Below are 56,812 nucleotides of genomic sequence, written 5' to 3' on the forward strand. Positions count from 1 at the left end.
GGTGCGGATGTGGTGAAGGTGGAGCGTCCCGGCTCCGGGGACGATACCCGCGGCTGGGGTCCGCCCTTCATTGAGGGTGCGGAAGGCGGCGACCTCTCGGCGGCCTACTTTCATTCCTGCAATCGCGGCAAACGCTCCATTGCGGCCGATTTCGAAACGCCGGAGGGGCAGGATCTCGTCCGGAACCTCGCGGCCCATGCGGACGTGGTCATCGAGAATTTCAAGGTCGGCGGCCTGAAGAAATACGGCCTCGACTATGAGAGCCTCAAACGGATCAATCCGCGTCTCGTCTATTGCTCGATCACGGGCTTCGGCCAGAACGGGCCCTATGCCTCCCGCGCCGGCTACGATTTCATGATCCAGGGGATGGGCGGCATCATGGACCTGACGGGCGATCCTGATGGAGAGCCTCAGAAGATCGGCGTCGCCTTCGCCGACATCTTCACCGGCGTCTATTCGGTGGTGGGCGTGCTCGCGGCCTTGCGTCGCCGCGACCAGACGGGGGAGGGGGCGCATCTCGATATGGCGCTCCTCGATGTCCAGACGAGCGTGCTGGCAAACCAGGCCATGAACTATCTGGCTTCGGGCAGGGCTCCCCGCCGCATGGGCAACGCCCATCCCAACATCGTGCCGTACCAGGTCTTCCCGGTGGCGGACGGCCACGTGATCGTGGCCGTGGGCAATGACGGGCAGTATGCCCGCTTCGTGACGGTGCTGGGCCGGCCTGAGCTGGCGCAGGACGAGCGCTTCAGGACGAATGCGGGCCGGGTCGGGCACCGGGCCGAACTCGTCGCCATGCTCACCGAGCTGACGCTCAGGACCTCCCGCGACGCCTTGCTGGCGGCTCTCGAAAAGCAGGGCGTTCCGGCGGGACCGATCAATTCCGTGGCCGATGTCTTCGCCGATCCCCAGGTGATCGCGCGGGGCCTGCGGATCGACCTGCCCTCGGACTATGCCAAGGGCGGGACCATTCCCTCCGTTCGCTCCCCCATCGTGCTGGACGGGGAGCACATGGCGGCGAACAGGCCTTCGCCCCGCCTCGGCGAGCACACGGACGAGGTGCTGAACGATCCGTCCTGGATCACCTAAGGGCGCTAGGCGCCCTCCCTATTCGGCGATGCCTTTCTTAAGCAGGCGCTCGATGGCCGCCATGATCCGGTTGCGGTCCTCTTCCGAGAACGGGCTGAGCTTGTGCATCTCGAGGCTGCTCAGGCCTTCGGTGGCGAGCCAGGCGACCAGGGCAGCGTCTACGTCGTCCGAGGTTGACTTGAGCTGCTTCAGCGTTTCCTTGATGACCTGACGGACCGGGTCGAGGAGACCTGGATTCTCAGCTGTGGCCGCCAGCATCCCGGTGGCCACATCCTGCATCTTGCCCCCGCAACAGATGTTGAGGAGGGTTTTGGTCACCACGCGGGCTTCCAGGTTGGGGCCCGGGCCGGCCTGCTCCCGCAAGACCTCCCGCTCGGCTGCGACCTGCTCGATCATGCGCTGGATCATGCCCTGCAGTAGTGCTTCCTTCGTGGGGAAATTGTAGAGCAGACCGCCTTTGCTGAGCCCGGCCCTCTCGGCAACGGCGTCCAGCGTCAGCCGTCCGGCGCCAATCTCACCGACAAGCTCTGCGGCCGCATCAAGAATTTTTTCTCGTGAACTCTTGCGGCCTCGGGTACAGGGGAACAGCATCGACCTCTCTTGCAACTAAACCGTCCAGACGGTATATAAATGCCTGCCACGGCATTGGCGTCAAGGGAAAGCCGCGCTAATGCCGCACCTCTCAATTCATATAGGGGCCCGAATCAAGGGCCGGAAATCTCGGAAAAAGCCTATGAAACGGCGCATCGTAGTCTCCCTCGTCTTCATTCTTGCCATCGGACTTTGCGCCGGGGTGGTCTGGTTCAACTTTTTCCGCGACGGCATGATCAAGCAGTTCTTCGCTAACATGCAGCCGCCGGCGCAGACTGTCTCGGCCGCAAAGGTGGAGGCCAATACCTGGACGCCGGCGATCAGCGCCATCGGCACGGCCAAGGCCGCGAACGGCGTTGAACTGGCCGTACAGGTCGGCGGTGTCGTAAAGGAAATCCGTTTCAAGCCGAACCAGCAGGTTCAGCAGGGCGATCTCCTCGTGCAGATCGACGATGCCGTCGACCGGGCGGATCTGGCGAATGCGCAGGCCCAGGTGAGGCTCGCCGAGAGCAACTTCGAGCGCTCCAAGGCGCTCGCTGCCCGCGGAATTGCGGCCGAAGCGACTTTCGAGCAGAACCAGGCCCAGCTCGCGACCGCCCGCGCCCAGGAAGCCCGTGTCAGGGCCGTCATCGAGCAGAAGGCGCTCGAGGCGCCGTTCTCCGGCGTCATCGGCATCCCGCGCATCGACGTGGGCCAGTACGTGCAGCCCGGCACCGCTGTAGCGAGCTTCCAGAACCTCCAATCGATGAAAGTGGACTTCACCGTGCCGGAGCAGATGGCGGAGCAGATCGGCCTCGGCCAGGAGGTCCGCATGGGCAACAGCGAGACGGACATGCCCTTCAAGGGGCGCGTCACGGGTAAGGACCCGCGCGTCGATCCGAAGACGCGTCTCGTCTCCGTCCAGGCCGTCGTCGACGAGAACAAGGACGGCGCGATCCTGCCGGGTCAGTTCCTGCATGTGGAAGTGATCCTGCCGGAGCAGCCCAACGTCATCACCGTGCCACAGACGGCGGTTATCTCCAGCCTCTACGGCGATTACGTCTATACGATCGAGCAGGAAGAGCGCGCTGGGCAGCCGGCCCAGGTGGTGAAGCAGGTTTTCGTGAAGACCGGCCGCCGTCGCGGAGGCTCTCTCGAGATCCTGTCGGGCATCACCCCCGGCCAGCAGGTCGTCGCCTCGGGGCAGAACAAGCTCCAGGCCGGCTCGACCGTCAAGATCGACAACTCCATTGATGTGACAAAGCTCGACGCGACGAAGCTCGCGAACGGCCGATAGGCAACAACGCCATGAGTTTCACGGAACTGTTCATCCGCCGCCCCGTCCTGTCGATGGTGGTGAGCCTCCTGATCCTGCTGCTCGGCACGCAGGGTCTGATGAACCTCCAGGTGCGCCAGTACCCGGAGGTCGAGGAGACCACGATCACCATCACGACCGCCTATACGGGCGCCAGCGCCGACCTGATGCAGGGCTTCATCAGCACGCCCATCGCCAAATCCGTGTCGAGCGCGGAAGGCGTCGATTACGTGACGACGCAAAGCCGTCAGGGGCTGAGCACGGTCTCCGTGCGCATGCGCCTGAACACGGACCCGAACGCCGCGCTCACCGAGGTGACGTCCAAGGTGCAGCAGGTGCGCGCTCAGCTTCCCTCGGAAGCCGAGGACCCGGTCATCATGAAGGGCACGGGCCAGACCTTCGCCCTCATGTACATCACCTTCGGCAGCACGGAGATGAATCCGGAGCAGGTCTCCGAATTCCTCACCCGCGTGGTGCAGCCGCGCTTCGCGACCCTCGAGGGCGTCGGCAATGCCGAGATCCTCGGCGGGCGCGACTTCTCCATGCGCGTCTGGATCGATCCCGTGCGCCTCGCAGCCCGCGGCGTGACCGCAGGCGACGTGGTGACGGCGATCCGCGCCAACAACTTCCTTGCGGCTCCCGGCAAGACGCAGAACGAGTACGTGGCCTACACGCTCGATATGCGGACCACGCTGCAGAGGCCTGAGACTTTCGGCACGCTGCCGATCCGCTCCAACGGCGATCAGGTCGTGCGTCTGCGCGACGTGGCCGACGTGGAGCTCGGCCCCAAGAGCACGGACGTGAAGGTCAGCTTCAACGGCAGCGAAGGCACCTTCATCGGCATCGTGCCCACGCCCTCCGCCAACCCGCTGACCGTGGCCGACGAGGTGACCAAGGCCATCGACGCGATCCGCCCGACCCTGCCGAAGGGCATGACGGTCGAGATCGTCTATGACGCCTCGAGCTTCATCTCGGCTTCGATCGAGGAGGTGTTTAAGACCATCGGCGAGGCGGCGCTCATCGTCGTGGTGGTGATCCTGCTGTTCCTGGGCTCGTTCCGCTCGGTGCTGATCCCCATCGTCACGATCCCGCTGTCGCTCATCGGCGTCTGCTTCTTCCTCTATGCCCTGGGCTATTCCATCAACCTGCTCACTCTGCTCGCCATGGTGCTCGCCATCGGCCTCGTGGTCGACGACGCCATCGTGGTGCTGGAGAACATCCACCGCCACATCGAGGAAGGGCTGAAGCCGGTCCAGGCCGCCATAGTCGGCATGAGGGAGATCTTCCTGCCGATCGTCTCCATGACGATCACGCTAGCGGCCGTCTATGCGCCCATCGGCTTCACGCAAGGGCTGACCGGATCGCTCTTCCGCGAGTTCGCCTTCACGCTCGCAGGCGCGGTGATCATCTCGGGCATCATCGCGGTCACCCTGTCGCCCATGATGTCGTCGAAGCTCCTGAAGTCGCATGGCGCGCAGGGCCGCTTCGCCGCCTTCGTGGACCGCAACTTCACGCGGCTGGAGAACTGGTATGCGCGGCGTCTGAAGGGCTCGCTGGATTATCGTGGCGTGACCCTCGTCATCGTCGCCACACTACTTTCCACCACGGCCTTCATGTTTATGAACACCTCCTCCGAACTTGCGCCGGAAGAGGATCAGGGCGCCTATCTCGGCCTCGTCAATGCGCCGAAATATGCGACCGCCGATTACACGCAGACCTTCTCGACCCAGTTCACCAATGCGGGCGAGAAGATCCCGGAGATCGACGCCTCGTTTCTGATCGTAGGCGTCGACGGCGGCGGCGGCGGCTTCGTCGGCTTCAAGCTGAAGGAGTGGAGCGAGCGTGAGAAGAAGGGACCCGTCACGAAGCAGGAGATCCAGAATCTCCTGGATCAGAATGCCGGCGTCCAGGCCTTCGTCTTCGCGCCTCCGTCCCTGCCGGGTGCGGGCGGCGGCCTGCCGATCCAGTACGTGCTTCGCACCATCGGCGATCCGGCTCAGGCCTACGAGGTCGCGGAGCAGGTCCGTCAGCGGGCGATGAAGTCCGGCAAATTCATCGTCGTCCAGAACTCGGTCTCCTACGAGACGCCGCGTGCGCGCATCACCGTCGACCGCGACCGTGCGGCGGCGCTCGGCGTGCCGGTCTCCGAGATCGGCAACACGCTCGGCGCCCTCGTCGGCGGAGCCCCGATCTCAAAGTTCGACCGGGACAGCCGGAGCTACGACGTGATCAGCCAGGTGCGCCAGATGGATCGCCTGAACCCCGAGCGCCTGGGCCAGTACTATGTCCGCGCGTCCGACGGGTCCATGGTGCCGCTCTCCGCCCTGGTGCGCATCGAGACAGATGCCGCGCCTGCCGCCATCGAGCAGTTCAATCAGCTCAATGCGGCGACGCTCTCGGCGCTGCCTCTGCCCGGTGTGACCACGTCGGAAGGCCTGGCGACCCTGCGTTCCATTGCGCAGGAGGTCATGCCGGAAGGCTTCTACGAGGACTTCGCCGGTCAGTCGCGCCTCGAGATCCAGGAGGGCAACTCCATCGCGCTCGCCTTCGGGCTCGCCATCATCGTGATCTATCTGGTGCTGGCGGCGCAGTTCGAGAGCTTCCGCGATCCGTTCATCATCATGATGTCGGTGCCGCTCTCGATCTTCGGCGCGATGATCTTCCTGAACCTCGGTCTGGCGACGCTCAACATCTACACGCAGGTGGGCCTGATCACCCTGGTGGGTCTGATCACGAAGCACGGCATCCTGATGGTGGAGTTCGCCAACGAGCTCAAGGAGAAGCACGGCATGAGAAGGCGCGAGGCGATTCAGGAAGCCGCCCGCGTGCGCCTGCGTCCGATTCTCATGACGACCGCCGCAATGGTGCTGGGCGTTGCGCCGCTCATCACGGCGAGCGGCGCAGGCGCTGCGGCCCGCTTCTCGATGGGCCTCGTGATCGCCTCGGGCATGTCCATCGGCACGGTCTTCACGCTCTTCGTGGTTCCGATGTTCTACACCCTCATCTCGCGTGAGACGAGGCCGCAGGAGCAAGCCCATATGGAGCCTGCTCCGCACCCGGCCCTCGCTGCGGAATAAAGAAAAGGCCGGGCATCGCCCGGCCTTTTGAGTAAGGTCTCGAAGAAGGCGGGAACGGTGCCGTTTCCGCCTTCATTACGTTCAACGCCTGATCGCCGCCGGCGGTTCCGCTTTATCTGCGGGACCGCCGAGGAATTTTCAGCGGCCGATCTCGCCCTCGACTTCCATGAAGGGGGAGACGGATTTGAAGCCGGCCTGCTCGGCGGCCTTGCGCACGGCTTCGGCTACTTCCTTCGAATGGATCTCGACAGTTTCGCCGGTCTTCGAATCGACGAACATCACCTTCATGGCGCTCACATCGGGCTGGCCATGGGAGACGACATAGGAGTTCTGCGTGGCGAGCCGGTGGACGAGGCCTGCATCGCGCAGGAAGTCGAGCGCACGGTAGATCGTCACCGGAGCCAGGCGCTTCTTGTCGCTGCTGAGGCGGTCGACAAGATCGTAGGCGCCCACAGGGCCGCCACTCTGCACAAGCTCGCGATAGACGCGCTCGCGGATCGGCGTCAGCCGGAGGTTGTTCTGGCGACACAGGTCGTCCGCACGGCGGAGGAGATTCTCCTCTTCTTCTTTTCTGGTGGCTCTGGTGCTCATGGGCCTGCTCCTGTTATTACGAAACCTACATATTCATATAGGCAAAGCTGCGCCCGAACAATGTGTTATCGTTGCAATATGTGCTTGCAAATGTGCATATTCCGCAAAGGAATTTGGCATTTCAACAGAGAATTGGGAGTCAGACTGACGTACCGTTCTAAAAAAAACAGCTAAATTTGCCTCAAGTTACAGATCGGCGTTTCACTTGGCGCAGGTTTCGCAGCGGCCTCTGATTTCGACCGTTACCTTCTTCGGGCAGAAGGCGTTGTCGTCACTCCACTGGGATAAGCTTCCGCTAAGCTGCGAATCAGTGAACTCCGTCACCAATCCGCATTCCTCGCAAATGGCGAAAGCAGCCATGTCGTGGTGATGCGGATGCTTGCAGGCGACATAGGCGTTCAGGCTCTCGAGTCGATGGGCGAGGCCTTTCTCGATCAGCTTGTCGAGAGACCTGTAGACGGTGGGCGGCGTCACGGCGCCCTTCGAGCGCATCTTGTCCAGCACCTCATAAGCCGAGAGCGGATTCTGCGCCGCCGCGAGGATTCGGTGAACCCGCCGCTGCGTCTCATTCAGCTCCTCGAGCGCATGATCATGGTGGTGGTGCGAGGCCATTCTGAAAGGTCAACTCCGACGATGCATCGTAAGGCATAGGTCATCATTGGAGAAGATATTTCAAGGCAGCCATGAGCGGGCGGACTCCATGACACGTCATGCATTGGTCAGAAGCTGCGAAATCTTCTGCCGGTCAGCCGACAGGAGAGAGAAATTTAGACGTCGACCCAGGCAGTCTTGCCCTCGGAAGAGCGAACTGCAGCTTCGATGAACCGAACGCCGCGCACACCCTGCTCGACGGTCGGAACCTGGAGCGAGAAGGAATCGGGCTCGCGGCCCTCGAGGCGCGCTGCGATCTGCTCCGCCACATCCGTGTAGAGCTGGGTGAAGCCTTCCAGGTAGCCTTCCGGGTGGCCGCCGGGAATGCGCGAGGCCGCGCGGGACACATCGTTCGCCCCATAGCCGTTACGGCGGATGATACGGGGCGGCTCGCCGAGAGGGGAGAAGAGCAGGGAGTTTGGATTCTCCTGGTCCCACTCCAGGCCGGCCTTCTCGCCATAGACGCGGATGCGAAGCCCGTTCTCGAGACCCGAGGCCACCTGGCTGCACCAGAGCATGCCCCGGGCGCCAGACGCAAACCGCAGCATCATATGCGCATTGTCGTCGAGCCTGCGGCCTTCCACGAATGTGTGCAGCTCCGCCGAGAGCGATGCGACTTCATCGGCCGCGATGAACTCGGCCAGGTTGAAGGCATGGGTGCCGATATCGCCCACGGCTCCTGCGGGACCCGAGCGCGCCGGATCGGTGCGCCATTCGGCCTGCTTGCTGCCGGTTTCCTCCACCCGGGTCGCCAGCCAGTCCTGGGCATATTCCACCTGCACGAGGCGGATGTGCCCGAGTTCGCCCGCCTGCACCATGGCGCGCGCCTGCCGTACCAGCGGGTAGCCGGTATAATTGTGCGTCACTGCGAAGACGAGGCCCGTCTCGCGCGCGAGCTTCGCCAGATCCTCGGCCTCCTGCCGGGTCGTGGTGAGGGGCTTGTCGCAGATCACGTGGATTCCGGCCTCGAGAAAGGCCCGAGCCGCCGGAGCATGGGCATGATTGGGCGTGACGATGGCCACCCCATCGATGCGATCCTCACGCTCCTTCTCCCGCCGGGCCATCTCCTCGAAACTGCCATAGATGCGGTCCGGATTCAGAAGAAGGTCCTCGCCGGAGAGCCGCGCCCGCTCCGGATCGGACGACAGGGCTCCGGCGACGAGCTCCCAGCGGTCGTCGAGCCGGGCCGCGATCCGGTGCACGGCGCCGATGAAGGCGCCCCGCCCGCCGCCGACCATGCCGAGGCGAAGGCGGCGGTTCAGTCTCTGATCCTGCGATGCCGTGATGGTCATGGTGCCTGCTCCACCCTTGCCTATCGTCCGATGCCCAGCATGCGCCGGTTGGCGGCCTCGTCCGTTCCGCCCGCGGCGAAATCGTCGAAAGCCTTCTCCGTGACGCGGATGATGTGAGCCTTGATGAATTCGGCGCCTTCGCGCGCGCCGTCCTCCGGGTGCTTGAGGGCGCATTCCCACTCCAGCACGGCCCAGGAGTCGTAATCGTACTGCGCGAGCTTGGAGAAGATGGCGCTGAAATCCACCTGCCCGTCGCCAAGCGAGCGGAAGCGGCCGGCGCGGTTGATCCAGCTCTCATATCCCCCATAGACACCGATGCGGCCCGTCGGGTTGAACTCCGCGTCCTTGGCGTGGAAAGCCTTGATGCGCTCGTGGTACAGGTCGATGAAGGCCACGTAGTCGAGCTGCTGCAGCAGGAAATGGCTCGGGTCGTAGTTGATGCAGGCGCGGGCATGCCCGCCGACCGCATCGACGAAGCGCTCGAAGGTTGCGCCATCGTGGATGTCCTCGCCCGGATGAATCTCGTAGCAGACGTCGCAGCCTGCATCCTCATAGGCGTCGAGGATCGGCCGCCAGCGGCGGCCGAGTTCCTCGAACGCCGTCTCGACGAGACCGGCCGGACGCTGAGGCCAGGGATACATGAAGGGCCAGGCGAGCGCACCCGAGAAGGTGACATGAGCCCCCAGACCGAGCCGCTTCGACGCTTTCGCGGCCATGATCACCTGATCGACGGCCCAGGCCTGCCGCGCCTTGGGGTTGCCTCGGACCTCGGGGGCGGCAAACCCGTCGAAGGCTTCGTCGAAGGCGGGATGAACCGCAACGAGCTGGCCCTGAAGATGGGTCGAAAGCTCGGTGATCTCGAGCCCATGGGAGCGGACGAGCCCTTGAATCTCGTCACAGTAAGTCTGCGACTCCGCCGCCTTCTTCAGATCGAAAAGACGGGCATCCCAGGTGGGGATCTGAACACCCTTGTAGCCGAGCGAGGTGGCCCATCGGCAGATGGAATCCAGTGAGTTGAACGGTGCTTCATCGCCTGCGAACTGCGCGAGGAAAAGGCCGGGGCCCTTCATGGTCTTCATGGGTGAACTCCCAAGGTGACGGGGTGGCGCGAGAGGAAACTGAACCGGGCAAAGGAAAGCCGCCGGGAAAAGGAGCGGCTTGCCTTTGCCTCGCCCCTTCCGGTTGGAAGGGGCGAGACGGCAGCCGCTTAGAACGGCGAGTTCGGGTAGTAGTGCTCCTCGGCGTTCTCCTTGGTGATCAGCTCTGCGTCGAGCACGTAGGTGCCGCGCATCGGGGCGTTCGAGTAGAACTGCGAGGCCGTCGTATTCATGGCGGTCGCGATCATGGCCGGGGGATAGGACACGTTGGCCGGGATCATCTTGTCGCCCTCCATGACGCGCTTGACCATCTCCTTCATGCCGGCGCCGCCGAGCACGAACTTGATGTCGTCGCGCTTGGCCTGGCGGATCGCTTCGAGCACGCCGAGCGCCATGTCGTCGTCCGAGGCCCAGACCGCATCGATCTTCGGGTGCTTGGCAAGGTAGTCCTGCATCACCCGAAAGGCGTCGTCGCGGTTCCAGTTGGCGTACTGCTTGTCGATCACCTTCACGCCCGAGCCTTCGAGGGCCTTCTCAAAGTTGGAGACGCGCTCCTCGTCGATGACGGTCGGGATGCCGCGGAGCACGACGACATTGCCCTCCTTCAGGTTGTCGACGAAGTACTTTCCGGCGACGCGGCCGAATTCAGGGTTGTTCCCGGCGACATAGATGTCCTGGATCGCGGGATCGGTCAGGCCACGATCCACGACGGTCACGAAGGTGCCGTTCCGCTTCACCTCGCGGACGGGGCCCGTCAGCTCATCCGAGTTGAAGGGCAGAACGACGAGGGCGTCGATGTTCTGCGCCGTCAGGTCCTCGAGGGCATTCGCCTGCGATGCACCGTCAGGCGAGGTCTTCACGACGACCTTGAGGCCCGGATAGGTCTGCTCCAGGCGCTTGGCCGCTTCCTGGGCATGATAGACGACGCCGCCGGTCCAGCCATGGGTCGCGGCCGGGATCGAGACGCCGATGGTCACGTTCTTCTTCTCCTGAGCGGAGACGCCCGTGGCGACACCTGCCAGAAGGCCTGCCGTGACTGCCAGCTTCAGTACCGTTCTTCTTCTCATCTTGTCCTCCCTTTGTGGGTTGGCTTGAGCCCTTCTCGACCGGTGGGCTCGCACCGGCTTCATCGCCCGCGCTGTAGTGAGCGCTGCACGAGCATGGCGATAATGATGATGGCACCCTGGACCGCGCCGACGAGGAACTCGGAGACGAAGTCCGACAGCACCATGATATTGGCGACGAGCTCCAGGATGATCGCGCCGACCACCGTGCCCCAGACGCGGCCGATGCCGCCCCTGAGCGCCGTGCCGCCGATCACGACGGCGGTGATCGCCTGCAATTCCCAGAGCAGACCCGTGGTCGGCGTGGCGGAGCCGAGGCGCGGCACGTAGACCAGGATGGCGATGCCGACGCAGATACCCTGGATGACATAGGTGAGCGTCCGCACCCGCCAGATCGGCACGCCCGAATAGCGCGCCACGTCCTCGTTGGAGCCGAGAGCCACCACATGGCGGCCGAACGACGTTTTGTAGAGGATCAGCGCACCGATGGCGGCGACTGTGAGAAAGACGATGATCGGAACCGGAATGCCGAAAATGCTGCCGAAATAGACCGGGCGATACAGCTCGCGCAGCTCCATGTTGCGCATGGAGATCGTGCCGCCCGCGGCCAGCCAGATCACGAGGGAGCGGAAGATGCCCATCGTCCCGAGCGTGACGATGAATGGCTCGATGCGACCGAATGTGACAATCACGCCGTTCGCCAGGCCGCAGGCTGCGCCGAGCCCGACCGCGACCAGCATGCCGAGCGCCAGGGAGCCTAGATCCGCGCTGCCGAGGGCATTCAGCGTTAGGATCATGACGCCTGCAGTCAGGGCCGCCATGGAGCCAACCGAGAGATCCAGCCCGCCGCCTGCAATGACGAAGGTTGCGCCGACGGCGATGATCGCGATGAACGCCGAGCGCGTGACCACATTGAGCAGGTTGGACGCGGTCAGGAAGTCGGGGTTGATGAGCGCGCCTGCGATCATCAGGACGATCAGGGCGATGAAGGGCGAGAGCGCCCGCATGTCGACGCTGAATCTGCGCTCCGGGGCGCTGCTGCGAAGCACGGTTTCAGTCATACGCGACTTGCGGCTCCCGCCGCCCTCCCTCATGAACGCCGGTGGCGAGATAGACGATGGCATCTTCCGACAGGTCGCTTTGAGCGACCTCGCCCGCAACGTGCCCGTTGCGCATCACGATGACCCGGTGGCAGAGCCCGATCAGCTCCTGCATCTCCGACGAGATGACGATGACGGAGCGACCCTCTTCGGCAAGGTCTGCTATGAAACGGTAGATCTGTTCCTTGGTGCCGATATCGACGCCACGGGTCGGCTCGTCGATGATGACGATGCGGGGCTCCACCAGCATCATCTTGGCGAGCAGGAGCTTCTGCTGGTTGCCGCCGGAAAGCTGCCCCGCCAGAAGATCGCGCCGCCGGGTGCGGATGTCGAAATCCTTGATCGCGCTGTCGAGCGCCCTGTCCTCGGCGCCCACGTCGATGAACGAGCCACGGCTGAATTTCTCGAGGGAGGCGAGGGAGAGATTGACCCGCAGGTTCTGCTGCAGGAGCAGGCCCTTTCCCTTCCGATCCTCCGAGAGATAGACGATCCCCGCCGCCATGGCTGTGCGCGCATCGCGGAAATTGACCGCCTTCCCATCGAGCATGATGGCGCCTTGGCTCGGGCGCAGGCCCACGATCCCTTCGAAAAGCTCCGTCCTGCCCGCGCCGATGAGGCCGCCGAATCCGAGGATCTCGCCGCGCTTCAGGGAGAAGGAAGCATCGGCCACATAGCCGGGCACGACCATGTCGCGCACGCTCATCACGACCTGATCGGAGGCGGTCGCCGGTTTTTCCGGATAGAGCTTGGACATGTCACGGCCCACCATGAGCCGCGCCATCTCGAGGGGCTCCAATCCTTGGGTGTCGCGGGTGGCAACGAGCTGCCCGTCGCGGAGCACCGTCACCCGGTCGGCCACGGCCTTCACCTCGTTGAGGCGGTGGGAGATGTAGAGCACCGCCACGCCCTGCGCTCGGAGCCTGCGGATGATCTCGAAAAGGCTCTCGGCCTCGATCGGGGTGAGCACGGCAGTCGGCTCGTCGAAGGCCACCACCTTGTGCGGCACGAGCAGTGCGCAGGCGATCTGGATGAGCTGGCGGTCGGCGATGGAGAGGAGACGCACCTCACGGTCGGGATCGATATCGACGCCGAGCTCTCCAAGAATGGCGCGCGTGCGCTCGCGCATGGCCCTGTCGTCCATGAGGCCGAACCGCCGGATCTCGCGCCCGAGAAAGAGGTTCTGCGCTACCGTCAGATCAGGGGCGAGCAGGATTTCCTGATGAACGAGGACGATGCCGTGATGCTCGGCATCCACCGGGCCGGCAAAAGTGATCGGCCGGCCGTCGAGATGGAGGCTGCCCTTGGTCGGGGACAGGTGGCCCGAAAGGATGCGCATCAGGGTGGACTTGCCCGCGCCGTTCTCGCCGATGACGGCGTGAGCCTCGCCGGGCTTCAGATCCAGCGTGATGCCGCTCAGAACCTCGATGGGTCCGAAGGATTTCGAGATGTTCTCTGCGCGAAGAACGGAGTCCATGACCTGTTCCGGATCGGGGTGAGCGACACAGTCCGCTCCCACGGCGTGGAAGCGGTCTTCCGGCGCAACGGCGCCTCAGGAAATCAGCTGGATGGAGCGCAAGCGGGCATCAGATTCCTCCGGTTATGGCAGGGTCCTCTGGCGGGACCTTCTCGGTGAACTAAGGGTGCCGACGGGTTTGACAACACCCCCATGTAAACGATTACATAAACTTTACCGCAATGGAGGCTTCTGTCAAACAGAACCCCGCTGGGGAAGGACAATGGACGAGGCAGGGCAAGCCGACAGGGCCGAGCAGGGCGATCGACCGCTGCGCGTGGCGAGGATCCAGGATGTCGCGAAGCTGGCCGAGGTGTCGACCGCGACCGTGAGCCGTGCGCTCGCCTCGCCGGAACGCGTTTCGCCCGAGGCGAGGGCGCGCGTGTTCGAGGCGATCGCCAAGACGGGCTATGTGCCCAACCCCGCCGCCCGGACCCTGCGCTCGCAGAAGACCTATATGGTGCTCGTGGTCCTGCCGGATCTGGCGAACACCTTCTTCTCGCGGATCCTGCGCGGGATCGAGGAGACCCTGTTCGAGGCCGGATACGGCATGATCATCGGTGATCTCGACGGTTCGCCCGAAAAGGAGGCGCATTTTTCCGCCTTCACCGGGGCCGGACGCGTGGACGGGGCCATCCTTCTCAACGGGCATCTCTTCGGGCAGAGGCGCGACGGCAGCGGGCAGGCGGCCCGGCTTAGCATTCCGCTCGTCGCCCTTTGCGAGGCGATTCCCGGGGCCGACATTCCGCAGATCGAGATCGACAACCGCGAGGCAGCCCGCCGGATGACGGAGCATCTCGCTTCCCTTGGCCATAGCCGCATCGCCTATCTGAGCGGTCCGCCTGAGAACGTATTGGAGCGCGAGCGCTTCAAAGGCTACCAGGACGGTCTTGAGGCGGCGGGGATCGCCTTTGATCCCTCTCTCGTCATCCCCGGCGACTTCACCATCGGCTCGGGAGTTACCGCTGGTCAGGACCTGGTGGCACGCGCTAAGCGGCCGACCGCCGTCTTCTGCACCAGCGACGAGATGGCCATCGGCCTCATGCGCACGCTGCTTTCAGCCGGGATCAGGGTGCCGGAGGACATGTCAGTGGCGGGCTTCGACGACATCGAGTTCGCCGCCGTGGCCGAGCCTGCCCTCACCACAATCCATCAGCCGAGGCGTGAATTGGGACAGGCGGCCGCGTCGGCTCTCATCGACCTGCTCCAGGGCCGCCCGTCACCCCGGAGCATCCGGCTCGACACCGAACTCGTCATCCGGGACAGCGTCGCGCCCCTGCGGTAAGGCCTCTCAAGCCGCAACCGGCGACAGCTCTTCCGCCGCAGGCTTCATCCGCCGCCGCTGCAGCCACCAGATCAGGCCGGCAATCGCAAGCGCCGGAATGTAGACCCACATGGTCGAGGGCCGTCCCGGAGCCGGAGCAATCACCCCCACGAGCTGAAAGCCCGGCTCGAGGCCCACGCGCTCGGCATAGGAGCCGAAGCTGACATTGCTGATGGTGAGGCGATCGCCGAGCGGGACCACGGTCAGGCCCGCAGCGCGCAGGCGTTCACGAGGGGCGGGATTCTGCTCGCCGAGATTGAGGCTCACGGTCTTGCGCACGTCCTCGCCCTCGATCGTCATGCCCTCGACCACGATGGCGAGCCGGTGATTCACGGGAGCCTCGGAGACCCGGTCCATCAGCTCGCTCGCGGGCAGCTCCACCGTCGGCGCATGGAACCGGTTGAGCCACCAGTCGGGCCGAAACAGCGCGAAGCACACGATGAGCAGGACGGCGGTCTCCCACAGGCGGCTGCGTGTGGCGAAGTAGTTCATCGTCGCGGCCGAGAAGAGCAGGATCGCCGCCATGTTGACGGCAATCACGATGGCGGCATCCACCCAGCTGTCCACGCCGATGAGCAGCATCGCCGGGTTGAAGATGAAGATGAACGGCAGCAGCGCGGTGCGCATGGCGTAGAACGCACCCTGGAAACCCGTCTTGATGGGGTCCTCGCGCGAAATCGCCGCCGCCGCGAAGGAGGCAAGCCCGACGGGCGGCGTGATGTCGGCCATGATGCCGAAATAGAACACGAAGAGGTGGACTGCGATGAGCGGGATCGCGAGGCCCGCCTGCGCGCCGAGTTCGACCACGACCGGGGCCATGAGGGTCGCGACGAGGATATAGTTCGCCGTGGTCGGAATGCCCATGCCGAGGACGAGGCTGATGAGGGCGATCAGGACCAGCATGATGATGACGTTGCCGCCGGAAAGGAATTCCACGAACTCCGTCATCATGAGGCCGAGGCCCGTCAACGTGACGGTGCCGACGATGATGCCGGCGGTCGCGGTGGCGATCGCAATGCCGATCATGTTGCGCGCGCCGAGCGCGAGGCCGTCCATGAGATCTACGTAAGCGGCGGCGGCAGCGCGGCCGACCGGTTGGCGGCGGAAGAGGGCAAGGAGCGGACGGCGCGTTGCGACGATGCCGATGACCGAGACCGTGGCCCAGAAGGCGGAGAGGCCCGGAGACATCTCTTCCACCATCAGGCACCAGAGCAGAACGACGAGCGGGATGATGAAGTCGAGCCCCGTGCGGGCTACGTCCCATGCGCGGGGAAGGGTCACGATGGGAGCATCCGGATCGTCAAGCTCGAGATCGGGATGGCGCGCCGCATAGGCGATGGTTGCGAGATAGACGACGAGGCCGGCAGCCGTCAGGATCCAGGCTGCGCTGTCGCCGAAAGCCGCCTGCGCACCGAGAACGCCGTAGTAGAGCAGGCCGAGCACCACGATGATGCCGCTGACTCCGAGGCCGGTGCGCAGAAGCCGCGTCTTCGCGGGCGTGGGTTCGCGCGCAATGGGTTGCGCCCCGATCTTCAGCGCCTCCAAATGGACGATGTAGAGGAGCGCCACATAGGATGCGACTGCCGGCAGGAAGGCGTGGGTGACAATCTGCGCATAGGGAATGCCGACATATTCCACCATCAGGAACGCGGCTGCGCCCATCACGGGCGGCATGATCTGTCCGTTGATCGAGGAGGCGGCCTCGATGGCGCCGGCCTTCACGCCGGAAAGGCCCGTGCGCTTCATGAGCGGGATCGTGAAGATGCCGCCCGAGACCACGTTAGAGACCGACGAGCCGGACACGACGCCGTTGAGGGCCGACGAGACCACGGCCACCTTGGCCGGACCGCCGCGCAGGTGACCGAGCAGGGCGATGGAGATCTGCATCATCCAGTTTCCGCCGCCGGCCTTCTCGAGCAGCGTGCCGAACAGCACGAAGAGGAAGACGAAGCTCGTCGACACGCCGAGCGCGATGCCGAACACGCCTTCCGTCGTCAACCACTGGTGCTGGAGGAACTTGGAGATGGACGCGCCCTTGTGCAGCAGCACGTCGGGCATGTAGGGGCCGCCGAAGGTGAAGGCGATGAAGGTGAGCGCGACGAAGACCATCGGCAGGCCGAGGGATCTGCGCGTGGCCTCCAGCAGGAGCACGATGCCCGCGCCCGCCGTCACGAGGTCGAACGTGATCGGCTGTCCCGGCCGCGTGGCGAGCTCGCGGTAGAACAGGAAGAGGTATGCGCCTGCGAAAGCGCCGGCTGCGGCCAGCACCCAGTCGATCACGGGCACGTAGGTGCGCGGCGAGGACTTGAAGGCGGGATAGGCTGCAAAGGCCAGGAAGAGCGCGAGACCGAGATGAATGGAGCGCGCCTCCGTATCGTTCAGGATTCCGAAACCGAACACGAAAGGCAGCGGAGAGGCGTACCAGATCTGGAACAGGGACCATGCGATGGCGACCGCGGTAATCAGCGTGGCGGCAAGCCCGACGGGCTTGCGGCCGCCCGTATCCGCCTCCGCGACGAGCCGCTCCAGCTCTTCGGAGGGGGCGAGGGGGGCTTTCTCGGTTGTCGACATGGTCTCGTTCCTAGGGTGTCAGACAAGGCAGGGGGGCGGCCTTCGCCGCCCCCCATTGTATTGGACTTGTGAGAGAGAGCCAGCTTACTTCAGCCAGCCCTTCTCCTTGTAGTACTTGGCAGCGCCCGAATGGAGCGGAGCCGACAGGCCGTTCTTGATCATGTCCTGCGGCTCGAGATTGGCGAAGGCAGGGTGCAGGGACTTGAACTCGTTGAAGTTCTCGAACACCGCCTTGGTGATCTGATAGACCGTCTCCTCAGGAACCTTGGCCGAGGTCACCACGGTCGCGAGAACGCCGTAGGTCTCCGTGTCCTGGGGGTTGTTGTTGTAGAGGCCGCCCTTGATCTTCGCCTTGGCGTAGTAGGGGTTCTCCGCCACGAGCTTGTCGACGGCCGGGCCCGTGATCGAGACGAGCTGCGCACCGCAGGTCGTGGTCGGGTCCTGGATGTTCGCGGACGGATGGCCGACGCCGTAGAAGAAGGCGTCGATCTTGTTGTCGCACAGCGCAGGGCCGTGTTCGTCGGCCTTCAGCTCGGAAGCGAGCGAGAAATCGGACAGTTTCCAGCCCTTGGCGGCCAGCAGCTGCTCCATGGAGGCGCGGGTGCCCGAGCCCGGGTTGCCGACGTTGACGCGCTTGCCCTTGAGATCGTCGAAGGTCTTGGCGTTCACTTCCTTGCGGGCCAGAACCGTGAAGGGCTCCGGGTGAACCGAGAAGACCGCGCGCAGGTCGCCGAAGGCGCCGCTGTCCTTGAACGTGCCTTCACCCTTCAGGGCGTTGTACTGCACGTCCGACTGGGCCAGGCCGAAATCGAGTTCACCGGCCTTGATCGCATTGGCGTTGTAGGCCGATCCGCCGGTCGATTCCACCGAGCAGCGCAGGCCGTGGTCCTTGCGGTCCTTGTTGACGAGGCGGCAAACGGCGCCGCCGACGGCATAGTACACGCCGGTCACGCCGCCGGTTCCGATGGTGACGAACTTCTGCTGCGCCTGGGCAGGCATGGCCGTCAGGGTCATTACGGCGGCGGCCGCACCGAGAAGCGAGTGTTTGAATGCGTTCATTGTTTCTCTTCCCTCGTGTTGATCCGGTGTTGCACCGGACATGAAGTTAGATCGGGAGGTGCCCCGGCTGCAACCGCGGCTCCAGGCAGGAGCCTTATGCGGCATTCGGACGAACGCCGGAGAGCGCCGCGTCCACGGCGTCGCCCAAGCGCTCGACGATGGTGTCGACGATGGCCTCGTCGACGATGAAGGGCGGGGCGAGCAGGACATGATCGCCCCGGGCCCCGTCGATGGTGCCCCCCATGGGATAGACCATGAGGCCGCGGGCCATCGCTTCGCGCTTGATGCGCGCATGAAGCTTCTCTTTAGGGTCGAAGGAGGCCTTGGTCGAGCGGTCCTCGACCAATTCTATGCTCATGAAGAGCCCGCGACCCCGGATATCCCCAACATGAGGGTGGTTTCCGAACCGGTCGCCGAGGCGCTGGCGCAGGCGCGCGCCCATGGCCTTCACATTGTCGAGGAGGTTGTCGCGCCGGATGACCTCCTGCACGGCGAGCGCTGTTGCGCAGGCGATGGGATGGCCGAGATAGGTGTGTCCGTGCTGGAAAAAGCCGGAGCCGTTGGCGAAGGCGTCATAGATGCGCCGGCTCAGGAGTACCGCGCCGATGGGCTGGTAGCCGCCGCCCAATCCCTTCGCGATGGTCATGATGTCCGGCGCAATCCCGTCCTGCTCGCAGGCATGGAGTGTGCCGGTGCGGCCCATGCCGCACATGACCTCGTCGAGGATGAGAAGCACGCCATAGCGGTCGCAGATCTCGCGCACCCGCTTGAAGTAGTCCGCCGCCGGCGGGACCGAGCCGAGGGTCGCGCCGACCACCGTTTCGGCGACGAAGGCCATCACGGTCTCGGAGCCGAGTTCGAGGATCCTGTCCTCGAGCGCTTGGGCGGCGCGGGCGGCGTAATCCGTCTCGCTCTCGCCGGGCTGCTGCCAGCGATAGGCGAAGCATGGGTCGATGTGGTGGGTCTCGATGAGAAGCGGCCGGAACTGCGCCCGACGCCACTCGTTCCCGCCGGTGGCGAGCGCCCCTAGCGTGTTGCCGTGATAGCTCTGGCGGCGGGCGATGACGTTTCGCCGCTCCGGCTGGCCGGTCTCGACGAAGTACTGGCGCGCCATCTTGAGCGCGGCCTCGACGGCCTCGGAGCCGCCCGAGACGAAATAGACGTGGGACAGGCCTTCCGGCGCATCCTCGATCAGCCGGTCGGCCAGCGCTTCCGCGGGCTCGGTGGTAAAGAAGCTCGTATGGGCATAGGCCAGCCTGTCGGCTTGGGCATGGATGGCGGCCGTGACATCCGGGTGACCGTGCCCGAGGCAGGACACCGCCGCACCGCCCGAGGCGTCGATATAGGCCTTTCCATCCTTGTCGAAGATCTCGACACCCGTGCCGCCGACGGCGACCGGCAGGGCGCCATGGATCTGGCGATGAAGAATGCGGCTCATGAAGTTCTCCTGCCGTCTTTCGGCGACCAGTGAATGTTGAAGGCGGTGAGCTGGTCCTCCGTGCGCCGGAGCGCGTTGAGCGATGCCTCTCCTCCGCGCCCGGCGACAAGGGCGGCGAGGATCTCTCCGACCATGAAGGCTGGCGTCATGCTGTGGAAGAAGGAGGGGCTGTCGGTAGAGACCAGAATGGCGGATTGGGCTGCCTGCGCGAGGGGCGATGCGGCGCTGTCGGTCACGGTCACGACCGGCACGTTTCGGGACTTGGCGTATTGCACCGCTTCGACCGTCGCCCGGGTATAGGGTGCGATGCTAACGGCGAAGAGCACATCGTGCGGCGTCGCGTTGCGGATGGGGTCCGTCCCGATCCCGGCAGCCGTGTCGAGAAGGACGGCTTTTCTGCCCAGGAGCGAGATCACATAGCTCATCTGCCAGGCTACAGGATGGGACGAGCGCAGTCCGAGGCAGTAGATCCGCTCGGCCGCATCGAGCAGCGCCGCGGCGCTCACCAAGCGCTCGAGCTGCGCGGGTTCTCCGAGGCGGCCGATCTGGGCCTGCAGGGTCGCAGCGATCTCCGCGGCCAGCGCCTGCTCGCCTCTGGCCTTCTGGGTCGCCACCTGGGCGCTCGCCTTTCCGAGAAAGCCGAGGCGGTTCTCCCGGATCGCCTGGGCATAGAGTTCGCGGATCGCATCATAGCCGTCGAAGCCGAGCCTCTGGGCCAGCCGGGTCATGGTCGCAGGCTGGACACCGGCCTGTCTCGCCTGGTCGCGCATGGAGAGAAGGGCGACGTCGCCCGGACGTTCGAGAATGAAGCGGGCCGCAGCCTGCAGCTGCGCCGGTAACCCGGCAAAGGTCTCGGCGATTTTGGCGGCCAGGGGCGCGGAATCCATGAGCGAACCATAGACTTGGCCGGAAGGCCGTGCAACAAGTGTTTTATCGAATAGAAATGGCGAAACGAGTGTATCGGAGGCGGGTATGAAGCCGGGTTCCTCTCAGGGTGAATTGTCGCCTGTCGCTGTTGCCGTAGCGCCAAATGGAGGGCATCGCACCAAGGCCGATCATCCGGCCGTTCCCCTGTCGCCCCAGGAGATCGGCCGCACAGCCGCCGAGTGCATGGAGGCGGGCGCCTGCATGATCCATGTCCATGTGCGCGACGGCGAACAGCGACATCTCCTCGATGCCGAGGCCTATCGCGAGGCTATTGCGGCGGTCCGGCGGAGTGTCGGCGAGAGGATGGTGATCCAGGTCACGAGCGAGGCGCTCGGCATCTACGCACCCGGAGAGCAGATGGCCGTGGTGCGCGAAGTCCGGCCCGAGGCCGTCTCGCTCGCCCTGCGGGAGTTGGCCCCAGACGAGGCATACGAGCCTGCCTTCGCGGAGTTCCTGTCGTGGCTCAGACGGGAGAGGATCGTGCCGCAGATTATCCTCTACACGCCGGAGGAGGCTGCGCGGCTGGACGGAATGCGCCGGCGTGGGCTGGTCCCCTTCGAGAGCATCCCCGTGCTCTACGTGCTTGGCCGCTACACGGTCGGGCAGACATCGCACCCCTCGGACCTGCTGCCCTTCGTCTCGTCCGACATGCCGCACTTCCACCACTGGATGACCTGCGCCTTCGGTCGTCACGAGACTGCATGCGTCACCGCCGCTGGCCTCCTCGGCGGGCATGTTCGCGTCGGCTTCGAGAACAATCTCACATTGCCGAATGGAACGACGGCGCGTTCGAATGCGGAGCTGGTCGGAAGGACGGCGCAAGCGCTCGGGGCTTGCGGCTGCGCGCTCGCCGGCGCCGACACCTTGCGCCGGCAATGGGCGGAGTGCCTTGGCTAGAGGTCGGGCAGGAAGGCGCGCTACACGGCCCAGAAGAAGACGACGAACAGGACGAGCAGCAGCGCGATAAAACCGATGAAGCTGTAGAGAGCGGTCTTCGAGTTCGACTGCCGGTGGGCGTAGCCCTCCCGGCTGTTGTCGGTCTGCCAGCGTGCGACACCCTCCTGGTGGCGTGCGGTCGCAACCTGCTCCGCGGTCGGCGGATGCCCTCCGGCCTCGTCGTCTGTCCCGAGAGGCGACAGGCCGGGATCGAAGACCTCGACCTTGTCGCCCGTTCGGCCGCTGTCGATATCGCCCTTGAGCTGCGCTGTCGTCGGACGCGCCGAGGAAGGCGGAGGATCCATCGGCTCGATTGTCCGCGTCCGGGGAATGTTCGTCTGGTCGGGCTTGTCTGCGTAATTGGTCATGGTCGTGTTTCCACCTCGAGGTTGGAAACCCTCACCGACGCGCCAGGTTCCTGGCTGCGCCTCCCACCTGACCCTCCGAGATGATGCGCGCGCCCCGCTGGAAGGTGAGATAGGCCCAGAGCCAGCGCAGGGTCACCAGAAGACGGTTCTGGAACCCGACCAGCAGATAGACATGGATGATCCCCCACAGCATCCAGGCGAGAAAGCCCTTCAGCTCGATGCTGTCGAACTCGATGACGGCCGAGTTGCGTCCGATCACGGCGAGATTGCCCCGGCTCCTGTACCGGAAGGGCGGCATGGGCTTGCCCTCGGCGATCCGTGCGAGCAGCGCCTTGCCGAGGTACCGTCCCTGCTGGTGCGCGACCTGCGCGAGGCCCGGGAGCGGCTTGTCCTTCTCGTCGCGGGCGAGTGCCGCGTCTCCAAGAACGAATACGTTCTTGAGACCGGGAACCGACAGGTCGGGCGCGACAGGCACCCGCCCGGCCTTGTCCGTCTCGACCTTGAGCCAGCGTCCGACGGGCGAGGCGGCCACACCGGCACCCCAGATGATGGTGGCCGCCGGGATGAGCCTGCCGCCGACCGTCACGCCGAGATGGGATATGTCCTCCACCGGCTCGCCGGCCTTCACGGTCACGCCCAGCTTTTGGAGCGCCCGCTCCGCATAGGCTGAAAGTTCCTTGGGGAAAGGGGAGAGGATTCTCGGTCCCGCCTCGAGAAGGAGGATGCGGGCCTTCGTCGGGTCGATGTTGCGGAAGTCCCGCGCGAGCGCGAGGCGCGCCAGCTCCGCCAGGGCGCCTGCCATTTCCACGCCCGTCGGGCCGCCCCCGATCACCGCCATCGTCATCAGCCTTTCGCGCTCCTGCGGGTCGTCCTCCATCTCCGCCTGCTCGAATGCCAGGAGCACCTGGGCGCGGATCCGGCGGGCATCCTCGAGCGTCTTCAGGCCCGGCGCGATCTCTTCCCATTCAGGGTGGCCGAAATAGCTGTGCGCGGCCCCTGTCGCGAGCACCAGGTAGTCAAAGGCGAGGGGTTTGCCATTGACCCGGACTTCCCGGCGATCCGTGTCGACATCCTCGACATGGCCCAGCAGAACGGTGATGTTCCGGTGCCGCCTCAGGATCTTCCGGATCGGTTCGGCGACTTCGCCGGGCGAGAGGGCCGCCGTGGCGACCTGATAGAGAAGCGGCTGGAAGAGGTGGTAATTCCTGCCATCCACCACCGTCACACGGACCGGCGCGCTCCCCAGTTCCTGCGCTGCCGCCAGCCCTCCAAAGCCTGCTCCGACGACAACCACATGGGGAACCGGCGTTTTCGCCTCTGCCGCGACCGGCTCTTTCCTGCCATCGGTCCGCGCGGCCGAGGAGACGGAGGTCAGGTCCTCGCCCATTGTCTTGGAAGCCGTCATGCGCCCCGTCCATATGATCAGCCCGTCGCCTGAGGTGCGTCCCTCGTGAGCGCGAGCGGGCTTGAAGCGGCCGAAACCGCCCTAGCTCTTTCGACAACAAGGCCTGAATCCGAAGGTTCCGCAGCGTTTCGGCAGGAACGGGCAAGAAAAAAGGCCGCCTTGTGGGCAGCCCGAAGTTTAGGGAGGAAACGCCCAAGAAGGGCTACAGCATGGCGACACCAATCGCCGTGTTGCACTGCAATAAGTAGTTCATGGCTGAACCCTCCGCAAGATCAAAAGGTCAGCATGGCTGCCCAATTTTTTATCTGCCGGAAAGTGTTGGAATTCAAAGGTATTATGGACATTCGCCAAACCGGCATGACCATAATGCAGGCACGAGGAGGGACTGATTGTGCCAAAGCTGACCTCGATTCTGGAGACGGCGCTCTACGCCGACGATCTGGCGCGGGCTAAAGCCTTCTATGAAACGGCCCTTGGCCTGCCGCTTCTGCGCTCTGATCACCGGATGTGCGCCTTCGATATCGGAGGGAAAAGCGTGCTCCTCCTTTTCCTGCGGGGGGCATCGAGCGAAACGATGGTGCTGCCGGGCGGGACGATCCCGCCCCATGACGGAAGCGGTCCCCTGCACATGGCATTCGCCATCGCGGCCGAGGAGCTCGAGCCCTGGGAAAAGTGGCTCGCGGAACAGGACATCCCGGTCGAGGGCCGCACTACGTGGTCGCGCGGCGGCACGAGCCTCTATTTCCGGGACCCGGACGGGCATCTCCTCGAACTGGCGACGCCCGGCCTCTGGGAGACCTACTGAGACTTCTCAGGTCACGACGCTCGGCTCGTCGCGTCCCGTGAATGCGGCAATCTCTGCGATGGCGTTTGCGGCATCGATGACGGGCGCGAGCACCTCGGCCACAGGGAGATCATGGCGCGTGGGGTCGGGCTCGAACCGCTCGAGATAGACCCGCAGCGTCGCGCCCGAAGTCCCGGTGCCCGAAAGGCGGAAGACGGCGCGGGCATCTTCCTTGAAGAGGATCCGGATGCCCTGCTTGGGCGTGACGGAATGATCGACTGGGTCCGTATAGGAGAAGTCGTCGCAGGCCTCGACCGTCAGAGCGCCGAAACGCTGGCCCGGAAGGGAGCCGAGCTTCGCACGCAGGCTGGCCATCAGGTTGTTGGCAGCCTCGGTCTCAAGTTCCTCGTAGTCGTGGCGGGTATAGAAATCGCGACCGAAACCGGCCCAGTGATCGCGCACGATCCGGTCGGCGGGCTTCTTGAGAACGGCCAGGATATTGAGCCACAGGAGTACGGCCCAGAGGCCGTCTTTCTCGCGGATGTGGTTGGAGCCGGTGCCCGCGCTCTCCTCGCCGCAGAGGGTGATGAGGCCCGCATCCAGAAGATTGGCGAAGAACTTCCAGCCGGTGGGTGTCTCGTAGGCCTTGATGCCGAGCTTCGCCGCCACCCGGTCGGCGGCGCGGCTCGTCGGCATCGAACGGGCGACGCCTGCCAAGCCTTCCGCATAGCCGGGCGCCAGATGCGCGTAGCTGGTGAGGATGGCGAGACTGTCGCTGGGCGTGACGAAGAGCCCGGGCGCCACGATCATGTTGCGGTCGCCGTCGCCGTCGGAGGCCGCGCCGAAGTCGGGCGCATCCGGGCCGTACATCAGCTCCATAAGGTCGTGGGCATGGACCGGGTTCGGGTCCGGATGATGTCCGCCGAAATCGGGCTTCGGCTCACCGTTTACGACGGTTCCGGCCGGCGCACCGAGACGGTCCTCCAGAATGGCCTTCGCATAGGGCCCCGTGATGGCGCTGAGGGCATCGAAGCGCATCCGGAAGCCCGACCGGAACAGGTCCGCGACCTTCTCGAAATCGATGAGCTTCTCCATCAGCTCGACATAATCGGCAACCGGGTCGATCACCTCGACGGTCATGTCGCCGATCCGGATCTCCCCGATGCGGTCGAGGTCGATATCCGGCGCGTCGTCGATCTTGTATTCCGTGATCGCGCTCGCGCGCTTGAAGACCGCTTCCGTGAAGGATTCGGGGGCAGGTCCTCCATGGGACATGTTGAACTTGATCCCGAAATCGCCCTCCGGTCCGCCAGGGTTGTGGCTTGCCGACAGAACGAGCCCGCCGATGGCCTTGTGCTTGCGGATGACGCAGGAGGCGGCAGGCGTCGACAGAAGTCCCCTTTGTCCGACGAGAACCCGGCCGAACCCGTTGGCGGCCGCCATCTTGAGGGCGGTCTGGACCACGGTCTCGTTGAAGAAGCGCCCATCCCCGCCAATCACCAGGGTCGCTCCTCGAGAGCCCTCCACCGTACCGAAAATCGACTGGATGAAGTTCTCCACGTAGTGAGGCTGCCGGAAAACGGGGACTTTCTTGCGCAGGCCCGAAGTGCCGGGGCGCTGGTCGGAGAAGGGAGTCGTCGGAACGCGTGTGATCGCCATTGCTGCCTGTCGCTTCCTTGAAATCGGTCCGCCCGGTCGTTCCCAGGGCGCCTGAGCCTTCGAACGGAATGCACCCATTCTAGGGTTGCGGAAGGCTGATGCCACTGGCCAGATGAAGATGGGATGAAGGACCCTCCGCCGGAGACATTGTCCACAGCAGGGAGTGCGCCTGGTCCTCTGACCCGATGGCAGGGAGCGGTGTAGAACGGAAAAGCGCTCTAGTCGCTCACGCCGGCTCGTCCCTCGATCGCCATGAGGGTGGCGGTGAGAAGGGCGACGAGCTTTTCCTGGCCATCCCGTTCCGCAAAGACCTCGGTCTGGGCCAGCGTGAGCGTTCGCCCGGCCTTCACGACCCTGCCCCTCGCCACGATGCGGTCTCCGAAAGCCGGCGCCACGAGGTTGATCTTGAACTCCGTCGTGAGCACCCCGGCGCCGGACGGCATCAGGCTCAGCGCCGCGTAGCCCGCGGCCGAATCCGCGATGCTGGCGACCGCCCCCGCATGGACGAAGCCGTGCTGCTGCGAAACGGCGGGCGAGGCGGGCAGGACGATCTCCACCGCGCCGGGCAACACGCGCGCAATGGATGCGCCGAGGGTGTCCATGAGACCCTGCTTGGCAAAACTCTCCCGCACGCGCGCCTCGAAATCCTGGTCTCCTCGTTCTCGAGTGCTCACGCGCAAGGCTCCCCAATGCCGGCGGCTCCGCCGCCTGAAACGGAACTGTTGTGTCCGGACGCACCTCACCATTGAAAAAGCCCGGCGACAAGGCCGGGCTTTTGGAGGGTTCGGGAAGGGAAGTGCTTCTCTCAGGCGTCCAGATGCCGGAGGGCGGCCTTGTTGCGAAGCATGATGGTGCGGCGGTAGGCGGGCAATTCGATCAGCCCTTGACGTTCCATCTGGGTCAGCGAGCGCGAGACCGTCTCGACGGTCAGCCCGAGGTGATCGGCGATGTCGGTGCGCGACATGGGCAGGTCCACGTGATCGTCCCCGGCGATGCGCTGCGCCATGTCGAGCAGGAAGGTGGCGATCTTCTCCATGGCGCTCTTGCGGCCGAGAAGGAGCATATGGTGCTGCGCCCGTTCGAGGGAGCGCATCATGGCGGCGACGATCTGGCGGGCGAAGGCGCCGTCGCTGGCGGCAAGTGTCTCCAGGCTGCAGCGGCGGTACATGACGACCGTCGCGGTGCCGAGGGCTTCGGCGGTAAAGCGGTGCTCCTCGCCGGATTCGATGCCGAAGATGTCGCCGGGCAGGTGGAAAGCATCGATCTGGCGGCGGCCGTCGGAGAGGAGCTTCGAGGTCCGGATGGCGCCGGACACGACCTTGTAGAAGTAAGCGGCGCGGTCGCCCTCGGCGAAAATCTGCTCGTCCTTTGTGAGAACCCGGGTCGTGCCCAGGACAGGGGCCCCGGTCGCGGTCCGGGCGGTGGGAATGCTGCGCAGGAGTGCGGCGTTCGGAGCATGGGAAAGGCCGGAGGTGGCGAGCACGGTCTGCATGGGAACCCCTGTCGTCTTGTCTGTCTGACGTGGTTAAGGGTTACTCCCGTGCCGAACGCTGAGAAATTCAGATCCTCTCCTAAGGGGTTTCCCCTAGGCAGGGGTGGCGGAGGTCATGAGCGCGCTGCGGATGCTGTCGACCAGCATGCCGTCCTCGAGCGGCTTCTCCAGCACCAGGCGGAAGCCGGAGCGGGCCGCGCGCTCCCGCAGGTCCTGCGTCGCCTTGGCCGTGATCAGGATTGCCGGAAGGTCCACGTGGCGCCTCCGCAGCCTGTCGATGAGCTCGACCCCATCCATGGCGGGCATGTAGTAATCGACCACGAGGCATCCGCTTATGGGCAGGTCGGCATCGGCGAGCAGTTCCGCCCCGCCTTCGTACAGGCGTACATTCAGTCCCTCGAGCTCGAGGGCGAATTTGAGGGAATTGCGGACCGCCGCGTCGTCATCGACGACGAGGACAGGTCCCGGGGTCGTGGGCATCGCAGCGTCCTGTGGGTCCCGCCTTCGGTTGAGAGTGGTTTACTCCATCGGCGGAAGCAGGGGCTTGATATGCCTCAAGTGGGTGGGATTTTTCGACTCCGGAAAACTCCGTAAGGCCGGATCAGCCGGTCGGCAGGGCTCCCACGACAAGCGCCATGCGAACGAGTTCTGACAGGCTGCCTGCCTGCATCTTGGTCATCACATTGGCCCGATAGATCTCCACCGTGCGCGGGCTGATGCCGAGATCGTAGGCGATCACCTTGTTGGCCTTGCCGGCCACGAGCCCGTCGAGAACCTGGCGCTCGCGCTCGGACAGTCCCTGGAGGCGGGCCTGAACCTCGCTCACCTGGGCGTCGCGCTGCGCATGGTGCTCCTGGAGCTTGAGGGCCGACCGGACGGCCGCCAGGAACAGGTCGTCGTCAAAGGGCTTCTCGATGAAGTCGACGGCCCCTTCCTTCATGGCCTCCACCGCCATGGGCACGTCGGCATGCCCCGTCATGACAATCACCGGCAGGGCGAAGCCGCGCTCCTTCAGGCGGCGCAGGAACTCGATGCCGTCAATGCCGGGCATGCGGACGTCGGTGACGATGCATCCGGTCGCTGCGTCCTTCACGGTCTCCAGGAAGGCCGAGGCGGATTCGTGCAGGCGCACGGGCAGGCCATCCGAGGCCAGCAGGAAGGAGAGCGACTGGCGCACGGCCAGATCGTCCACCACGTGCACGACCTGCTCATTCGGCATCTGTCAGTTCCTCATGATTGACGTTGCGGAGGGTGAACCGGAAGGTGGTCCCCCGGCCGGGTTCGGACTCGACCCAGATCTTGCCCCCATGCGACTCGACGATGGTGCGGCAGATCGAGAGGCCGACACCCATACCGTGCTTCTTGGTCGTCACAAAGGGCTGGAAGAGCTGGGCGGCGATCTCTGGGGCGATGCCGGTTCCGGTATCCTGTACGCTGATTTCGACCAGCCCGTCGTCCTGCGCCGCGTCCGTGCGGATGACGAGCTCGCGCCGCCCGGAATCCTGCATGGCCTCGATGGCGTTGCGGATGAGATTGAGCAGCACCTGCTGGATCTGGATGCGGTCGGCGAGCACAAGCTGGGCCTGGGGATCGAGGCGGAAGACGACGCGCACGCCCTTCTCCTTGGCGCCCACCAGGGCGAGCGCGCTCGCCTCCTCGATGAGCTTGGGCAGGCTCTCGATGTGCCGCTCGCTCTCGCCCCGCGCCACGAATTCCCTCAAGTGCCGGATCACCTGACCGGCCCGCAGGGCTTGGTCGGCGGCCTGGTTCACGGCCTCCCGCAGCATCGGCACCTGGTCACCCTCGATCCGCTCCAGGATGCGGCGGCAGCCTTTGAGATAGTTGGCGATGGCGGTGAGGGGCTGGTTGATCTCGTGCGCCAGGGTCGAGGCCATCTCGCCCAGGGCCGTGAAGCGCGACATGTGGACGAGCTCGGATTGCAGCTCCTGAAGCCGGGTCTCGGTCTGCTGACGCTCGGTCAGGTCGCGCACGAAGCCGGTGAAGTAACGCACGCCGCCGGAATGCATTTCGCCCACCGCCAGTTCCATCGGGAAGGTGGAGCCGTCCTTGCGCTGGCCCACGACGACGCGGCCGATGCCGATGATCCGGCGCTCGCCGGTGGCGAGATAGCGGTGCATGTAATGATCATGCTGGCTGCGATAGGGCTCCGGCATGAGGATGCTGACGTTCTTCCCAATGACGTCCTCGGATTCGTAGCCGAACTGCCGCACGGCGGTGGCGCTGAAGGACTGGATCCGCGCCTGCTCGTCGATGACGATCATGGCGTCGGGCACGGTCTCCAGGATCGAGCGCAGATGGGCCTCGCGCGCCTTCAGCGCATCCTCCGCCGCAACGCGCTCGGTGATGTCGCGGGTGACCTTGGCGAAGCCGCGGATCTCGCCGTTCCCGTCCCTCAGAAGCGTGAGGGAGACGTAGGCGATGAAGGTGGAGCCGTCCTTGCGGACGCGCACGGCCTCCTCTTCGAAACGGCCCGTCTCACGGGCGATGGCGGCTCCCGCGCGGGCTTTTCCGCCGCCACGGCCCCATGAGGCCCCATGAGGAAAGAAGACCGAGAAATGGCGGCCGAGGATCTCCTCCTCCCGCCAGCCCTTGATGCGCTCGGCCCCGGCATTCCAGCTCGTCACCTGCCCGTCCGGGTCGAGGACGATCAGCGCGATATCCGTGATGGCGTCGATGAGAAGCTCGGCACTGATACCCTGCGTCGCCGGATGCCCGGGGGCGTGGTCACATCGGTCAATCCAGTCTCCGCATCGCGTTCTCGGGCACCCTCTATACCTCCTTTAGCCCGAGGAGGCCACGCCTGCCGCGGCCCCGGCGGACGGATAGGGGCGGTTGCTTTTCGGAAACGAACTTGTGATACGTCCCAACGTAACACGATGGAGGGGCGCGATGGCCAGGGAACCTTACATGCTGGATCTTGACGATCAGGCCGGGCTTCAGGCAGATGATATCGCCTCGCCCGCGTCGGCGGCGCTGGCTCCCTGGGAGGGCACCGAGGAAGGCGATACCTACGAAGGCGCAGATGACGCCGACGACGTCCTCGACGGCAAGGGCGGGAACGACGATCTATCCGGCCGCGGCGGAAACGATCTCCTCTCCGGACGGGAGGGGGACGACACCCTTTATGGCGGCGATCACCTGGATACGCTCTCAGGCGGTGCCGGCGCCGACCTGCTCGATGGCGGCAACGGGTTCGACTTCGCTTCCTATGCCGCCGCTACGGGCGGCGTGACGGTCAGCCTCTTGAATCCCGCCCTGAACGGTGGGGAGGCCGTAGGGGACACCTATGATAGCATCCAGGGCATCATCGGCTCCACATTCAACGACGTGCTGGTCGGCAGTCATGATGTCAATCACCTCATAGGCGGAGGCGGACACGATACGCTCGACGGCCGCGCAGGCACTGACACTTTGGAAGAAGGCACCGGAAACGACGTCTATATCGATCCCCTGGAGGACACGATCATCGACATCTCCGGCATCGACACCGTGCGGAACGAGCCAAAGCTATGCTCTCGTCGGTCCTGTCGAAAACCTCTCCCCCTTGGATCCAAATGCGACGACCGCTTTGGTGCTCTCGCGCAACGCGCTGAACAACACCATTGTCGGCAACGAAGGGGCCAACAGTCTCGACGGCAAGGGCGGCTCTGATGTTCTCATCGGGGGCAGTGGCAACGACGTCTACTATGTCGACCACAAGAGCGACAAGATCCATGAAGTATTCAAGGGCGGCAACGATGCCATTATTGCCTCCTCCTACTGGGTGGCAAAGAGCGCCCATGTCGAGGTGCTGAAGTTCGCAGGCGGGGTCGGCAAGGCCTCCCATAGCCTCTATGGATCCAACTCGTCGAATGCAATGACCGGGACCGAAGGCGCCAATCTCATGAAGGGCTTCAACGGCAATGACCGGATTTGGGGCCAGTCCGGCAACGACGTGATCCGCGGCGGCGCCGGACTGGATCGCCTCTACGGCGACAAGGGTCGCGACGCCTTCGTGTTCGATACGAAGCTCTCCTCGGCGAAGTCGAACAAGAAGAAGAACTTCGATAAGATCTCGGATTTCAGCGCGAAGGACGATACGGTCTGGCTCGAGAACAAGTACTTCAAGAAACTCGGTAAGAAGGGCTCGGAGAAGAAGCCGGCCAAGCTGAACAAGAAGTTCTTCACCGTCGGCACGGAGGCCAAGGACAAGGACGATTACCTGATCTACAACAAGAAGACAGGTAAGCTGTACTACGATGCCGGTTCCGGCTCGAAGGATGCCATCGAGTTCGCGCAGCTGAAAAAGAACCAGAAGATGACCTATGAGGACTTCTACGTCATCTGATCTGGGTCACAGAACCTGACCAGCAGCCTGCGCGGACCTCCTGCGCAGGCTTTTTTGTAGTTGAGGTGCCGTGACCGTGTGTCTGCGAAGTGCGGCAAAGAGGAAGAATGGCCGACTGACGATCACCGCTTAAGGCTCCGTTTACCAAAGCCGTCCAAGCTCCCGGTTGTGCGGCTGGAGCCTTGCCATGGGCAGACTTGAATGCGGTGTTTCGTCGGGGTTGGAAACGGCCTTTCACTCCTCCACGATTGGTCGTGCTCAGCGTAAAGACGGTCATCGAGAGCGTCTCAATCGCCTCGCCAGGATCATCTGTCTCTGCACCATGGTTCTTGCGGGATTGAACATGACGGCCGTTGCAGAGCCGCTGTTGCCGCTCCCCGTCGCCGCCGAGGCGATTCCCTCCCAGGGGAGGGCCTTTCCGACCTCTGCCTGGATCAGGTTTTGCGAGGATCGTCCGGACGAGTGCGCCGTGGATCTTTTTCAGCAGGCCAGGATCAATCTCAGTCCGTCACAGTGGCGCGCCATAGTCGAGGTGAACCGGCGCGTGAATGCGATGATCCTGCCGGTGACGGACCAGGACCACTGGGGTGTCCTCGACCGCTGGGACTATCCCGATGACGGCATGGGTGATTGCGAGGACATTCAGCTTCTCAAGCGCAGGCTCCTGACCAAGGCGGGTCTGCCGCAGAGGGCTATGCGGATGGCCGTCGTACTTGACGAGAAGGGCGAAGGTCACGCCGTGCTGATGCTCCTGACCGATCGCGGCGATTTCATCCTCGACAACAAGAGGAACGAAGTCCTTCCCTGGCAGGAGACCGGTTACGTCTATCACAAGCGGGAAGGCACCAACAGCGCAGCCTGGGTGGCGCTCGGCGACATGATGGCGCCCATCGTCACTGCCAACAGATGATCCGGGTGCACTCCCTGCCATGATAATGCCTTAAGTTGCACTAGCCTGAACGCGTGCTTCGCAGCAGCAGGTTCAGATGCAGATTGTCACCCTTGCCGTCGACGATCGAGAGCTGGATACGATCCAGGCTGCCCTTCTTCTCCTGCAGGAACAGGCCAACGCGCTTCCCGAGGACATCGTCGACATAATGGGCGCTCACGGGCGCCCAATGACGGAGCATGAGGTTGAGCAACTCGGCAGACGCCTGAAGAGGCGGCGCGATCCATCCGGAGGCGAGATGGATCACAAGACCTCCCCCGCTGAGACGCATGTCGAGGCTGAGCGCCTGCCCAAACGTTTCTGTGCGGACCGTTGAGGCGCGGAAATCCTCCGGACAGTATGGTTCATCTCCCGTGAGAACAAAAGCTTGTCCGGAACGTTGGAGATGGATCAGTCAAGCCTCGGAAGCCCTCTGCGAATGACGAAGATCTCTGTCGGCGACGAAGTCCGCGTCTATTATCATCCTTCCGGTCTGACCGTGAGCTTCGCCGAGGGCGTCGTGAGCCGGGTCGACGTGAGCACCTTGCGAGGACGGGCCTTCATTGTCGACGTGACCTATGAGGTCGTGCTGGATCGGGAGCAGGCGATCAGGCCAGGCTATCGCAACTATGTTCTATACGAACGCGCGGACGACTTCCCCGGCCGGATCGAAATCCTCTCCAAGATTCAACAGGAGCCGGAGCAGGATGTGGTGCCGGAGATCGCCCTGGAGACCGCTTCAGAACCGGACCCGTTCCTTGTCGAGGTCGAGCGCCCGGTCGAGCCCGCATCCGGCGGTATCGTTGCATCTCTGTTAGGCCGGCGAAGGTAGCCGGCCTTCTCTTACGCGTTTGACCTGAGGCGCGAATGCCTGTCGGAAAGGGCGGTGGTTAGCCATCACGGGCCGATCTTGCGCGGCTCCTCAACAGCGGATGCGCGCCGCTGACATAAAACTGTGATCTCCCGGCTCAAGAAGAGGCGCACAAAAGCGTCCGAAGGGAGATCCGGGGATTATGGACAGTTCTGTCGTGGCGGCAATCGATGTCGACCGCCTTCAGGTGAGCTACGGCAGCCAGCCGGTGCTGCACGGCGTCAATCTCACTGTGGCTCCCGGAGAATTCATTGCCATCCTCGGCTCGTCCGGCTGCGGAAAGACCACGCTCCTGAGGACCATTGCCGGATTCCAGAAGGCTTCCGGTGGGAGCATCCGCCTGTTCGGCCGCGACGTCGTTGATATGCCGCCCGAGAAGCGCGGCATGGCCATGATGTTCCAGTCCTATGCCCTGTGGCCGCACATGACCGTTCTCGGCAATGTCGGTTACGGTCTGCGCCTGCGCAGCGTACCCAAGGATGAGATCAGAAGCCGTGTCGCGGCGATCCTGAAGATACTCGGACTCTCAGGGCTTGAGGACCGTACGGTGACGAACCTCTCAGGGGGGCAGCGTCAGCGCGTGGCCTTGGGACGTGCCCTGGCCATCGAGCCCAAGATCCTCCTGCTCGATGAGCCTCTGTCGAACCTCGACGCCAAGGTGCGCATCCAGCTGAGATCGGAAATCAAATCCCTCCAGAACCGCCTCGGCTTCACGGCCGTCCACGTGACGCACGACCGGGAGGAAGCCATGACCATGGCTGACAGGATCGTGGTGATGGATGCGGGCCGGATTGTGCAGGTCGGGACGCCGGAGGAGGTCTTCGACCGTCCCAACTCTCCCTTCGTCGCCAGTTTCATGGGTGCCGAGAACACCATCGAACTCGATGTGCGACCTTCCGGATTCAGCGTCGAAGTTCATGCCGGAAACGGCAGCGCTGCGACATGGGATGGCCCAGTTCCGGTCGGTCCGGTCACGGCATACTTCCGTGATGACGCCGCCTCGCTAGAGGATCCTCACGCGCATATCGACGGGTCTCTCGTTCTGCCGGGCAGGATCGCGCAGCGAACATATCCGGGTGGAAGCTACCGTTACCTTGTCGCCGTCGGTGACCGTCACTTTAGTGTAACAGACGGGCAATACCACGAGGTCGATCGCCCGGTAGGCCTGCGCCTGCCGCTCGAACTTCTGCACCTCTTTCCTGCCACTCAACCCAAGGGAAAAGTCCATGCGTAAAGGTCTCGTGGCTGCGGGTCTCGCAGCTCTTCTGATGACGAATGCGGCGAGCGCGCAGACGCTCAACGTCGCGACGGCGGGCGACCAGAACATGGTCGACTACATTAAGGATTATCTCGGTCCGCTTTTCGAGAAGAGCCATCCGGGTGTGAAGGTCGTCGCTGTCGGCACCGGGCCCGGCGATGGCGGTTCGCAGAAGATCTTCGAGAAGCTCGACGCGCAGAAGAAGGCCGGCGCCGCTTCCGACTTCGACGTGGTCGTCATCCACCAGAAGGCCGCGGGCGAGATGGTGAAGAGCCAGCTGCTCAGGAAGTACCGTGATGCTCTGCCGACGGGCAAGCTCGTGACGCGCGAAACGGCGGACAACGCGCTCGGCACCGAGGTGACCGGCTATGTCATGCCGATGTTCCACTCGCAGACGGCGCTCGCCTACAACCCCGACCTCGTCAAGACGGCTCCCGGCAGCTATGCCGAGCTGCGCGACTGGGTGAAGAACAACCGGAAGCAGTTCGGCTACAACGGCATCAAAGGCGGCATGTCCGGCGTTGCCTTCGTGACGGGCTGGGTCTCGGCCTTCGGCGGCGATGCGGCCAAACTGGAGAAGGGTCCCTATGACGCCGCGACCAAGGCGAAGTGGGAAAAGGCACTGGCCGACCTGAAGGAATTCAATCAGAACGTCGTCATCACCCCCGGCAATGCCGGCACGCTCGACATGCTCAACCGAGGCGAGATCGCCATGGGGCCGGTCTGGGTCGACATGTTCTACACCTGGAAGGCCGAGGGCAAGCTGCCGCCGAACACCCGCCTGAAGCTCATCTCCCCCGGCATGCCCGGCCAGCCGATGTACTACGCTGTCCCGGCCACGACCAAGCAGGACAAGCTCGCCGCCGAGTTCGTTGCGCTCGCGACGAGCCCTGAGGTGCAGGCCGAAGGCATCGTGAAGCGTTTCAACTGGTATCCGGGCATCGACGCCAAGAACCTGGAAGGCAAGCTCGACAAGGCTGCCTGGAACCAGCTCTTCGCCGATATCACGCCCGATTCTCTCGCGGCGAACGGCAAGCCCTTCCCGATCGCTCCCTACTTCAACGACATTCTCGAATCCTACGAGAAGAAGGTCGCGAACTGAGACTTCCAGCTGAGGCTGGCACGCGGGCGGCTCGGATCATGAGCCGCCCGTAAATCCATGGCCCGCGTGGCCTGTGTGGGGGAAGGATCGGGCATGGAAAGACCGTCTCTTATCGGCTTGGCGCTTATTGCTCCGGCTCTGGCGATGATCGGAGCACTCTTTCTGTACCCCCTCGGCTTCTCCCTGGTCTCCGCCTTTACGGAGGAGAGCGGCCGCCTGTCGCTCACTCACTTCCAGAAGGCTTATGAGCTTTATTCCACGGATATTCTGTTCACCCTGTTTATCGTTATCGTCTCTACGCTGCTGACAGGTCTCATCTCCATCGCCATTGCAGGCATCCTGACGCTGAGCGAAACGCCCTGGCTCATCACAGCCCTGCGCAACCTCTACCGCTGGCCGCTCTTCATTCCCTTCATCGTCGCAGCCCAATGTATGCGGACCTTTCTCGCGAAGAACGGACTGATGAACAATTCCTTCGTGGCGTTGGGGCTGATGGAGCCGCTTCAGGCCACCAGCTTCCTAGACTGGCGCGGGATCATCGTCACCTTCGTCTGGAAGCAGGTTCCTTTCGTCACACTCATGCTCGCCGGGGCCATGGCATCCATCGACCGCGCCACCATCGAGGCAGGGCGCAATCTGGGTGCATCACGTTTGCGGGTGCTGATCGAGATCGTGCTGCCTCAGGTCTTCCAGACGCTTCTAGTCGGCCTCGTCCTGTCCTTCGTCACCATGCTCTCTGTCCTCTCCGTGCCCATGATGGTTGCGGGCTCGCAGCCGACAATGCTGACTGTCGATATGGCGTTCCGCATCAACTCCTATGGCGACTACGCCACCGCCAATGCGCTGGGCGTCATCTCCTACCTCATCGCCGGGACCGTGGCCTGGATCTACCTTCGTCACAACGTGAAGCAGGGAGCGCAGGCATGAGCGGCAATGTTCGGACATCGCTGGCAAGTGCTGCTCCCGCGAGCATTCCGCTACCTGTGAACCAGGGGCTACCGGCGCCGCGTGTCAGGTTCTGGGCCTACGGCTCCACGCTCTTCAAGGTGCTGGGCCTCGGCGCCTTCGCTTTCTTTCTCTTCGGACCCTTGGCCAATCTCGTGCTTTGGTCTTTTGCGGAACGCTGGTATGCGCCCTTCAAACTGCCGGTTACCTATGGGACCCGCTATTGGGAGGTCGTCTTCCGTCCGACGGGTGACGCCATGTCGTCGCTCCTCACAAGCGTCGGAATAGCCTGTCTGACGGTTCTCGTTGCCTTGGCGGTATCCATCCCCGCAGGTTATGCTTTGGCGCGCCTCAAGCTGCCCTGGCGCACGGCTCTGATGATCCTGTTCCTGCTGCCGCAGGCCTTCCCGTCGGTGGCGATCTATATCAACGTGGCGCGGGTCTTCTACAGCATCGGGCTGACGGGAACGGTTCCCGGTGTCGTGCTCGTCCACGCCGCTCATGGCCTGGTCTACTCGGTCTGGATCGCGGCCGCCGCTTTTGCAGCCGTCGACAGGGATCTCGAGTTGGCCGCGCGCAATATCGGCGCGTCTCCCTTGCGGACCTTCTTCACCATTACACTACCGCTCGCTGCGCCCGGCATCATGGCGAGCGCGATTTTCGTCTTCCTCGAATCCCTCGACGAGTTCACGGGCACCTTCTTCGTCGGTGTCCCACAGGTGACGACCCTGCCGCTGCTTCTCTACAACGCGAGCATGGGCGGCAATTATCAGATCGCGTCCATCACGGCTCTTATCCTGCTCGTCCCCTCCGTGCTCTTCATGCTGGTAATCGAGCGCTTCCTGAAAGCCGATGTGCTCAGCAAGGTCGGGCAGTAACGCTGCCGCAGGCGGGTAAAAGCTAGTCCCGACTAGTTTCCGCCGATCCGTCCGCCGGTGCAGGATCGAGGGTTGCCCAGCCGGTGCGCCCTCCCGTCGGCGGAAGGGCATTCTGCGTCTGTTGCGAGCGCAGGATATAGGCCTTGGCGATCATCTGCGCCGTTACCGGGGCTGTCAGGAACAGAAAGAGGGTAATCAGCAGTTCGTGGATGGATGGATCGCCTTCAATCAGCGCGAAATAGAACATCGACGCGATCAGGAGGGCGCCGATGCCAAGGGTCGTAGCTTTGGTCGGACCATGCAGCCGCCGCATCAGGTCGGGCAGTTTGGCAAGACCCAGCGAGCCGACGAAGAGAAAGAAAGCCCCGATCACGATGAGCAGTGCCACCAGTGTTTCGAAGATAGCCATATTCAAGCCTCACTCGATGACGTTGCCGCGAAGGAGGTATTTGCAGAAAGCCACGGTGGTGAGAAAGCCGACCATGGCGAAGAGAAGGGCCGCCTCGAAATACATGCTCGTGCGGAACCAGAGCCCGATTACGACGATCAGGGCAATGATGTTGATGACAAGGGTATCGAGCGCCAGGACCCGGTCGAGCACGTCTGGCCCACGCACGAGTCGGAACAGGGCCAGCACGGCCGAGACAAGGATGGCGCCGAAGGCGATGAGGCAGGCGCTGGCGATCATTCGAAGATCTCCTTCAAACGGCGTTCGTAGCGGTCCTTGATCTGGGCGACGGTTGCCTCTGCATCATCCGTTTCCAGGCAGTGGACAAGGAGAGCCTTGCCATCCGCGGAGAGGTCCGCGCTCACTGTACCGGGTGTCATGGTGATCGTGCCGGCAAGGGTGGTAATGGCCTCTGCGTTCGTCAGGTCCAGGGGGACGGTGACAAAACGGGAGCGAAGCGAAGGGCCGCGCCGGTACAGCACCCAGTAGGCCACCTGGATGTTCGATATGACGATGTCCATCAGGACTATGAACGCGTACGCGATCACCTTGCCGGGACGGCGGATAAGCGGGCGGTCGGGCCAGTAGGCGCTTGTCAGCTTTGGGATGGCCCAGCCCAGGAACAGGCCGAGCACCACCTGGCCGGCGGTGATGTCGTTGACCAGAAGCAGCCAGACGATCGCGACCGTGATGCTAAGCAGGGGATGCGGAAAGAGGCGTGCCGACATCAGCGCCTCCCCGGCAGACCTGCGGTCTGCTGCTCGCCGAGAACGGCTGCAATGTAAGGCGCAGGATCAAGCAGCTGCTGAGCCGTGGCCTCGAGCTGCCGGGTGACCGGCCCGGCAAAGACGGCAAGAAGCGCCGTGCCGGACACGAGGAGGATTGCGGCTGTCAGCGGCGCGATGCGGACCGGCTCCGGGAGCGGCTCAGGATGGGACGCGTCGACCGCCTCGGACTTCCAGAAGAGCACGGTTCCTGCACGGCTGAACCCGACGATGACGACAAGGCTCGTGGCGAGAACGATTGCCCAGATCCAGCCGGCAAGAGCGGAGGGCCATGCAGCTGCGAGAATCATAAGCTTGCCGATAAACCCGGAGAGGGGCGGGAGGCCTGCCATCGCAATGGCAGCCAGGAAGAAGAGGCCCCCCATGAGGCCGGCCTGCACCATGGAGGGCGAGGGTTGCAGCAGCCCGTGCCAGCGTCCGCGCCGGGTGGCGATGAGATTGCTCAGGAGGAACAGAGCCGCTCCGATCAGGGTGGAGTGGAGGGTGTAGTAAAGGGCTGCCGTGAGACCTTGCGCATCGAAGAATGACACGGCCACAAGAAGAGAGCCCATCGACCAGACGACCGCGAAGCAGACGAGATCGACCAGAACCCGGCTCGCCAGAACGCCCAGGGCGCCGATCAGCAGCGTGACCAGGGCAGCCGGCAGGATCCAGGGCGCAGCCACAAAAGCCGCAGCGCCGCCATCCGCGCCGAAGATCAGTGTGAAGACGCGGATGATGCAGTAGGCCCCGACCTTCGTCATGATGGCGAAGAGGGCGGCGGAAGGCGCAGGCGCCGCCGCGTAGGCGGTCGGCAGCCACCAGTGGAGCGGGACGAGAGCGGCCTTGAGGGCGAAGACGAGGAAGAGAAGGAGGGCTCCCGTGCGCAGGATAGCCGCGCTGTCACCCGTCACCTGGCTCACTTTCACGGCGAGATCCGCCATGTTGAGGGTGCCTGTCACTCCGTAGATCAATCCGACGGCAACGAGAAAGAGCGTCGAGCCGACAAGATTGATCGCTACATATTGAAACCCGGCCCGGAGCCGGTTCGACCCACCGCCATGGAGGAGAAGACCGTACGAGGCAATCAGCATGACTTCGAAGAACACGAAGAGATTGAACACGTCTCCCGTGAGCAGGGCTCCGTTGATGCCCATGAGCTGGAATTGGAAGAGGGAATGGAAGTGGTGCCCTTTCTCATCCCAGCCGTTCAACGAATAGAGCGCGACGGCTGAAGCGAGAACCGCAGTCAGCAGCACCATCGTCGCCGAAAGTCGGTCCAGCACGAGGACAATGCCGTATGGAGCGGGCCAGCTCCCAAGGAAATAGGGGCGGACGGTCCCGTCCATGGCAAGCCCGTAAAGGGCGATGCCGACCGCGAGGAGAAGTGCCGTTGCAGCCAGCGACACCTTGCGCTGAAGATGGGGCGCCCGGCGAACGAGCAGAAGCAGCGGCGCTGCGAAGGCCGGAATGACGATGGGGGCGACGATCCAGTGGCTCATGACGGGTACCGCTCACCCGAATCGGAAGGGGAGGGGCGTTCATCGACTCGGTCAGAACCGGTTTCGAGAAACCCGCGAAGAGCAAGAACGACGATCAGGGCAGTCATGCCGAAGGAGATCACGATGGCCGTGAGAACCAGGGCCTGGGGCAAGGGGTCCGCATATCCTTCCACACCCGAAGCGATGATGGGCGGTCTGTCGATAGCGAGCCGCCCCATGGCGAAGAGGAACAGATTGATTGCGTAGGACAGGAAGGTCAGCCCAATGATGACAGGGAAGCTGTGCATGCGCAGGATCAGATAAATGCCGGCGGCCGTCAGAAAGCCGATCGCGCTCGCGACGAGAATCTCCATACTCAATCCTCCTGGCGATAGGTCGGGGCTGCCGCGGAAACGGCGGCATCCGCCCGTTGCGGGAAGCGGATGTCGGATGGCCCCTCCGGAACCGGATTGCGCTCGGCGCGTGCGCCGACGCGTGCGATCTGCGACAGGGACAGAAGAACCGTTCCGACTACGGTCAGGAAGACGCCGGCATCGAAGGCCATGGCGGAGGCCAGCTCAAACTCACCGATCACGGGCAGGTGGAAGTAGCCGAACGTGCTTGTGAGGAAGGGACGAGCGAACAGGAACGATGCAAGACCCGTCAGCCCAGCGGCCAGGACGCCGAGCGCCAGCATGGTGTGGGCATTGATACGACGGCGCATTGCAGCCCATTCGTAGCCGCTGGCAATCGCCTGCATCAACAGCGCAATGGCGACGACCAGACCCGCGACGAAGCCGCCGCCCGGCAGGTTGTGGCCACGCAGGAAGATATAGACGCCGACTGTCAGCACGAGCGGCAGGAGGACGCGTGTGACGACGACGAGCATGAGAGGGTGTGCGTCAGCCGCCTCGATGCCCTGGCGCATGGAGGCGAGCCTCCGCGCAGCTGCGCCTCTGAGCGAGCTCTCGAGCAGGGCATAGATGGCAAGCGCGGCGATGCACAGTACGATGATCTCGCCGAAGGTATCGAAGCCGCGGAAATCCACGAGGATGACGTTGACAACGTTCGTGCCGCCGCCGCCCGGCTTCGACTGCGCGATGTGATAGCTGGAGATTGACTGCAGGTCGGTGGTCATGACCGCATAGGCGAGCCCTCCGATGCCAAGTCCTGCGAGCCCGGCAATGGCTCCGTCGCGGAACTTCCGGGCATGTCCCGTCTCTCGAGGGGTCGTGCGCGGCAGAAGGTTGAGAGCAAGCAGCAGTAGGATCGTCGTGACGACATCCGCAGAGATCTGCGTCAGTGCGAGATCCGGAGCTGAGAACTGGAGGAAGGCAAGCGAGACGCCGAGGCCGACCATGCTCGACAGGATGAGGGCGAGGAGGCGGTTGCCATGCGCCGCAATCGTCACCGCACAGGTCGCGATAAGGATGGCCCAGACCGTAAACGCCGGGGCATTGACGGGCAGCATCGGCCGCATCCCTGGCGAGTAGGAGCCTGACGCAAAGCCCGCAATTCCGACGATCAGGATGGTCCCAACGATGACGGCGAAATAGCGCGGCAGCGAACCGGTGTGCAAAGCCGCAATCGCGGCTCTGGAACCCGTCACGGCGGCAGAAACAGTGGCATCGAAGATCCGCTTTGCTTCCGGCGGCGGCAGGGAAAGCCGTAAGCGGTCCAGCGCCGACCAGGCGACGAAGGCTCCCAGGCCTCCGGCGAAGGCAAGAATGCTCATCAGGAGGGCAGGCGTCACGCCGTGCCACAGGGCCAGCTTGAAGATGGGCAGCGGTTCGCCTCCGATGACCGCAAGCGCCGTCTGCGACACGACACGGGTGGCCACAAGAGCCGGCAGGAGGCCGATCGCGATCACAGGGGCGACGAGCACCGCAACCGGCAGCCATAAGCCGGCGGGAGGGTCGTGCGGCGGGTGCGGATAATCGGAACGCACAGGGCCGAGATAAACCTTGATCGCAAGCCGGGCGGAATAGGCGACGGAGAGCAGTGCTCCTAGCGTCGCCAGCGCCGGCACGATCCAGGCATTGCCCGCATAGGCCGCATGGGCCGCTTCCTCCAGCATCATCTCCTTGGAAAGGAAACCATTGAGGAGCGGTAGACCGGCCATGGATCCCGCCGCAATGAGCGCCAGCGTACCGGTGATCGGCATGAGATAGAGAAGCCCGCCGAGCCGCCGGATATCCCGCGTGCCCGCCTCATGATCGACGATCCCGACGCTCATGAAGAGAGCGGCCTTGAAGGTGGCGTGGTTCAGGATGTGGAAGACGGCTGCCACGGCCGCCATCGGCGTGCCGAAGCCCAGAAGCATCGTCATGAGGCCGAGATGGCTGACGGTGGAATAGGCAAGGATCGCCTTCAGGTCATCCTTGAACAGGGCGATCCAGGCCCCGACCAGCATCGTGATCAGTCCCACGAGAGAGACAATCAGGATCCAGATCTCGGTGCCTGCCAAAACCGGCCAGAGTCGCGCCAGCAGGAACACACCGGCCTTCACCATGGTGGCGGAATGGAGATAGGCCGAAACCGGCGTCGGTGCGGCCATGGCGTGAGGAAGCCAGAAATGGAAAGGGAACTGGGCCGACTTGGTGAAGGCTCCGCCCAGCACCAGCAGCAGCATCGGTACGTATAGAGGCGAGGCCCGCACCATATCGCCGCGCTGGAGGATCTCGCTCAGCTCATAGCTGCCGGCAATGCGGCCGAGAAGGAGGAGGCCTGCCAGAAGCAGGAGGCCGCCGCCGCCGGTGACGACCAGGGCCATCCGCGCTCCCTGGCGGCCTCCCGGCAGATGCCGCCAATAACCGATCAGCAGGAAGGAACTCAGGCTCGTCAGCTCCCAGAAGGTGGCGAGCAGCAGGATGTTGTCGCTCAAAACAACGCCGACCATCGCGCCTTGGAACAGGAGCAGATAGGCATAGAAGCGACCCATCGGGTCCTTGGGGCTCAGGTAGTACCGGGCATAAATGATGATCAGCAGGCCGATGCCGAGGATCATACCGGCAAAGAAGAGGCCGAGACCGTCGATGAAGATGCTGTAGGACAAGCCGAACTGCGGCAGCCATTCGTACTGCGCCCGCACGACGCCTCCGGCATAGACCGTTGGCGCTGCGGCCAGCAGCAGCACCAGCGCTGCGACGGTCGGGAGCAGGGTGACGAGAGCGCAGACATTGCGTCCCGATTTGATCGCCAGGGGAGGAAACAGGGCTCCCAGGAGAGGAATCAGGGGCAGAAAAGCGATTGTCATACGCCTGGTCTCTCCTCCTCGCCGGGCTTGGTTCAGGAATTGCGGGATTGCCCATACTTAAAGCTGGAAGCACGTCATTCCAGCCCTGTCCGGACGAATCTGGAGGGCGTAGCGGAGCTCGTCGCCACCGGCTGACATGGCGGTGCGTCCCCGATTCCCGGACAAGATCCCCAGAAGATCTTAAATTTTCCTGACCCGCTCGGGCGGTCAGTCGAACAGGACGACCTGACGAATGGCCGAGCCGTCATGCAACCGGTCGAAGCCGAGATTGATCTCGTCGAGCGATAACGTATGCGTGAGCAGGCGATCCACAGGGAGCCTGCCGCCCAGGAACATGGCGACGAAATTCGGCAGATCGCGCCGCGGGACGCAGGTACCGATGTAAGAACCTTTCAGTGTCCGCTCCTCTGCCACGAGGCTGACGGCCTGGATCGAGAGCTTCCGGTCGGGATGGGGCAGGCCGGCCGTCACCGTGGTGCCGCCGCGGGCGGTTCCCGCATAGGCCAGTTCCAAGGCCGGAACGGCGCCTGCCATCTCGAAGAAGAAATCGACACCGCCGCCCGAGAGATCCCTGATCTCCTCCGCAGCCTTCGGGCTTCTCGCATTGACCGTGTGGGTTGCGCCGAGCTGGCGTGCGAACTCAAGCTTCTCGTCGGAAAGATCGACCGCGATGATCTGCCGGGCGCCCGAGGCGACCGCTCCGAGCACGGAACACAGGCCGATGCCGCCGAGGCCCACCACCGCGACGGACGAGCCGGGCGGCACCTTCGCCGTGTTGACGACGGCGCCGACGCCGGTGAGCACGGCGCAGCCGAAGAGGGCGCTGTGCTCGAAAGGCAGGGGAGCGGTCACCTTCACGCAGGATTCCCGCGAGACCACCGCATATTCCGCGAAGGCCGAGACGCCGATGTGGTGGTTGACAGGCTCGCAGGCGATGGACAGCCGTCTTTCGCCCCGCAGCAGAGTGCCTGCGCCATTCGCCTTCGCACCCGGCTCGCAGAGTGCAGGCCGACCCGTGGCGCAGGGGATGCACGCGCCGCAGCTCGGAACGAAGACGAGGACAACGTGATCGCCCGGCGCAAGATCGTTCACGCCTTCGCCCACTTCCTCCACGATGCCAGAGGCCTCATGGCCGACCACCATGGGAGTCGGACGGGGCCGGTCGCCGTTGATGACGGAGAGATCGGAATGGCACAGGCCCGCCGCCTTGATCTTCACCAGCACCTCGCCGTGACCGGGCGGGTTCAGCTCGACCTCCGCAATGTCGAGGGGCCTCGATCGCGCGTAGGGGAGCGGCAGACCGGACTGGCGAAGAAGGGCAGCTCGCATGCGCATGGACAATCCTCCTGTCGCTTCAAACGCGGATCGTGGCCGGAGCGGCAAGCTCCGTCAACACGTCCCGCATGGGGCCCGGCAGTTCCACAGGGCGGCGGGTCTCGCGGTTGACATAGACATGCGTGAAGCCGCCCTGCGCCGCCGCCAGCTCCTCGCTGTCGCGAAACATTGCGAACTCGTAGGAGACGCTGGAGCGACCAATATAGGCGACACGAACGCCGACATCGACGCGGCCGGGACAGGTTACGGCCTCGAAGAAATGGGCGAAGCTCTGCACAACGAGCCCAATGGCCGGGCTCGCGACTAGGTCCAGCACTCTGGCCTCGATCAGGGTCTGGTTGACGGCCGTGTCAAAATACTCGCCATAGACGGCATTGTTCATGTGGCCGTAGGCATCGTTGTCGCGCAGACGCGTCGTCATGGCCATGATGCGCTTGTACTCGCTTCGCCGCTGCCTCTCGGGTCTCAGGGCCTTCATTTCCGGTCGCTCCAATAATCGGGCCACCTTCGTGCATGAGGCAAGGCCCGGTCAATGGTGCGCAGGCCGATCATGCGATGGTGACGCCGCCATCCACGATGACCGTCTGGCCGGTCATGAAGCTTGCTGCTGGAGAGGCGAGGAAGGCGGCCACGGGCCCAATCTCGTCGGGAGTCCCGATGCGGCGGAGCGGCGTCTGCTCGTTGCGCTGCTCCAGCACCTTTTCATCCTCCCACAGGGCGCGGGCGAAATCCGTCTTGATCAGGCCCGGCGCGATGCAGTTGATGCGCACGTTCTTCGGTCCCCACTCGACTGCGAGATTGCGCGCAAGCGCAAAGTCCGCCGCCTTGGAGATGCCGTAGCCGCCGATCACGCCCGTGCCCCTGATGCCGGCGATGGAGGAGATGATCACGACCGCTCCGCCGCCTCGCTCGGCCATGCCGGGCATGACCAGATTGCAGAGCCAGAGGTTGCTCTTCACGTTGGCGCCAATGATCTTGTCGAAGGCCTCGTCGCCGAGGCTGCTCATGGGGCCGTAGACGGGATTGACGGCGGCGTTGCAGACCAGGATGTCGATGGGTCCAAAGCGCTCCTGAGCGCCTGCGACCAGCGCCTCGACTTCCGGCTTGCGCGAGATGTTGCAGGGGATGGCGATGGCCTCGCCTCCCTGCTGCCGGATCCCCTCGACTACGGGCTCGCAGGCCTCGATCTTGCGACTCGATACCACGACCCTTGCGCCGAGATCGGCCATGGTTTCCGCGATAGAGCGGCCGATACCGCGGCTCGATCCGGTGACGATGGCCACTTTTCCGGTGAGACCGAAGGGGTTCATCATGCGGCAGGTCCTGCATTGTGCGGTTGGCCGGCGGCCTTGTATTTCGAGAGCTCGATCTTGGCGACCGTCTCGCGGTGCACCTCGTCCGGGCCGTCGGCGAGCCGCAGGACGCGGGCGCGGGCATAGGCATAGGCGAGGTGGAAGTCCTGGGAGACGCCGCCGCCGCCGCAGACCTGGATCGCCCGGTCCACGACCTTCTGCGCCACGTTCGGCGCCACCACCTTGATCATGGCGATCTCGGCGCGCGCCGCCTTGTTGCCGACCTCGTCCATCATGCGGGCAGCCTGGAGCGTGAGCAGGCGCGCCTGATCGATCTCCATGCGCGACTCGGCAATCCAGTGGCGTGTCACGCCATGGTCGGCCACCGGCCTGCCGAAGGTGCTGCGCGCCACCGCGCGCTTACACATGGTTTCCAGCGCCCGTTCGGCCAGGCCGATGGAGCGCATGCAGTGGTGAATGCGCCCTGGCCCCAGGCGGCCCTGCGCAATCTCGAAGCCTCGCCCTTCGCCGAGCAGGATGTTGGAGGCAGGAACGCGCACGTTCTCGAACACCACTTCCGCGTGGCCGTGAGGTGCATCGTCATAGCCGAAAACCGTGAGCGGACGGATGACCTGAACGCCTGGCGTATCCATTGGCACCAGGATCATGGATTGCTGCTGGTGCTTGGGCGAATCCGGGTCAGTCTTGCCCATGACGATGGCGATCTTGCAGCGCGGGTCCATGGCGCCGGAGGTCCACCACTTGCGCCCGTTGATCACGTACTCGTCGCCGTCGCGTCGGATCTCGGTGCGTATGTTCGTGGCGTCCGAGGAGGCCACGTCCGGCTCCGTCATGGCGAAGCAGGAGCGGATCTCACCTTCCATCAGGGGCTTGAGCCAGCGCTGCTTGTGCTCATCCGTTCCATAGAGGATGAGCGTCTCCATGTTGCCCGTATCGGGCGCGGAGCAGTTGAAGGGCTCGGCGCCAATGGGCGAGCGGCCCATGATCTCGCAGACCATCGCGTATTCCAGATTGGTCAGCGAATCGGGATAGTGCCGCTTTGGCAGAAACAGGTTCCACAAGCCCTGGGCCTTGGCGCGCGCCTTCAGGTCTTCCATGACAGGCGCGACGCCCCAGCGGCTCGGCAATTCGTTAAGCTGCCGCTCGAAAACCTCCTCAGCGGGATAGACATGGGCCTCCATGAACTCCTTGACCCGCGTCCGGAGTTCCTCTGCCCTGGAGCTCAATGGAAACAGCATTGATTCCTCCTCTCAAGCCGCCATGAGGCCGCCGGCCTCGGCGAGCTTGGACAGATGATGGTCGGCATCGCCGAAAAGGGTGTTGATCATCGTCACCCGCTTGAAGAGGTGACCGACCTTGTACTCCATGGTCATGCCGACGCCGCCATGGAGCTGGATCGCCTGTTGGCCGACGAAGCGGCCGGAGCGTCCGATCTGCACCTTCGCGGCGGCAATGGCCTTGCGGCGCTCTTCCTCATTCTCCTCCTGCGCCATCATGGCCGCGAACATCGCCATGCTGCGCGCCTGTTCGAGCGCGACGAACATCTCGGAGGAGCGGTGCTGCAGCACTTGGAAGGAGCCGATGGTGGTTCCGAACTGGCTGCGGGTCTTCAGGTAGTCGACAGTGAGCTGGAGCATCTCGTCCATGGCGCCGACCGCTTCCGCGGCAAGGGCCGCCATGGCCGTATCCGCAATGCGCTCGACCACCGGCAGAGCGTTTTCTGGATCGCCAATGACGTTTGCCGAATCGACTCGCACGGACTCCAGAGTCACTTCGGCGGCACGCTGGCCGTCCTGGGTGGGATAGCCCCGCCGCGAGAAGCCCGCCGCATTCGCATCGACGAGGAAGAGACCGATGCCGGCGCGATCCCGGCGTGAGCCCGCAACGCGCGCCGTTACGAGGATCTTATCGGCGCTGTCGCCGTGCAGCACTACGCTCTTCTGGCCGTCGAGCACGAAGCCCGTACCGTCGCGCTGCGCGGTCGTGGCCACATCGAAGAGGTCGTAGCGCGACTGCCGCTCCGTATGGGCGAAGGCGAGGCGCAGTTCGCCAGAGGCGACCTGAGGCAGATAGGCTATCTTTTGCTCTTCGCTTCCGCCCTGGTGCAGAAGCCCGCCGCCCAGAATCACCGTGGCGAGATAAGGCTCAAGCGCAAGCGAGCGGCCGAAGGCTTCCATGATCGTCATAGTCTCCACCGGCCCGCCGCCGAAGCCGCCATAGGCTTCGTCGAAAGGAAGGGCGAGGAGGCCGAGTTCCGCATAGGCGCTCCACAAATTCCGGCTCCAGCCCTCGGGCTCCTTCGCATAACGCCTGCGGCTCTCGAAATCGTAGCGGTCCGCCATGAGGCGGTCGACGCTGTCCTTCAGCAGGCGCTGTTCTTCGCTGAGATCAAAGTCCATGTCCGCGTTTCCTCACGCTCGTATCTCGGGAGGGGGTCAGAACCCCAGGATCGCCTTGGCGATGATGTTCTTCTGGATTTCGTTGGAGCCGCCGTAGATCGAAACCTTCCGCCAGTTGAAATAGGTGGGCGCGGCGGTGCTGGCCCAATCGGGTCCGTCGAAGGGCTCGTTCCGGCCGTCCTCCTCAGGCTGGTAGGGAAGGGCGAAGGGACCCACGACCTCCATCAGCAATTCGGTGGTGGCCTGCTGGATCTCGGAACCCTTGATCTTGAGGATCGAGGAGGCGGGATCGGGCTTGCCCTTCTCGCGACGGCTTTCGGCCGCCACCACACGCAGCTGCGTCATTTCCAGCGCTTTAAGATCAATCTCCACGGCGGTTAGCTTTTCGCGGAACCGCGGGGTCTCGATCAGCGGCACGTCGCCGATCCGCTCCAGGCTTGCGAGTTCCCGCACGCGCTGCAGGCGCGCCTTCGAGATGCCGATGCGGGCAATTCCAACCCGCTCGTTGCTGAGCAGGAACTTGGCGTAGTCCCAGCCCTTGTTCTCCTTGCCGACGAGGTTCTCGACCGGAACGTGCACATCGTCGAAGAACACCTCGTTCACTTCATGATCGCCATCGATGGTCTGGATCGGGCGAACCGTGACGCCGGGCGTCTTCATGTCGACGAGCAGGAAGGAAATGCCCTCCTGTTTTTTCACGGACGAATCCGTGCGCACGAGGCAGAAGATCCAGTCCGCATGTTGGGCGAGGGTGGTCCAGGTTTTCTGGCCGTTGACGATGTAGTAATCGCCGTCGCGCTTAGCCGTCATTTTCAGGGAAGCGAGGTCGGAGCCGGCGCCCGGCTCCGAGAAGCCCTGGCACCACCAGTCGTCGAGATTGGCGATTCGCGGCAGAAAACGGCGCTTCTGTTCGTCGTTGCCGAAGGTGTAGATGACAGGACCAACCATGTTGACGCCGAAGGCCAGGGGCTCGGGCGCGGGGGTCTTCTGCAGCTCCTCGCGGAAGATGTATTGCTTGACGGGGCTCCAGCCGGTGCCGCCCCACTCCACCGGCCAGTGCGGCACGGCCCAGCCCTTGGCGTTGAGGATGCGGCTCCAGGTGACAAGGTCCTCCTTACTCGGATGGTGGCCGTCGATCATCTTGCGCCGGATCGAGTCCGGCAGGGCCGAGCGGAAGAAGGCGCGAACCTCGTCCCGGAAGGCGAGTTCGTCATCGGTGAATCGCAGATCCATGGCGGATGTCCTCTAGGCGCAAATACAGGTTGAATGAGTAAAAATGATCATGGCGCAGCGCTCTGAAGCCCGCTTCTCTCCGCTTCGCGCAACTCGACCTTGGAGAGCTTGCCGACGGACGTGCGCGGGAGCGCATCTCTGATCTCGAGGGCCGTCGGCATTTCATGCTTGCCGATCTTGTCCGCAAGGAAGGCCTGCAGTTCTTCGAGCGTGAAGCCCGACGCGCCAGCTTTCAACTTCACGAAGACCTTGGCGGCCTCGCCTCGGTAGGAATCCGGTACACCGATGACAGCGGCCTCTTCCACCTGCGGATGCTCGTAGACCGCCTGCTCGATCACCTGAGGGTAAACGTTGAACCCGCCTGAAATGATCATGTCCTTACGGCGGTCGACGATGAAGAAATAGCCGTCCTCGTCCATGTAGCCGATATCGCCGGTGAGAAGACCGCCTTCCGTGAAGGCTTCCGCCGTTTCCTTCGGCTTGTTCCAGTAGCCCCGGCTGATATTAGGGCCCCGAATGCGGAGCTCGCCGATCTCGCCAATGCCGAGCAGCCTGCGGGGCTCATCGAGAGAGACGATATCGAGCTCGACGCCCGGCATGGGAATGCCGATGGTGCCAGGCTTCGGGGGCCCCTTGAGGGGGATGTTGGTGCCTGCGGGAGAGGTTTCCGTCATGCCCCAGCCGCCGAGGAGGTTTTGTCCTGTCAGCCTCTTGAGCCGCTCGGCCACTTCGACCGGCAGGGGAGCGCCGCCTGAGCTGCAATGGATCAGGGAGGAGAAGTCCCGCTTCTCGAGGCCTGGGTAGTTGGCGAGCGCAATCCACATGGTGGGAACGCCGGGAAATGCGGAGGCGCGCTTGACCTCGATGTCCCGCAGGGTCGTTTCTGGATCGAAGCGCAGGCGCAGCAGGATCTCGTTGCCGTTCTTGATTTGCCGCAGCAGGATCGTGGTCAGGGCATAGATATGAAAGAGCGGGAGAACGCAGATCACCTTCTGCGCACCCGGCGGAGTGTTCAGCTGAGGGCTGAACCAGGCCTCGTACATGGCGACCGCCGCCGTGAGATTGGCGTGTGTGAGAATCGCACCCTTCGGGATGCCGGTTGTGCCGCCGGTATACTGTAGAAGCGCAATGTCTTCGGGCGCAACGGAAGGCCATTGCGCGGGCGGAGCGGCATCGCGTGTGAAGGCCTCGAAGGAGATCACGCCCGGCCGCTCGGGAATTGGCATAACAGGAGCGGGTGAAGGGCCCCAGACGGCGTCCTCACCGACAATCACCCGATCCACATGGCCGCTATCCAAGAGCTTCAGCGCCATGGGAAGCATGCCGGCGAGGTTCGTCGTCACGAGCGTGCGAGCACCGCTGTCATGCAGCTTGTGCGCCAGCTCCCGCTCAGCGTCGAGGGGGCTCAGGTGAGCAAGGCGGATGCCAGCCTTCGCAGCCCCGAAGAAGGCGTAAGGATGATAGGGGGTGTTCGGGAGATAAAGAGCGACGGCCTCATCCCTGCTGGCCACCGATCCGATCAGGGCGGCGGCCATGGCATCCGCCTGCCGGCCCAGCTCCCTGAAGCTGATCCGCTTGTCGCGGTACTCGATGGCGGGACTATCGCCAAAGGCCGCGACCGCATCGTCGAGAAGCTGCGGCAGCGTCGTCGTCTTGATGGGCGAATCCCACCGGACATTCTGCGGATAGGATCGCTCCCAGGGGAAGATTGGCCGGCTCATCGAGCTTCCGCTCCGTCCATGGTCACAACGATCTTACCAAGCGCCTTGCGGGCGCTCAGGGCTGAGATGGCCTCTCCGGCGCGCTCAAGAGGCACCCTTTCGGAGATGACGGGCCTGATGGCGCCGCGTGCATAAAGGTCGAGGAGTTCCCGGATATTGGCGGCGTTGGCCTGCGGATCGCGCCTGGCGAAGGCACCCCAGAATACGCCGACAATCTGGCAGGATTTCAGGAGCGGCAGGTTGAGAGGAAGCTTTGGAATTCCGGCTGGGAAGCCGACCACGAGGAAGCGCCCTTCCCAGGCGATGGCGCGCAGCGCCGCCTCGGAGTAGTCGCCGCCGACTGGGTCATAGACCACGTCCGCCCCGTTCGGGCCGCAGACGGCCTTGAACTGATCGGCCAGGGCCTTCGCGCCGTCCTTGTCGAGGGGCCCCGACGGATAGACGATACTCTCGTCGGCGCCATGCCGTCTTGCAAGCGCAGCCTTTTCCTCCGACGAGGCGGCGGCGATAACCCGTGCCCCCATGGCCTTGCCGAGTTCCACGGCTGCCAGACCGACGCCACCGGCTGCGCCCAGCACCAGCAGGACCTCGCCGGGCTTGAGATGGGCCCGGTCCTTGAGGGCATGGTAGGAGGTGCCATAGGTCATTATGAAGGCGGCGGCTTCATCGAATGGCATCGCATCCGGCATCGGAATGCACCGTTCGGCGGGAAGGGCGAGCTTCTCGGCCATGCCGCCCCAGCCGCAGGAGCCGATCACCCGGTCCCCGACCTTCAGAGAGGTCATGCCTTCGCCCAGCGCCTCGACGATCCCTGAGACTTCGCTGCCGGGAGCGAACGGGCGTTCCGGCTTGAACTGATAGCGGTCCTCGATAATGAGCGCATCGGGATAGTTCACCCCGCATGCCTTGACCGACATGAGGATCTCGCCCGGATTCGGGCGCGGGTCGGGCACGGTTTCCAGTTCAAGCAGACCCGGACCGCCGGGCTGCTTGCTCAGAAGAGCCAGCATCCTTCGCTTCCTCCCAAGAAAGCGTACCGTTGTTATTGAAGACAGGGTATCGCTCGTGCTGCGAGATGCAAGCCGGTTTTTCTAAAAATAGTGGCGATGAGACTTTTTCCCATATCTGTAAAAGGATTTGGGGTGGACAGGAGCATACCGATATTGTCATTAATAGAGTCGACGCGGATGCGGGCCGCTCCGGCCGACTTGCTCCAAGACACTCAAGATCAGGAAGCCGAACGGCTCCGAACGATCCAGGGAGGATCCCGATATGCGCGAGGCTGTCATCGTTTCCACGGCACGTACCCCGATCGGGAAGGCGTATCGCGGGGCTTTCAATAATACCCAGGCCCAGGCTCTTGGAGGTCACGCCATCGCCGAGGCCGTGAGACGCGCCGGAATCGTTCCGGCCGAGGTTGGCGATGTAGTCGTAGGCGCAGCGATGCAGCAGGGCTCGACCGGGTCGAACATCGCCCGCCAGGCAGGATTGCGCGCAGGGCTGCCCACAAGCGTTGCCGGCATGAGCATGGACCGCCAGTGCGCCTCCGGCCTCATGGCCATCGCGACTGCCGCCAAGGAGATTATCGTCGACGGGATCGGTATCGCTGTCGGGGGCGGCCTCGAATCGATCTCCTTGGTCCAGAACGACAAGGCCAACCGCTACCGGGGGCAGGATCCCGCGCTCGTTGAGAAGATCCCGGCGCTCTACATGACCATGCTCGAGACGGCCGAGATCGTTGCCGACCGTTACGGCGTCTCCCGCGAGGCGCAGGACGAATATGCCCTGCAATCGCAGCAGCGTACGGCGCAGGCACGGGCCGAAGGGCGCTTCCAGGATGAGATCGTGCCGATGACGACGAGCATGATCGTCGTCGACAAGGCCACCGGCGCTGCGTCCGAGCGGGAGGTGACGCTCTCGCAGGACGAGGGCAATCGGCCTCAGACCCGGCTCGAGGATCTTCAGAGCCTGAACCCTGTCTTCAAAGACGGGCAGCGGGTGAAGGAAGGGCATTTCATCACGGCGGGAAACGCCTCCCAACTCTCCGACGGCGCTTCGGCGGCCGTTCTCATGGAAGCGAAGGAAGCAGAGCGCCGCGGATTGCAGCCTCTCGGAGCCTATCGCGGTATGGCCGTAGCCGGGTGCGATCCGGACGAGATGGGCATCGGGCCGGTCTTCGCCGTGCCGAAGTTACTCAAGCAGCACGGCCTGACCATGGACGATATCGACATCTGGGAGCTCAACGAGGCCTTCGCCTGCCAAGTGCTCTATTGCCGCGATCGGCTTGGCATTCCCAACGAGAAGCTGAATGTGAGCGGCGGCGCCATCTCCATTGGACACCCCTATGGCATGTCGGGTGCGCGGATGACCGGACACCTCCTCATCGAAGGCAAGCGCCGCGGGGCAAAATTTGGCGTCGTCACCATGTGCGTCGGCGGCGGCATGGGCGCAGCCGGTCTTTTCGAAATCTACTGAGATCAGGATATAGCTTCGGGCAAACGCGAAGGATCAGGGGAGGAGAGCAGCATGGACACCGCGGCCGATACGACTTCCGCAACCCGCATCAATTCCGCCGTCGAGTTGGCGCGCGACGGCGACATCGCCGTGCTCACCGTCGATTCGCCTCCCGTGAACGCTCTCTCGGCTCAGGTCCGCGAGGGCATTGCCGAGGGCATCAGGCGGGCTGAAGCCGATCCGGCAGTCAAAGCCGTGGTGCTGCACTGCGCCGGCCGGACCTTCTTTGCCGGTGCCGATATCAGCGAGTTCGGAAAGCCGCCGAAGCATCCGAATCTGCCTGAAGTCATCGATATCATCGAGGCTGCATCGAAGCCTGTCATTGCCGCCCTGCACGGTACGGCTCTGGGCGGAGGCCTGGAAACGGCGCTCGCCTGCCACTATCGGGTCGCCGTGCCCTCGGCCAAGTGCGGCTTTCCGGAAGTGAAGCTTGGCCTTCTCCCTGGCGCTGGCGGCACGCAGCGACTTCCGCGGCTCGTTGGCCCCGAGCAGGCGCTCGAGATGGTCGCCTCGGGCAATCCCATTTCGGCGAAGGCGGCCAAGGACATGGGTATCGTCGACGAGATCGTCGACGAGAATGCTCTGTTGGCAGGCGCTGTCGCCTTCGCCCGCAAGGTCATAGCAGAGAGCCGTCCCCTGAAGAAGGTGCGCGATCTCGACGACAAGGTCGCGGCGGCGCGCGGCAAGCCGGAAATCTTCGACGCCTTCCGGAAGGCGAATGCCCGCAAGTTCCGCGGGTTCCAAGCACCTGAATACAACATCCTCTGCATCGAAGCCGCCGTGAACCTGCCTTTCGATGAGGGCATCAGGCTGGAGCGCGAGTTGTTCCAGGAACTTGTGAGCGGCGAGCAGTCGGCCGCCCAGCGCCACGTGTTCTTCGCGGAGCGCCAGGTCTGGAAAATCCCGGATATTTCGGAAGACACGCCGACCCTGCCGATCAAGAAGGTCGGCGTCATCGGCGCGGGCACTATGGGCGGCGGCATCTCGATGAACTTCGCCAATGCCGGCATTCCCGTAACCATCGTCGAGGCGAAGCCCGAGGCGCTGGAGCGAGGCCTGTCGGTGATTCGCCGCAACTACGAGACCACGGCCAAGAAGGGCCGCATGTCGGCAGAGGATGTGGAGCGTCGGATGGGCCTCCTCACCGGTAGCCTCAAGCTCGAGGATCTGGCCGATTGCGACCTCATCATTGAGGCCGTGTTCGAGAACATGGCCATCAAGAAGGAGGTCTTCACGAAGCTCGACGCCATTGCCAAGCCTGGTGCGATTCTCGCCAGCAACACCTCCTATCTCAACGTGAATGAGATCGCGTCGGTGACGAAGCGGCCGGAATCCGTGCTCGGCATGCACTTCTTCTCACCGGCGAATGTCATGCGCCTCCTAGAGGTCGTGCGCGGCGAAAAGACGGACAAGAAGGTCGTCGCCACCGCCATGCAACTCGGCCGCAAGATCGGCAAGGTGGCCGTACTGGTCGGCGTCTGCCACGGTTTCGTGGGGAACCGAATGCTCGAGCAGCGCCAGCGCGAGGCCAATCGCCTGATCATGGAAGGCGCGATGCCGTGGGACGTAGATCGCGTGCTCTATGATTTCGGCCTTCCTATGGGGCCATTCGCCATGGCAGATCTCGCCGGCCTCGATATCGGCTGGTCGCGGGAAACCTCGAAGGGCGAGACAATCCGGGAGATCCTCTGCGAGCAGGACCGGCGCGGACAGAAAACGGGCGCGGGCTTCTATGATTATGACGAGAACCGCAACGCCAAGCCATCGAAGCTCGTGGAGCAGATCATCCTCGATCTCTCCGCCAAGAAGGGCGTTACACGCCGCGCGATCTCCGACCAGGAAATCCTGGAGCGCTGCATCTATCCGATGATCAACGAGGGCACGAAGATCCTGGAAGAGGGGATCGCGATCCGCTCCTCCGACATCGATATCGTCTGGATCAACGGCTATGGCTGGCCGGTCTATCGCGGCGGCCCGATGTTCTATGGTGAGCAGGTTGGCCTCGGCCATGTGCTCGAACGGCTTCGGGAGTACGAAAAGCAGTTTGGGGCCGAGTTCAAGCCTTCAGCCCTGCTCGAGCGGCTGGTTGCAGAAGGCAAGGGCTTCCGCGATCTCTGACGGCAGGACGTTCTTCGATGAATGACACGGCGCCCGATCCCAAGCTTCATGCGCCGCTTGCCTCGCTTGGCGGCACCCGTCCTCCCGCGCCGGTCTGGTTCGAGAGGGCCCTGGCAGATGCGGCGGAGCGGGGCTTCGTTGAGGCCGCGGGAGCCCGCATCGAAACCCTTGCCTGGGGAGATCGCGGAAAGCCCGGGCTCCTCTTCCTGCGTGGTAACGGCGCGCACGCGGATTGGTGGAGCTTCATCGCTCCGTTCTTCTCGCAGCACTATCGGTGCGCCGCCTTCTCCCTGTCGGGGATGGGGAGTTCGAGCCGGCGCGAGCGCTATTCCTTCGATCTGTTCGTCGAGGAGGCCGTGACCGTCGCCAAGGAGAAGGGGCTTTTCGACAGTTCGGTGAAGCCGGTCTTCATCGGCCATTCGCTCGGCGGCCTCCCGGTTCTCGAGGCTGCTGCGCGGCACGGGGAACGCCTGGGCGGCGCCATCGTCATCGATACGCCGATCTTCTCGATGGAGCGGCGGCGGGAACGCCGGGAGAAGGGCGCCGCCTGGGAGATGCGCCCCCACAAGATCTATCCG

52 protein-coding genes (2 of these 52 running past the window's edge) are annotated in these 56,812 nt (G+C 64.0%); 17 read left to right on the forward strand and 35 right to left on the reverse strand.

Features of this window, described 5'->3' with window-relative positions; genetic code table 11:
- A protein-coding gene (locus LG661_RS01095; RefSeq protein ID WP_230530003.1) for a CaiB/BaiF CoA transferase family protein crosses the window boundary here: on the forward strand, nt 1-1,089 show its 3' portion. It extends 84 nt beyond the left edge of the window; only the last 1,089 of its 1,173 coding nucleotides appear in the window; its start codon lies off the left edge, out of view; it ends in the stop codon at nt 1,087-1,089.
- 18 nt (nt 1,090-1,107) lie between these two features.
- Here LG661_RS01095 and LG661_RS01100 read toward each other — a convergent pair whose 3' ends face one another.
- Entirely contained in the window at nt 1,108-1,680 is a 573-nt protein-coding gene (locus LG661_RS01100) for a TetR/AcrR family transcriptional regulator (protein WP_230530004.1), read from the reverse strand.
- A 142-nt stretch (nt 1,681-1,822) separates the two neighbouring features.
- Between LG661_RS01100 and LG661_RS01105 the strand changes: the two genes are divergently transcribed.
- Both LG661_RS01105 and LG661_RS01110 read left to right on the forward strand, forming a co-directional pair.
- Nucleotides 1,823-2,956 (forward strand): efflux RND transporter periplasmic adaptor subunit, encoded by a 1,134-nt coding sequence (locus LG661_RS01105; protein WP_230530005.1) that lies wholly within the window; start codon nt 1,823-1,825, stop codon nt 2,954-2,956.
- A gap of 11 nt (nt 2,957-2,967) precedes the next feature.
- A complete protein-coding gene (locus LG661_RS01110; protein WP_230530006.1) occupies nt 2,968-6,051 on the forward strand; it encodes an efflux RND transporter permease subunit in 3,084 nt (1,027 codons plus the stop codon).
- Nucleotides 6,052-6,189: 138 nt separating this feature from the next.
- Here the strand turns inward: LG661_RS01110 and LG661_RS01115 are convergent, their stop codons facing one another.
- From LG661_RS01115 to LG661_RS01145, 7 genes are all read right to left on the reverse strand, one after another.
- The gene (locus LG661_RS01115; protein WP_230530007.1) at nt 6,190-6,642 is read right to left on the reverse strand and encodes a Fur family transcriptional regulator; all 453 of its coding nucleotides are present in this window, start codon (nt 6,640-6,642) and stop codon (nt 6,190-6,192) included.
- Between the two features lie 201 nt (nt 6,643-6,843).
- Entirely contained in the window at nt 6,844-7,254 is a 411-nt protein-coding gene (locus LG661_RS01120; protein ID WP_230530008.1) for a Fur family transcriptional regulator, read from the reverse strand.
- Between the two features lie 155 nt (nt 7,255-7,409).
- On the reverse strand, nt 7,410-8,585 hold the full coding sequence (locus LG661_RS01125) for a Gfo/Idh/MocA family protein (protein WP_230530009.1): 1,176 nt from the start codon (nt 8,583-8,585) through the stop codon (nt 7,410-7,412).
- Between the two features lie 20 nt (nt 8,586-8,605).
- Nucleotides 8,606-9,664, reverse strand: coding sequence for a sugar phosphate isomerase/epimerase family protein (locus tag LG661_RS01130; protein ID WP_230530010.1), 1,059 nt, complete (start codon nt 9,662-9,664; stop codon nt 8,606-8,608).
- A 128-nt stretch (nt 9,665-9,792) separates the two neighbouring features.
- Nucleotides 9,793-10,749, reverse strand: coding sequence for an ABC transporter substrate-binding protein (locus LG661_RS01135; RefSeq protein ID WP_230530011.1), 957 nt, complete (start codon nt 10,747-10,749; stop codon nt 9,793-9,795).
- A gap of 59 nt (nt 10,750-10,808) precedes the next feature.
- Nucleotides 10,809-11,807 carry an ABC transporter permease gene (locus LG661_RS01140; protein WP_230530012.1) on the reverse strand — a complete coding sequence of 333 codons (999 nt, stop codon included), beginning with the start codon at nt 11,805-11,807 and terminating at the stop codon, nt 10,809-10,811.
- Nucleotides 11,800-13,320 (reverse strand): sugar ABC transporter ATP-binding protein, encoded by a 1,521-nt coding sequence (locus LG661_RS01145; RefSeq protein ID WP_230530013.1) that lies wholly within the window; start codon nt 13,318-13,320, stop codon nt 11,800-11,802. The genes LG661_RS01140 and LG661_RS01145 overlap by 8 nt, the downstream gene beginning before the upstream one ends.
- 262 nt (nt 13,321-13,582) lie before the next feature.
- Between LG661_RS01145 and LG661_RS01150 the strand changes: the two genes are divergently transcribed.
- Complete coding sequence (locus tag LG661_RS01150; protein ID WP_230530014.1) at nt 13,583-14,644, forward strand: LacI family DNA-binding transcriptional regulator; 1,062 nt, start codon at nt 13,583-13,585, stop codon at nt 14,642-14,644.
- Between the two features lie 6 nt (nt 14,645-14,650).
- Here the strand turns inward: LG661_RS01150 and LG661_RS01155 are convergent, their stop codons facing one another.
- The 4 genes from LG661_RS01155 to LG661_RS01170 all read right to left on the reverse strand — a co-directional run bounded on the left by LG661_RS01155 (nt 14,651) and on the right by LG661_RS01170 (nt 20,638).
- Nucleotides 14,651-17,254 carry a TRAP transporter permease gene (locus tag LG661_RS01155; protein ID WP_230530015.1) on the reverse strand — a complete coding sequence of 868 codons (2,604 nt, stop codon included), beginning with the start codon at nt 17,252-17,254 and terminating at the stop codon, nt 14,651-14,653.
- An 84-nt stretch (nt 17,255-17,338) separates the two neighbouring features.
- On the reverse strand, nt 17,339-18,313 hold the full coding sequence (locus tag LG661_RS01160) for a TAXI family TRAP transporter solute-binding subunit (RefSeq protein WP_268995418.1): 975 nt from the start codon (nt 18,311-18,313) through the stop codon (nt 17,339-17,341).
- Nucleotides 18,314-18,407: 94 nt separating this feature from the next.
- The gene (locus LG661_RS01165) at nt 18,408-19,751 is read right to left on the reverse strand and encodes an aspartate aminotransferase family protein (RefSeq protein WP_230530016.1); all 1,344 of its coding nucleotides are present in this window, start codon (nt 19,749-19,751) and stop codon (nt 18,408-18,410) included.
- Complete coding sequence (locus LG661_RS01170; RefSeq protein WP_230530017.1) at nt 19,748-20,638, reverse strand: MurR/RpiR family transcriptional regulator; 891 nt, start codon at nt 20,636-20,638, stop codon at nt 19,748-19,750. Before LG661_RS01170 ends, LG661_RS01165 begins: the two co-directional genes overlap by 4 nt.
- 85 nt (nt 20,639-20,723) lie before the next feature.
- On the opposite strand from LG661_RS01170, the gene LG661_RS01175 reads away from it, so the two are divergent.
- A complete protein-coding gene (locus tag LG661_RS01175) occupies nt 20,724-21,575 on the forward strand; it encodes a BKACE family enzyme (protein ID WP_230530018.1) in 852 nt (283 codons plus the stop codon).
- A 20-nt stretch (nt 21,576-21,595) separates the two neighbouring features.
- Here LG661_RS01175 and LG661_RS01180 read toward each other — a convergent pair whose 3' ends face one another.
- Both LG661_RS01180 and LG661_RS01185 read right to left on the reverse strand, forming a co-directional pair.
- On the reverse strand, nt 21,596-21,919 hold the full coding sequence (locus LG661_RS01180; RefSeq protein ID WP_230530074.1) for a hypothetical protein: 324 nt from the start codon (nt 21,917-21,919) through the stop codon (nt 21,596-21,598).
- A 94-nt stretch (nt 21,920-22,013) separates the two neighbouring features.
- Nucleotides 22,014-23,387, reverse strand: coding sequence for an NAD(P)/FAD-dependent oxidoreductase (locus LG661_RS01185; protein ID WP_230530019.1), 1,374 nt, complete (start codon nt 23,385-23,387; stop codon nt 22,014-22,016).
- Between the two features lie 391 nt (nt 23,388-23,778).
- Between LG661_RS01185 and LG661_RS01190 the strand changes: the two genes are divergently transcribed.
- Complete coding sequence (locus LG661_RS01190) at nt 23,779-24,192, forward strand: VOC family protein (protein ID WP_230530020.1); 414 nt, start codon at nt 23,779-23,781, stop codon at nt 24,190-24,192.
- A 6-nt stretch (nt 24,193-24,198) separates the two neighbouring features.
- On the opposite strand, the gene LG661_RS01195 is transcribed toward LG661_RS01190, so the two are convergent.
- The 6 genes from LG661_RS01195 to LG661_RS01220 form a co-directional block, all read right to left on the reverse strand.
- Entirely contained in the window at nt 24,199-25,830 is a 1,632-nt protein-coding gene (locus LG661_RS01195) for an alpha-D-glucose phosphate-specific phosphoglucomutase (RefSeq protein WP_230530021.1), read from the reverse strand.
- 218 nt (nt 25,831-26,048) lie between these two features.
- Nucleotides 26,049-26,504: a PaaI family thioesterase gene (locus LG661_RS01200; RefSeq protein WP_230530022.1), complete on the reverse strand. Its 456-nt coding sequence runs from the start codon at nt 26,502-26,504 to the stop codon at nt 26,049-26,051.
- Nucleotides 26,505-26,635: 131 nt separating this feature from the next.
- Nucleotides 26,636-27,322, reverse strand: coding sequence for a helix-turn-helix domain-containing protein (locus LG661_RS01205; protein ID WP_230530023.1), 687 nt, complete (start codon nt 27,320-27,322; stop codon nt 26,636-26,638).
- Nucleotides 27,323-27,415: 93 nt separating this feature from the next.
- Nucleotides 27,416-27,802, reverse strand: a complete 387-nt coding sequence (locus LG661_RS01210; RefSeq protein ID WP_230530024.1) for a response regulator transcription factor — start codon at nt 27,800-27,802, stop codon at nt 27,416-27,418.
- Between the two features lie 121 nt (nt 27,803-27,923).
- Nucleotides 27,924-28,541: a response regulator FixJ gene (fixJ, locus tag LG661_RS01215; RefSeq protein WP_230530025.1), complete on the reverse strand. Its 618-nt coding sequence runs from the start codon at nt 28,539-28,541 to the stop codon at nt 27,924-27,926.
- Nucleotides 28,531-30,036, reverse strand: a complete 1,506-nt coding sequence (locus tag LG661_RS01220; RefSeq protein WP_230530075.1) for a PAS domain-containing sensor histidine kinase — start codon at nt 30,034-30,036, stop codon at nt 28,531-28,533. Before LG661_RS01220 ends, fixJ begins: the two co-directional genes overlap by 11 nt.
- A gap of 196 nt (nt 30,037-30,232) precedes the next feature.
- On the opposite strand from LG661_RS01220, the gene LG661_RS01225 reads away from it, so the two are divergent.
- The 3 genes from LG661_RS01225 to LG661_RS01235 all read left to right on the forward strand — a co-directional run bounded on the left by LG661_RS01225 (nt 30,233) and on the right by LG661_RS01235 (nt 32,580).
- The gene (locus tag LG661_RS01225; protein ID WP_230530026.1) at nt 30,233-30,994 is read left to right on the forward strand and encodes a calcium-binding protein; all 762 of its coding nucleotides are present in this window, start codon (nt 30,233-30,235) and stop codon (nt 30,992-30,994) included.
- Entirely contained in the window at nt 30,915-31,670 is a 756-nt protein-coding gene (locus LG661_RS01230) for a calcium-binding protein (RefSeq protein WP_230530027.1), read from the forward strand. The genes LG661_RS01225 and LG661_RS01230 overlap by 80 nt, the downstream gene beginning before the upstream one ends.
- Before the next feature lie 343 nt (nt 31,671-32,013).
- The gene (locus tag LG661_RS01235) at nt 32,014-32,580 is read left to right on the forward strand and encodes a transglutaminase-like cysteine peptidase (protein ID WP_230530028.1); all 567 of its coding nucleotides are present in this window, start codon (nt 32,014-32,016) and stop codon (nt 32,578-32,580) included.
- Between the two features lie 40 nt (nt 32,581-32,620).
- Here the strand turns inward: LG661_RS01235 and LG661_RS01240 are convergent, their stop codons facing one another.
- On the reverse strand, nt 32,621-32,866 hold the full coding sequence (locus tag LG661_RS01240; RefSeq protein WP_230530029.1) for a hypothetical protein: 246 nt from the start codon (nt 32,864-32,866) through the stop codon (nt 32,621-32,623).
- A 171-nt stretch (nt 32,867-33,037) separates the two neighbouring features.
- Here LG661_RS01240 and LG661_RS01245 point away from each other — a divergent pair, with 171 nt between their 5' ends.
- The 5 genes from LG661_RS01245 to LG661_RS01265 all read left to right on the forward strand — a co-directional run bounded on the left by LG661_RS01245 (nt 33,038) and on the right by LG661_RS01265 (nt 37,652).
- Nucleotides 33,038-33,430, forward strand: a complete 393-nt coding sequence (locus tag LG661_RS01245; RefSeq protein WP_230530030.1) for a hypothetical protein — start codon at nt 33,038-33,040, stop codon at nt 33,428-33,430.
- 181 nt (nt 33,431-33,611) lie between these two features.
- The gene (locus LG661_RS01250) at nt 33,612-34,703 is read left to right on the forward strand and encodes an ABC transporter ATP-binding protein (protein WP_230530031.1); all 1,092 of its coding nucleotides are present in this window, start codon (nt 33,612-33,614) and stop codon (nt 34,701-34,703) included.
- Entirely contained in the window at nt 34,696-35,829 is a 1,134-nt protein-coding gene (locus tag LG661_RS01255; RefSeq protein WP_230530032.1) for an ABC transporter substrate-binding protein, read from the forward strand. Before LG661_RS01250 ends, LG661_RS01255 begins: the two co-directional genes overlap by 8 nt.
- Nucleotides 35,830-35,922: 93 nt before the next feature.
- A complete protein-coding gene (locus LG661_RS01260) occupies nt 35,923-36,756 on the forward strand; it encodes an ABC transporter permease (protein WP_230530033.1) in 834 nt (277 codons plus the stop codon).
- Nucleotides 36,753-37,652, forward strand: a complete 900-nt coding sequence (locus LG661_RS01265; protein WP_230530034.1) for an ABC transporter permease — start codon at nt 36,753-36,755, stop codon at nt 37,650-37,652. The genes LG661_RS01260 and LG661_RS01265 overlap by 4 nt, the downstream gene beginning before the upstream one ends.
- 22 nt (nt 37,653-37,674) lie before the next feature.
- On the opposite strand, the gene LG661_RS01270 is transcribed toward LG661_RS01265, so the two are convergent.
- From LG661_RS01270 to LG661_RS01335, 14 genes are all read right to left on the reverse strand, one after another.
- Complete coding sequence (locus tag LG661_RS01270; RefSeq protein ID WP_230530035.1) at nt 37,675-38,061, reverse strand: Na+/H+ antiporter subunit G; 387 nt, start codon at nt 38,059-38,061, stop codon at nt 37,675-37,677.
- 9 nt (nt 38,062-38,070) lie between these two features.
- Nucleotides 38,071-38,340, reverse strand: coding sequence for a K+/H+ antiporter subunit F (locus tag LG661_RS01275; RefSeq protein WP_230530036.1), 270 nt, complete (start codon nt 38,338-38,340; stop codon nt 38,071-38,073).
- Nucleotides 38,337-38,828: a Na+/H+ antiporter subunit E gene (locus LG661_RS01280; RefSeq protein ID WP_230530037.1), complete on the reverse strand. Its 492-nt coding sequence runs from the start codon at nt 38,826-38,828 to the stop codon at nt 38,337-38,339. Before LG661_RS01280 ends, LG661_RS01275 begins: the two co-directional genes overlap by 4 nt.
- Nucleotides 38,828-40,366: a monovalent cation/H+ antiporter subunit D gene (locus tag LG661_RS01285; protein ID WP_230530038.1), complete on the reverse strand. Its 1,539-nt coding sequence runs from the start codon at nt 40,364-40,366 to the stop codon at nt 38,828-38,830. The genes LG661_RS01280 and LG661_RS01285 overlap by 1 nt, the downstream gene beginning before the upstream one ends.
- On the reverse strand, nt 40,363-40,719 hold the full coding sequence (locus LG661_RS01290) for a Na+/H+ antiporter subunit C (RefSeq protein WP_230530039.1): 357 nt from the start codon (nt 40,717-40,719) through the stop codon (nt 40,363-40,365). Before LG661_RS01290 ends, LG661_RS01285 begins: the two co-directional genes overlap by 4 nt.
- Nucleotides 40,720-40,721: 2 nt before the next feature.
- The gene (locus LG661_RS01295; protein WP_230530040.1) at nt 40,722-43,601 is read right to left on the reverse strand and encodes a monovalent cation/H+ antiporter subunit A; all 2,880 of its coding nucleotides are present in this window, start codon (nt 43,599-43,601) and stop codon (nt 40,722-40,724) included.
- Nucleotides 43,602-43,808: 207 nt separating this feature from the next.
- Nucleotides 43,809-44,936, reverse strand: coding sequence for a zinc-dependent alcohol dehydrogenase family protein (locus LG661_RS01300; protein ID WP_230530041.1), 1,128 nt, complete (start codon nt 44,934-44,936; stop codon nt 43,809-43,811).
- A gap of 19 nt (nt 44,937-44,955) precedes the next feature.
- Entirely contained in the window at nt 44,956-45,414 is a 459-nt protein-coding gene (locus tag LG661_RS01305) for an acyl-CoA thioesterase (protein ID WP_230530042.1), read from the reverse strand.
- Between the two features lie 70 nt (nt 45,415-45,484).
- Complete coding sequence (locus LG661_RS01310; protein ID WP_230530043.1) at nt 45,485-46,249, reverse strand: SDR family NAD(P)-dependent oxidoreductase; 765 nt, start codon at nt 46,247-46,249, stop codon at nt 45,485-45,487.
- A complete protein-coding gene (locus LG661_RS01315; protein ID WP_230530044.1) occupies nt 46,246-47,487 on the reverse strand; it encodes an acyl-CoA dehydrogenase in 1,242 nt (413 codons plus the stop codon). The genes LG661_RS01310 and LG661_RS01315 overlap by 4 nt, the downstream gene beginning before the upstream one ends.
- Before the next feature lie 12 nt (nt 47,488-47,499).
- Nucleotides 47,500-48,648, reverse strand: coding sequence for an acyl-CoA dehydrogenase family protein (locus LG661_RS01320; RefSeq protein ID WP_230530045.1), 1,149 nt, complete (start codon nt 48,646-48,648; stop codon nt 47,500-47,502).
- Nucleotides 48,649-48,684: 36 nt separating this feature from the next.
- Nucleotides 48,685-49,881, reverse strand: a complete 1,197-nt coding sequence (pimC, locus tag LG661_RS01325; protein ID WP_230530046.1) for a pimeloyl-CoA dehydrogenase large subunit — start codon at nt 49,879-49,881, stop codon at nt 48,685-48,687.
- 47 nt (nt 49,882-49,928) lie between these two features.
- Nucleotides 49,929-51,602, reverse strand: a complete 1,674-nt coding sequence (pimA, locus tag LG661_RS01330) for a dicarboxylate--CoA ligase PimA (protein ID WP_230530047.1) — start codon at nt 51,600-51,602, stop codon at nt 49,929-49,931.
- Nucleotides 51,599-52,612, reverse strand: a complete 1,014-nt coding sequence (locus LG661_RS01335; RefSeq protein ID WP_230530048.1) for an NADPH:quinone oxidoreductase family protein — start codon at nt 52,610-52,612, stop codon at nt 51,599-51,601. The genes pimA and LG661_RS01335 overlap by 4 nt, the downstream gene beginning before the upstream one ends.
- 262 nt (nt 52,613-52,874) lie before the next feature.
- On the opposite strand from LG661_RS01335, the gene LG661_RS01340 reads away from it, so the two are divergent.
- The 3 genes from LG661_RS01340 to LG661_RS01350 form a co-directional block, all read left to right on the forward strand.
- On the forward strand, nt 52,875-54,077 hold the full coding sequence (locus LG661_RS01340) for an acetyl-CoA C-acyltransferase (protein ID WP_230530049.1): 1,203 nt from the start codon (nt 52,875-52,877) through the stop codon (nt 54,075-54,077).
- Between the two features lie 87 nt (nt 54,078-54,164).
- Nucleotides 54,165-56,234: a 3-hydroxyacyl-CoA dehydrogenase NAD-binding domain-containing protein gene (locus LG661_RS01345; protein ID WP_230530076.1), complete on the forward strand. Its 2,070-nt coding sequence runs from the start codon at nt 54,165-54,167 to the stop codon at nt 56,232-56,234.
- Nucleotides 56,235-56,251: 17 nt separating this feature from the next.
- Nucleotides 56,252-56,812, forward strand: the 5' portion of a protein-coding gene (locus LG661_RS01350; RefSeq protein WP_230530050.1) for an alpha/beta fold hydrolase. The gene runs 432 nt beyond the window's last position; 561 of the gene's 993 nt are visible here — the first part of the coding sequence; the start codon lies at nt 56,252-56,254; the stop codon falls past the right edge of the window.

The sequence above is a fragment of the Microvirga roseola genome, assembly GCF_020866965.1.
GTDB lineage: Bacteria > Pseudomonadota > Alphaproteobacteria > Rhizobiales > Beijerinckiaceae > Microvirga > Microvirga roseola.

Coding starts and splice junctions, on each gene's coding strand:
- LG661_RS01100 (WP_230530004.1), bottom strand. CDS start 1,680: ATGCTGTTCCCCTGTACCCGAGGCCGCAAGAGTTCACGAGAAAAAATT.
- LG661_RS01105 (WP_230530005.1), top strand. CDS start 1,823: ATGAAACGGCGCATCGTAGTCTCCCTCGTCTTCATTCTTGCCATCGGA.
- LG661_RS01110 (WP_230530006.1), top strand. CDS start 2,968: ATGAGTTTCACGGAACTGTTCATCCGCCGCCCCGTCCTGTCGATGGTG.
- LG661_RS01115 (WP_230530007.1), bottom strand. CDS start 6,642: ATGAGCACCAGAGCCACCAGAAAAGAAGAAGAGGAGAATCTCCTCCGC.
- LG661_RS01120 (WP_230530008.1), bottom strand. CDS start 7,254: ATGGCCTCGCACCACCACCATGATCATGCGCTCGAGGAGCTGAATGAG.
- LG661_RS01125 (WP_230530009.1), bottom strand. CDS start 8,585: ATGACCATCACGGCATCGCAGGATCAGAGACTGAACCGCCGCCTTCGC.
- LG661_RS01130 (WP_230530010.1), bottom strand. CDS start 9,664: ATGAAGACCATGAAGGGCCCCGGCCTTTTCCTCGCGCAGTTCGCAGGC.
- LG661_RS01135 (WP_230530011.1), bottom strand. CDS start 10,749: ATGAGAAGAAGAACGGTACTGAAGCTGGCAGTCACGGCAGGCCTTCTG.
- LG661_RS01140 (WP_230530012.1), bottom strand. CDS start 11,807: ATGACTGAAACCGTGCTTCGCAGCAGCGCCCCGGAGCGCAGATTCAGC.
- LG661_RS01145 (WP_230530013.1), bottom strand. CDS start 13,320: ATGGACTCCGTTCTTCGCGCAGAGAACATCTCGAAATCCTTCGGACCC.
- LG661_RS01150 (WP_230530014.1), top strand. CDS start 13,583: ATGGACGAGGCAGGGCAAGCCGACAGGGCCGAGCAGGGCGATCGACCG.
- LG661_RS01155 (WP_230530015.1), bottom strand. CDS start 17,254: ATGTCGACAACCGAGAAAGCCCCCCTCGCCCCCTCCGAAGAGCTGGAG.
- LG661_RS01160 (WP_268995418.1), bottom strand. CDS start 18,313: ATGAACGCATTCAAACACTCGCTTCTCGGTGCGGCCGCCGCCGTAATG.
- LG661_RS01165 (WP_230530016.1), bottom strand. CDS start 19,751: ATGAGCCGCATTCTTCATCGCCAGATCCATGGCGCCCTGCCGGTCGCC.
- LG661_RS01170 (WP_230530017.1), bottom strand. CDS start 20,638: ATGGATTCCGCGCCCCTGGCCGCCAAAATCGCCGAGACCTTTGCCGGG.
- LG661_RS01175 (WP_230530018.1), top strand. CDS start 20,724: ATGAAGCCGGGTTCCTCTCAGGGTGAATTGTCGCCTGTCGCTGTTGCC.
- LG661_RS01180 (WP_230530074.1), bottom strand. CDS start 21,919: ATGGATCCTCCGCCTTCCTCGGCGCGTCCGACGACAGCGCAGCTCAAG.
- LG661_RS01185 (WP_230530019.1), bottom strand. CDS start 23,387: ATGACGGCTTCCAAGACAATGGGCGAGGACCTGACCTCCGTCTCCTCG.
- LG661_RS01195 (WP_230530021.1), bottom strand. CDS start 25,830: ATGGCGATCACACGCGTTCCGACGACTCCCTTCTCCGACCAGCGCCCC.
- LG661_RS01205 (WP_230530023.1), bottom strand. CDS start 27,322: ATGCAGACCGTGCTCGCCACCTCCGGCCTTTCCCATGCTCCGAACGCC.
- LG661_RS01210 (WP_230530024.1), bottom strand. CDS start 27,802: ATGCCCACGACCCCGGGACCTGTCCTCGTCGTCGATGACGACGCGGCG.
- fixJ (WP_230530025.1), bottom strand. CDS start 28,541: ATGCCGAATGAGCAGGTCGTGCACGTGGTGGACGATCTGGCCGTGCGC.
- LG661_RS01225 (WP_230530026.1), top strand. CDS start 30,233: ATGGCCAGGGAACCTTACATGCTGGATCTTGACGATCAGGCCGGGCTT.
- LG661_RS01235 (WP_230530028.1), top strand. CDS start 32,014: ATGACGGCCGTTGCAGAGCCGCTGTTGCCGCTCCCCGTCGCCGCCGAG.
- LG661_RS01245 (WP_230530030.1), top strand. CDS start 33,038: ATGACGAAGATCTCTGTCGGCGACGAAGTCCGCGTCTATTATCATCCT.
- LG661_RS01250 (WP_230530031.1), top strand. CDS start 33,612: ATGGACAGTTCTGTCGTGGCGGCAATCGATGTCGACCGCCTTCAGGTG.
- LG661_RS01255 (WP_230530032.1), top strand. CDS start 34,696: ATGCGTAAAGGTCTCGTGGCTGCGGGTCTCGCAGCTCTTCTGATGACG.
- LG661_RS01260 (WP_230530033.1), top strand. CDS start 35,923: ATGGAAAGACCGTCTCTTATCGGCTTGGCGCTTATTGCTCCGGCTCTG.
- LG661_RS01265 (WP_230530034.1), top strand. CDS start 36,753: ATGAGCGGCAATGTTCGGACATCGCTGGCAAGTGCTGCTCCCGCGAGC.
- LG661_RS01270 (WP_230530035.1), bottom strand. CDS start 38,061: ATGGCTATCTTCGAAACACTGGTGGCACTGCTCATCGTGATCGGGGCT.
- LG661_RS01275 (WP_230530036.1), bottom strand. CDS start 38,340: ATGATCGCCAGCGCCTGCCTCATCGCCTTCGGCGCCATCCTTGTCTCG.
- LG661_RS01280 (WP_230530037.1), bottom strand. CDS start 38,828: ATGTCGGCACGCCTCTTTCCGCATCCCCTGCTTAGCATCACGGTCGCG.
- LG661_RS01285 (WP_230530038.1), bottom strand. CDS start 40,366: ATGAGCCACTGGATCGTCGCCCCCATCGTCATTCCGGCCTTCGCAGCG.
- LG661_RS01290 (WP_230530039.1), bottom strand. CDS start 40,719: ATGGAGATTCTCGTCGCGAGCGCGATCGGCTTTCTGACGGCCGCCGGC.
- LG661_RS01295 (WP_230530040.1), bottom strand. CDS start 43,601: ATGACAATCGCTTTTCTGCCCCTGATTCCTCTCCTGGGAGCCCTGTTT.
- LG661_RS01300 (WP_230530041.1), bottom strand. CDS start 44,936: ATGCGCATGCGAGCTGCCCTTCTTCGCCAGTCCGGTCTGCCGCTCCCC.
- LG661_RS01305 (WP_230530042.1), bottom strand. CDS start 45,414: ATGAAGGCCCTGAGACCCGAGAGGCAGCGGCGAAGCGAGTACAAGCGC.
- LG661_RS01310 (WP_230530043.1), bottom strand. CDS start 46,249: ATGATGAACCCCTTCGGTCTCACCGGAAAAGTGGCCATCGTCACCGGA.
- LG661_RS01315 (WP_230530044.1), bottom strand. CDS start 47,487: ATGCTGTTTCCATTGAGCTCCAGGGCAGAGGAACTCCGGACGCGGGTC.
- LG661_RS01320 (WP_230530045.1), bottom strand. CDS start 48,648: ATGGACTTTGATCTCAGCGAAGAACAGCGCCTGCTGAAGGACAGCGTC.
- pimC (WP_230530046.1), bottom strand. CDS start 49,881: ATGGATCTGCGATTCACCGATGACGAACTCGCCTTCCGGGACGAGGTT.
- pimA (WP_230530047.1), bottom strand. CDS start 51,602: ATGAGCCGGCCAATCTTCCCCTGGGAGCGATCCTATCCGCAGAATGTC.
- LG661_RS01335 (WP_230530048.1), bottom strand. CDS start 52,612: ATGCTGGCTCTTCTGAGCAAGCAGCCCGGCGGTCCGGGTCTGCTTGAA.
- LG661_RS01340 (WP_230530049.1), top strand. CDS start 52,875: ATGCGCGAGGCTGTCATCGTTTCCACGGCACGTACCCCGATCGGGAAG.